The 57,671-nt window shown below is 62.2% G+C and carries 52 protein-coding genes and 6 pseudogenes (2 of these 58 cut by a window edge); 41 read left to right on the top strand and 17 right to left on the bottom strand.

Annotated elements, in window-relative coordinates:
- The 11 genes and pseudogenes from K426_RS24895 to K426_RS24850 all read left to right on the top strand — a co-directional run.
- Nucleotides 1–1,466, top strand: partial view of a 3-hydroxyacyl-CoA dehydrogenase NAD-binding domain-containing protein gene (locus K426_RS24895; protein WP_066563485.1) — the 3' portion only. It extends 577 nt beyond the left edge of the window; 1,466 of the gene's 2,043 nt are visible here — the last part of the coding sequence; the start codon falls outside the window, past its left edge; it ends in the stop codon at nucleotides 1,464–1,466.
- Nucleotides 1,463–1,915 (top strand): MaoC family dehydratase, encoded by a 453-nt coding sequence (locus K426_RS24890; protein WP_066563484.1) that lies wholly within the window; start codon nucleotides 1,463–1,465, stop codon nucleotides 1,913–1,915. Before K426_RS24895 ends, K426_RS24890 begins: the two co-directional genes overlap by 4 nt.
- A 28-nt stretch (nucleotides 1,916–1,943) precedes the next feature.
- Nucleotides 1,944–3,116 (top strand): acetyl-CoA C-acyltransferase, encoded by a 1,173-nt coding sequence (locus K426_RS24885; RefSeq protein ID WP_066563482.1) that lies wholly within the window; start codon nucleotides 1,944–1,946, stop codon nucleotides 3,114–3,116.
- Nucleotides 3,116–4,123 (top strand): NADPH:quinone oxidoreductase family protein, encoded by a 1,008-nt coding sequence (locus K426_RS24880; RefSeq protein ID WP_066563480.1) that lies wholly within the window; start codon nucleotides 3,116–3,118, stop codon nucleotides 4,121–4,123. Before K426_RS24885 ends, K426_RS24880 begins: the two co-directional genes overlap by 1 nt.
- The gene (locus K426_RS24875; RefSeq protein WP_082749170.1) at nucleotides 4,120–5,310 is read left to right on the top strand and encodes an MFS transporter; all 1,191 of its coding nucleotides are present in this window, start codon (nucleotides 4,120–4,122) and stop codon (nucleotides 5,308–5,310) included. The genes K426_RS24880 and K426_RS24875 overlap by 4 nt, the downstream gene beginning before the upstream one ends.
- Nucleotides 5,307–6,332, top strand: a complete 1,026-nt coding sequence (locus K426_RS24870) for an NADP-dependent oxidoreductase (RefSeq protein ID WP_066563475.1) — start codon at nucleotides 5,307–5,309, stop codon at nucleotides 6,330–6,332. Before K426_RS24875 ends, K426_RS24870 begins: the two co-directional genes overlap by 4 nt.
- Nucleotides 6,333–6,391: 59 nt before the next feature.
- Nucleotides 6,392–7,282 carry an SDR family NAD(P)-dependent oxidoreductase gene (locus tag K426_RS24865; RefSeq protein ID WP_066563990.1) on the top strand — a complete coding sequence of 297 codons (891 nt, stop codon included), beginning with the start codon at nucleotides 6,392–6,394 and terminating at the stop codon, nucleotides 7,280–7,282.
- Nucleotides 7,283–7,320: 38 nt separating this feature from the next.
- Complete coding sequence (locus tag K426_RS30595) at nucleotides 7,321–9,777, top strand: CaiB/BaiF CoA-transferase family protein (RefSeq protein ID WP_158511782.1); 2,457 nt, start codon at nucleotides 7,321–7,323, stop codon at nucleotides 9,775–9,777.
- Between the two features lie 92 nt (nucleotides 9,778–9,869).
- Nucleotides 9,870–9,989: pseudogene (locus K426_RS33180) on the top strand (glutathione S-transferase family protein); the annotation flags it as partial.
- 9 nt (nucleotides 9,990–9,998) lie between these two features.
- The gene (locus K426_RS24855; protein WP_237230183.1) at nucleotides 9,999–10,448 is read left to right on the top strand and encodes a glutathione S-transferase family protein; all 450 of its coding nucleotides are present in this window, start codon (nucleotides 9,999–10,001) and stop codon (nucleotides 10,446–10,448) included.
- Nucleotides 10,449–10,582: 134 nt separating this feature from the next.
- Entirely contained in the window at nucleotides 10,583–11,554 is a 972-nt protein-coding gene (locus K426_RS24850; RefSeq protein ID WP_066563473.1) for an NAD(P)H-dependent flavin oxidoreductase, read from the top strand.
- A gap of 48 nt (nucleotides 11,555–11,602) precedes the next feature.
- Here K426_RS24850 and K426_RS24845 read toward each other — a convergent pair whose 3' ends face one another.
- Nucleotides 11,603–13,387, bottom strand: coding sequence for a CocE/NonD family hydrolase (locus K426_RS24845; protein WP_066563470.1), 1,785 nt, complete (start codon nucleotides 13,385–13,387; stop codon nucleotides 11,603–11,605).
- 127 nt (nucleotides 13,388–13,514) lie between these two features.
- On the bottom strand, nucleotides 13,515–15,755 hold the full coding sequence (locus K426_RS24840; protein ID WP_158511781.1) for a TonB-dependent receptor: 2,241 nt from the start codon (nucleotides 15,753–15,755) through the stop codon (nucleotides 13,515–13,517).
- A 178-nt stretch (nucleotides 15,756–15,933) separates the two neighbouring features.
- Between K426_RS24840 and K426_RS33175 the strand changes: the two are divergent.
- The 8 genes and pseudogenes from K426_RS33175 to K426_RS24815 all read left to right on the top strand — a co-directional run.
- Nucleotides 15,934–16,025, top strand: a pseudogene (locus K426_RS33175) (integrase core domain-containing protein); the annotation flags it as partial.
- Nucleotides 16,026–16,341: 316 nt separating this feature from the next.
- Nucleotides 16,342–16,512, top strand: a pseudogene (locus K426_RS24835) (cation diffusion facilitator family transporter); the annotation flags it as partial.
- A 115-nt stretch (nucleotides 16,513–16,627) separates the two neighbouring features.
- Nucleotides 16,628–17,917 (top strand): MFS transporter, encoded by a 1,290-nt coding sequence (locus tag K426_RS24830; RefSeq protein ID WP_066563462.1) that lies wholly within the window; start codon nucleotides 16,628–16,630, stop codon nucleotides 17,915–17,917.
- A pseudogene (locus K426_RS33170) lies at nucleotides 17,848–18,201 on the top strand (hypothetical protein); the annotation flags it as partial. The gene K426_RS24830 and the pseudogene K426_RS33170, both read left to right, overlap by 70 nt.
- 106 nt (nucleotides 18,202–18,307) lie before the next feature.
- Nucleotides 18,308–18,418: a 3-keto-5-aminohexanoate cleavage protein gene (locus K426_RS32680; RefSeq protein WP_237230113.1), complete on the top strand. Its 111-nt coding sequence runs from the start codon at nucleotides 18,308–18,310 to the stop codon at nucleotides 18,416–18,418.
- Between the two features lie 98 nt (nucleotides 18,419–18,516).
- Complete coding sequence (locus K426_RS24825) at nucleotides 18,517–19,707, top strand: L-lactate dehydrogenase (RefSeq protein WP_257721822.1); 1,191 nt, start codon at nucleotides 18,517–18,519, stop codon at nucleotides 19,705–19,707.
- Nucleotides 19,708–19,782: 75 nt separating this feature from the next.
- Nucleotides 19,783–20,238 (top strand): nuclear transport factor 2 family protein, encoded by a 456-nt coding sequence (locus tag K426_RS24820; protein WP_066563459.1) that lies wholly within the window; start codon nucleotides 19,783–19,785, stop codon nucleotides 20,236–20,238.
- Nucleotides 20,239–20,533: 295 nt separating this feature from the next.
- A complete protein-coding gene (locus K426_RS24815) occupies nucleotides 20,534–22,081 on the top strand; it encodes a long-chain-fatty-acid--CoA ligase (protein WP_066563456.1) in 1,548 nt (515 codons plus the stop codon).
- A 203-nt stretch (nucleotides 22,082–22,284) separates the two neighbouring features.
- Here the strand turns inward: K426_RS24815 and K426_RS24810 are convergent, their stop codons facing one another.
- The 3 genes from K426_RS24810 to K426_RS24800 all read right to left on the bottom strand — a co-directional run bounded on the left by K426_RS24810 (nucleotide 22,285) and on the right by K426_RS24800 (nucleotide 26,240).
- Entirely contained in the window at nucleotides 22,285–24,321 is a 2,037-nt protein-coding gene (locus tag K426_RS24810) for a M3 family metallopeptidase (RefSeq protein WP_066563453.1), read from the bottom strand.
- Nucleotides 24,322–24,417: 96 nt separating this feature from the next.
- A complete protein-coding gene (locus K426_RS24805) occupies nucleotides 24,418–24,807 on the bottom strand; it encodes a nuclear transport factor 2 family protein (protein WP_066563451.1) in 390 nt (129 codons plus the stop codon).
- Nucleotides 24,808–24,881: 74 nt separating this feature from the next.
- Nucleotides 24,882–26,240, bottom strand: a complete 1,359-nt coding sequence (locus tag K426_RS24800; protein WP_066563449.1) for an FAD/NAD(P)-binding protein — start codon at nucleotides 26,238–26,240, stop codon at nucleotides 24,882–24,884.
- On the opposite strand from K426_RS24800, the gene K426_RS31540 reads away from it, so the two are divergent.
- From K426_RS31540 to K426_RS24775, 7 genes are all read left to right on the top strand, one after another.
- The gene (locus tag K426_RS31540) at nucleotides 26,223–26,564 is read left to right on the top strand and encodes a hypothetical protein (protein ID WP_145907700.1); all 342 of its coding nucleotides are present in this window, start codon (nucleotides 26,223–26,225) and stop codon (nucleotides 26,562–26,564) included. The two genes, K426_RS24800 and K426_RS31540, sit on opposite strands and share 18 nt — an antisense overlap.
- 11 nt (nucleotides 26,565–26,575) lie before the next feature.
- The gene (locus K426_RS24795; protein WP_066563447.1) at nucleotides 26,576–27,583 is read left to right on the top strand and encodes an NAD(P)H-dependent flavin oxidoreductase; all 1,008 of its coding nucleotides are present in this window, start codon (nucleotides 26,576–26,578) and stop codon (nucleotides 27,581–27,583) included.
- On the top strand, nucleotides 27,580–28,218 hold the full coding sequence (locus K426_RS24790; RefSeq protein WP_066563444.1) for a TetR/AcrR family transcriptional regulator: 639 nt from the start codon (nucleotides 27,580–27,582) through the stop codon (nucleotides 28,216–28,218). The genes K426_RS24795 and K426_RS24790 overlap by 4 nt, the downstream gene beginning before the upstream one ends.
- Nucleotides 28,219–28,428: 210 nt before the next feature.
- On the top strand, nucleotides 28,429–28,563 hold the full coding sequence (locus K426_RS32885; RefSeq protein ID WP_257721821.1) for a hypothetical protein: 135 nt from the start codon (nucleotides 28,429–28,431) through the stop codon (nucleotides 28,561–28,563).
- Nucleotides 28,553–29,542, top strand: a complete 990-nt coding sequence (locus K426_RS24785) for an aliphatic sulfonate ABC transporter substrate-binding protein (RefSeq protein ID WP_066563442.1) — start codon at nucleotides 28,553–28,555, stop codon at nucleotides 29,540–29,542. Before K426_RS32885 ends, K426_RS24785 begins: the two co-directional genes overlap by 11 nt.
- 5 nt (nucleotides 29,543–29,547) lie before the next feature.
- A complete protein-coding gene (locus K426_RS24780; protein ID WP_066563435.1) occupies nucleotides 29,548–30,726 on the top strand; it encodes an acyl-CoA dehydrogenase family protein in 1,179 nt (392 codons plus the stop codon).
- A gap of 1 nt (nucleotide 30,727) precedes the next feature.
- Nucleotides 30,728–31,672, top strand: coding sequence for a D-isomer specific 2-hydroxyacid dehydrogenase family protein (locus K426_RS24775; protein WP_066563431.1), 945 nt, complete (start codon nucleotides 30,728–30,730; stop codon nucleotides 31,670–31,672).
- Nucleotides 31,673–31,775: 103 nt separating this feature from the next.
- Here K426_RS24775 and K426_RS24770 read toward each other — a convergent pair whose 3' ends face one another.
- Nucleotides 31,776–32,612, bottom strand: coding sequence for a LysR substrate-binding domain-containing protein (locus K426_RS24770; protein WP_066563428.1), 837 nt, complete (start codon nucleotides 32,610–32,612; stop codon nucleotides 31,776–31,778).
- 286 nt (nucleotides 32,613–32,898) lie between these two features.
- Between K426_RS24770 and K426_RS24765 the strand changes: the two genes are divergently transcribed.
- The 9 genes from K426_RS24765 to K426_RS24725 all read left to right on the top strand — a co-directional run bounded on the left by K426_RS24765 (nucleotide 32,899) and on the right by K426_RS24725 (nucleotide 43,149).
- Nucleotides 32,899–33,717: an ABC transporter permease gene (locus tag K426_RS24765; RefSeq protein WP_066563421.1), complete on the top strand. Its 819-nt coding sequence runs from the start codon at nucleotides 32,899–32,901 to the stop codon at nucleotides 33,715–33,717.
- A 2-nt stretch (nucleotides 33,718–33,719) separates the two neighbouring features.
- Entirely contained in the window at nucleotides 33,720–34,514 is a 795-nt protein-coding gene (locus tag K426_RS24760; RefSeq protein WP_066563419.1) for an ABC transporter ATP-binding protein, read from the top strand.
- The gene (locus tag K426_RS24755) at nucleotides 34,511–35,137 is read left to right on the top strand and encodes a cysteine dioxygenase (protein WP_066563417.1); all 627 of its coding nucleotides are present in this window, start codon (nucleotides 34,511–34,513) and stop codon (nucleotides 35,135–35,137) included. Before K426_RS24760 ends, K426_RS24755 begins: the two co-directional genes overlap by 4 nt.
- Nucleotides 35,134–36,396, top strand: coding sequence for a rhodanese-like domain-containing protein (locus K426_RS24750; protein WP_066563414.1), 1,263 nt, complete (start codon nucleotides 35,134–35,136; stop codon nucleotides 36,394–36,396). The genes K426_RS24755 and K426_RS24750 overlap by 4 nt, the downstream gene beginning before the upstream one ends.
- Before the next feature lie 15 nt (nucleotides 36,397–36,411).
- Nucleotides 36,412–37,500, top strand: coding sequence for an LLM class flavin-dependent oxidoreductase (locus tag K426_RS24745; RefSeq protein ID WP_066563411.1), 1,089 nt, complete (start codon nucleotides 36,412–36,414; stop codon nucleotides 37,498–37,500).
- Nucleotide 37,501: 1 nt separating this feature from the next.
- On the top strand, nucleotides 37,502–38,464 hold the full coding sequence (locus tag K426_RS24740) for an ABC transporter substrate-binding protein (RefSeq protein ID WP_066563408.1): 963 nt from the start codon (nucleotides 37,502–37,504) through the stop codon (nucleotides 38,462–38,464).
- Between the two features lie 124 nt (nucleotides 38,465–38,588).
- Nucleotides 38,589–39,848, top strand: a complete 1,260-nt coding sequence (locus K426_RS24735; protein ID WP_066563406.1) for a TonB-dependent receptor plug domain-containing protein — start codon at nucleotides 38,589–38,591, stop codon at nucleotides 39,846–39,848.
- A gap of 188 nt (nucleotides 39,849–40,036) precedes the next feature.
- Nucleotides 40,037–41,329, top strand: a complete 1,293-nt coding sequence (locus K426_RS30580; RefSeq protein ID WP_082749164.1) for a tyrosine-type recombinase/integrase — start codon at nucleotides 40,037–40,039, stop codon at nucleotides 41,327–41,329.
- Nucleotides 41,330–41,862: 533 nt separating this feature from the next.
- Nucleotides 41,863–43,149: a tyrosine-type recombinase/integrase gene (locus K426_RS24725; protein WP_066563402.1), complete on the top strand. Its 1,287-nt coding sequence runs from the start codon at nucleotides 41,863–41,865 to the stop codon at nucleotides 43,147–43,149.
- Here K426_RS24725 and K426_RS24720 read toward each other — a convergent pair.
- Entirely contained in the window at nucleotides 43,134–43,331 is a 198-nt protein-coding gene (locus K426_RS24720; RefSeq protein ID WP_066563399.1) for a helix-turn-helix transcriptional regulator, read from the bottom strand. The genes K426_RS24725 and K426_RS24720 overlap by 16 nt on opposite strands.
- Nucleotides 43,332–43,511: 180 nt before the next feature.
- On the opposite strand from K426_RS24720, the gene K426_RS24715 reads away from it, so the two are divergent.
- A complete protein-coding gene (locus K426_RS24715) occupies nucleotides 43,512–44,315 on the top strand; it encodes a fructosamine kinase family protein (RefSeq protein ID WP_066563396.1) in 804 nt (267 codons plus the stop codon).
- Nucleotides 44,316–44,363: 48 nt separating this feature from the next.
- Here K426_RS24715 and tnpC (K426_RS24710) read toward each other — a convergent pair.
- A pseudogene (gene tnpC / locus K426_RS24710) lies at nucleotides 44,364–44,957 on the bottom strand (IS66 family transposase); the annotation flags it as partial.
- 787 nt (nucleotides 44,958–45,744) lie between these two features.
- Between tnpC (K426_RS24710) and K426_RS24705 the strand changes: the two are divergent.
- The 5 genes from K426_RS24705 (at nucleotide 45,745) to K426_RS24675 (ending at nucleotide 50,018) form a co-directional block, all read left to right on the top strand.
- Complete coding sequence (locus K426_RS24705) at nucleotides 45,745–46,032, top strand: hypothetical protein (protein WP_066563393.1); 288 nt, start codon at nucleotides 45,745–45,747, stop codon at nucleotides 46,030–46,032.
- A 41-nt stretch (nucleotides 46,033–46,073) separates the two neighbouring features.
- Nucleotides 46,074–47,020 (top strand): IS630 family transposase gene (locus tag K426_RS30575; RefSeq protein ID WP_145907671.1). Its coding sequence is split into 2 segments (ribosomal slippage): nucleotides 46,074–46,410 and nucleotides 46,410–47,020, totalling 948 coding nucleotides; the frame shifts between segments, so codons are not numbered across the junction.
- Between the two features lie 126 nt (nucleotides 47,021–47,146).
- A complete protein-coding gene (locus K426_RS24685) occupies nucleotides 47,147–48,037 on the top strand; it encodes a site-specific integrase (RefSeq protein ID WP_197672816.1) in 891 nt (296 codons plus the stop codon).
- Entirely contained in the window at nucleotides 48,034–49,005 is a 972-nt protein-coding gene (locus tag K426_RS24680) for a tyrosine-type recombinase/integrase (RefSeq protein WP_066563387.1), read from the top strand. Before K426_RS24685 ends, K426_RS24680 begins: the two co-directional genes overlap by 4 nt.
- Nucleotides 49,002–50,018: a site-specific integrase gene (locus K426_RS24675; protein WP_066563385.1), complete on the top strand. Its 1,017-nt coding sequence runs from the start codon at nucleotides 49,002–49,004 to the stop codon at nucleotides 50,016–50,018. Before K426_RS24680 ends, K426_RS24675 begins: the two co-directional genes overlap by 4 nt.
- An 85-nt stretch (nucleotides 50,019–50,103) precedes the next feature.
- On the opposite strand, the pseudogene tnpC (K426_RS30570) reads toward K426_RS24675, so the two are convergent.
- The 9 genes and pseudogenes from tnpC (K426_RS30570) to K426_RS24630 all read right to left on the bottom strand — a co-directional run.
- Nucleotides 50,104–51,129, bottom strand: a pseudogene (gene tnpC, locus K426_RS30570) (IS66 family transposase); the annotation flags it as partial.
- A 60-nt stretch (nucleotides 51,130–51,189) separates the two neighbouring features.
- The gene (gene tnpB, locus K426_RS24665; protein WP_061940009.1) at nucleotides 51,190–51,471 is read right to left on the bottom strand and encodes an IS66 family insertion sequence element accessory protein TnpB; all 282 of its coding nucleotides are present in this window, start codon (nucleotides 51,469–51,471) and stop codon (nucleotides 51,190–51,192) included.
- A 62-nt stretch (nucleotides 51,472–51,533) separates the two neighbouring features.
- Nucleotides 51,534–51,863: an IS66-like element accessory protein TnpA gene (gene tnpA, locus K426_RS24660; protein ID WP_066563377.1), complete on the bottom strand. Its 330-nt coding sequence runs from the start codon at nucleotides 51,861–51,863 to the stop codon at nucleotides 51,534–51,536.
- Between the two features lie 239 nt (nucleotides 51,864–52,102).
- Nucleotides 52,103–53,197 (bottom strand): hypothetical protein, encoded by a 1,095-nt coding sequence (locus K426_RS24655; protein WP_145907697.1) that lies wholly within the window; start codon nucleotides 53,195–53,197, stop codon nucleotides 52,103–52,105.
- 310 nt (nucleotides 53,198–53,507) lie between these two features.
- Nucleotides 53,508–55,193 (bottom strand): hypothetical protein, encoded by a 1,686-nt coding sequence (locus K426_RS24650; protein WP_145907695.1) that lies wholly within the window; start codon nucleotides 55,191–55,193, stop codon nucleotides 53,508–53,510.
- A gap of 177 nt (nucleotides 55,194–55,370) precedes the next feature.
- The gene (locus K426_RS24645; protein ID WP_145907692.1) at nucleotides 55,371–55,895 is read right to left on the bottom strand and encodes a DUF6527 family protein; all 525 of its coding nucleotides are present in this window, start codon (nucleotides 55,893–55,895) and stop codon (nucleotides 55,371–55,373) included.
- The gene (locus K426_RS24640; protein WP_066563365.1) at nucleotides 55,892–57,238 is read right to left on the bottom strand and encodes a ThiF family adenylyltransferase; all 1,347 of its coding nucleotides are present in this window, start codon (nucleotides 57,236–57,238) and stop codon (nucleotides 55,892–55,894) included. The genes K426_RS24645 and K426_RS24640 overlap by 4 nt, the downstream gene beginning before the upstream one ends.
- The gene (locus K426_RS24635) at nucleotides 57,235–57,618 is read right to left on the bottom strand and encodes an E2/UBC family protein (protein WP_066563361.1); all 384 of its coding nucleotides are present in this window, start codon (nucleotides 57,616–57,618) and stop codon (nucleotides 57,235–57,237) included. Before K426_RS24635 ends, K426_RS24640 begins: the two co-directional genes overlap by 4 nt.
- Nucleotides 57,618–57,671, bottom strand: partial view of a multiubiquitin domain-containing protein gene (locus tag K426_RS24630; RefSeq protein ID WP_066563357.1) — the 3' end only. It continues 690 nt past the right edge of the window; the window shows 54 of its 744 coding nt (coding positions 691–744); its start codon lies beyond the right edge, outside the window — the gene reads right to left on this strand; its stop codon occupies nucleotides 57,618–57,620. Before K426_RS24630 ends, K426_RS24635 begins: the two co-directional genes overlap by 1 nt.

The raw sequence follows: 57,671 nt of genomic DNA, 5'->3' as shown, positions 1-57,671 counted from the left end.
CCGGCGAGCGTGCCGTCTCCTTCGAGGGGGGCGAGTTCGACCGGTTCGCGGAACAGAATGCGCGCAAGATCAAGGGTCTCGATGCGCCTCAGGTCTGTATCGAGGCCGTCCGGGCGGCGACCAGCTTGTCGCTTGCCGAAGGACAGGAGAAGGAGCGGAGCCTTTTTCATCGGTTGATGGACGGCGCGCAATCGAAGGCGTTGCGCCATGCGTTCTTTGCCGAGCGCGCCGCCGCCAAGATCGACGGCCAGCCCAAGGATGTGCCGTTGCGGTCCATCGCAAAGGTCGGTGTGATCGGCGCAGGTACGATGGGCGGCGGAATTTCCATGAATTTCCTGTCTGCCGGCATGCCGGTCACGATCGTAGAGATGGCCCAGGAAGCGCTCGACCGCGGCACAAGCCTGATGCGCAAAAATTATGAGGCCACCGCAGCCAAGGGGCGCATGACCAGCGCGCAGGTCGAGGGCGCGCTGGCGCTGCTCACGCCCACGCTGGATTTCAACGCCCTTTCGGAATGCGATCTCATCATCGAGGCCGTTTACGAGAATATGGACGTGAAGAAGGAGATTTTCGCGCGGCTCGACGGCATCGCCAAGCCGGGCGCGATCCTCGCCTCCAACACATCCTATCTCTCGGTCGATGAAATCGCGCAGGCGACGAAGCGGCCGCAGGACGTGGTCGGCCTGCATTTCTTCTCACCTGCCAATATCATGAAGCTGGTCGAAGTGGTGCGCGGCGACAAGACCGCGCCGGACGTGCTGGTCACCGGCATGGCGATCGCGCGGCAGATCGGCAAGGTGCCGGTGGTATCGGGCGTGTGCTTCGGCTTCATCGGCAACCGGATGCTGGACCCTCGGCTGGAGGGTGCGATGGAGATGCTGCTGGAAGGCGCGACGCCCGATCAGATCGACCGTGTCTCGGTCGCATTCGGCATGCCGATGGGGCCGTTACAGATGATCGACCTCGCCGGCGTCGACATCGGCTGGCATCGCGACCCCACCCGTATCGAAAGCCTGCGCGACGCGCTCAATGCCGTGGGCCGCTGGGGGCAGAAGGCCGGTGGCGGCTTCTACGACTATGACGAGAAGCGCCGTCATCTTCCCTCCCCGGTCGCGAGCGGAATCATCGACGCGTTCCGGGCGAAGGCCGGCGTGACGCCGCGCGCCATTTCCGACGAGGAAATCATGGTTCGCACCATGCACGTCATGGTCAATGAAGGGGCCAAGATTCTGAGCGAGGGCATCGCCCAGCGGGCATCGGACATCGATGTCGTCTGGATCTACGGTTATGGCTGGCCGCGACATACCGGCGGACCGATGTTCTGGGCGGAGCAGGTCGGCCTCGCCACCGTCGTTGCCGACCTTGAGCGCTATGCGGATCGGCTGGGCGACGACTTCTCGCTGTCACCGCTTCTGGTCGATGCTGCGCGCAGTGGCCGGTCGCTCGACGAAGCGAACGCCGGATGAGCGACATGCTGGTGCGCTTGCAGGCCGATACCGGGGTCACGCACCATTCGGATTGGCTGACGGTTGATCAGGCGATGATCGACCGCTTCGCCGATGCGACGATGGACTGGCAGCATATCCATGTCGATCCGGAGCGGGCGCGCGAGACCCGTTTCGGGGGCACCATTGCGCACGGCTTTCTGGTCCTGTCGTTGCTTTCCTATCTTGAGGAAAAGACCACGGCGGCGCGATTGCCGGACATCAAGGTCGGCGTGAATTACGGCTTTGACCGCGTGCGGTTCGTGTCGCCGGTAAAGGCCGGCAGCCGCATCCGTTCGGCTTCGACGCTCAGGAGCGTGAAAGAGAAGAACCCCGGCCACTTCGAGCAGACGCAGCACATCTGCGTGGAAGTCGAGGGGCAGGAAAAGCCCGCTGTCGTGGCGACGTGGGTAACCCAGTTTTTTGTGTGACCATAAGGGTCTGCCTAGGAGATTTATAATGCAGGACGCCGTTATCGTGTCAGCCGCGCGGACTCCCATCGGGCGCGCCTATCGCGGTGCGTTCAACGCGACACCGTCGCCGACCCTTGCCGCTCATGCGATCCGGGCGGCGGTGTCCCGCGCCGGCATAGATCCGGCCGAAATCGACGATGTGCTGCTGGGCGCATCGTTGCAGCAGGGTTATCAGTCCACCATCGGCCGAACCGCCGCGATGCGTGCCGGACTGCCCGTCACCGTCGCGGGCATGTCGCTCGACCGGCAATGCGCTTCCGGTCTCATGACAATCGCCACGGCTGCCAAGCAGATCATGGTCGACCGGATGAAGGTGATCGTGGCGGGCGGCGTCGAATCCATTTCGCTGGTTCAGACCGAGGCGCTCAGGATTGATGAGGATCCCGAACTGGTGGCGATGGTGCCCGACATGTTCATGCCCATGTTGCAAACCGCCGAAACCGTCGCGCGGCGTTATGGCATCGGGCGTGAGCGGCAGGACAGCTATGCGCTGCGGTCGCAGCAGCGCACGGTGGCCGCGCAGCAGAATGGCGCTTTCGATGACGAGATCGTGCCCGTCGAAGCGACCATGACGGTGCGCGACAAGGTCACCGGCGCGATGTCGTCCCAGATCGTCACGCTGACCAAGGATGAGGGCGCACGGCCCGAAACGACCGCTGAAGGACTGGCCGCGCTCAAGACCGTGGTCGAAGGCGGCACGATAACGGCGGGCAATGCGAGCCAATTGTCCGACGGTGCGGCGGCTGTCGTCATCATGGATGCCGGTCTGGCCGCCGAACGCGGGCTGCGTCCTCTGGGCCGTTATGTCGGCATGGCGGTTGCGGGCACGGAACCTGACGAAATGGGCATCGGCCCGGTGTTCGCCATTCCCAAGCTGCTCCAGCGCTTCGGCCTCACCATGGACGACATCGGCCTTTGGGAACTCAACGAAGCCTTTGCCGTCCAGGTGATCTATTGCCAGGACAGGCTGGGCATCCCGGAAGACCGGCTGAACGTGAACGGCGGGGCGATTTCCATCGGCCATCCCTACGGCATGTCGGGCGCACGTCTGGTTGCCCATGCTTTGATCGAGGGACGTCGGCGCGGGGCGCGCTATGTCGTGGTGACGATGTGCGTCGGGGGCGGCATGGGCGCTGCCGGCCTGTTCGAGATTCTGTGATGAAAGCCTTGCTTTCCATCGAACCAGGCGGCCCGGAATCCCTGAGGCTGTCCGATATTCCCGTCCCGGACCCCGGCCCTGGCCAGTTGCGCGTGCGCGTGCTGGCCTGCGGCATCAACTACCCCGACGTTCTGGTCATCGAGGACAAATATCAGTTCAAGCCGCCACGGCCTTTCGCGCCGGGTGTCGAGGTTTCGGGCATCGTGGATGCGGTGGGCGAGGGCGTGACGGGCTGGCGACAGGGCGACAGTCTGATCGCAACCCTGGCTCAATCGAGCGGCGGCCTCGCCGAATATGCCGTGTTCGATGCGGCTGACGCGTTCAAGATTCCCGAAGGGCAAGATCCCGTCGCGGCTGCCGGGCTTTTGCTCACCTATGCCACCACGATCCATGCGCTCACCGATCGGGGAAATCTGACGGCGGGTGAGACGCTTCTGGTGCTGGGGGCAGCGGGCGGCGTGGGGCTGGCGGCCATCGAAATTGGCAAGGTCATGGGCGCGCGCGTCGTCGCTGCCGTATCCAGCGAGGAAAAGGCGAAGGTGGTCCTTGCCGCCGGGGCCGACGACGTTATGGTCTATGGCCGCGCGCCGTTCGACAAGGAGCAGGCGCGCGCTCTGGGGCTGGCGTTCAAGGAACGGGTGGGACCGGAGGGCGCGCATGTCATCTACGATCCCGTGGGTGGCGACTATGCCGAGCCGGCCCTCCGCTGCATTGCCTGGGAAGGCCGCTATCTGGTCGTCGGTTTTCCGGCCGGGATACCGAAGATACCGCTCAACCTGCCGCTCCTCAAATCCTGCGATATTCGCGGCATCTTCTGGGGCGGCTTCGCCAAGCGCGCGCCAGACCATAACCGGCGCAATATCCTGCAATTGATCGACTGGTGGACGGCGGGCCGCATCGCGCCCAAGATCGATCAGATTTTTCCTCTCGCCCGAGGCGGCGAGGCCATTGCCCGGCTCGCAAGCCGGTCGGCGGTCGGGAAAGTCATCGTCACGATGGACGCATGATGGACGGCGGAACCGCCCTGGGCATGTCCGCGCCCCGAGCGATCGGGGTTCTGCCGGTGATGTCCATCGTCCTGACAGGGCTGGCAAGCGCCGCCATCATCGTTGCGATGCCGGGGCTGCTCGCCGGCATGTCCTCGAATATCGGCCTGACCGACAGCGAGATCGCGCTCATCACCTCTTCGGAGATGGGCGGGACGACGGTAACGACCCTTTTCGTGGCAGCATGGCTGAGCAGGCTCGACCGGCGCAAGGCGGCCCTTGTCGGGCTGGTTCTGATCATATGGGCAAATCTGCTTTCCGCTTATGCCACGACCTTCCTGACGCTCATCGTCGCCCGCTTCATCGCGGGTCTGGCGGCTGGCGCGCTTCAGGGAATATTGTCCGCCAGCATCGCGGTCACTCCGATACCAGATCGTATCTTTGCGATCTATCTCACCGCAAATCTGACCGCGACGACCGTCATGCTGGCCCTACTGAGCCGGCTTAGTGCCATAGGGCATCCGCAATGGCTTTTCATGTCGGTCGTCACTCTGGCGACGCTCGCCATTCTGTTGCTTCGCTGGCTGCCCACAGGCGTCGCGGATCTTCAACCCAAGGCGGAGAAGATTACGAAGCCCGGCCATGGATATGGCCTGTCCGCGCTGCTCGGGACTTTCATTCTGCTGGTCGGCGTCGGTCTTACATGGCCGCTGGTGGGCGTGCTGGGGCTGGATCGCGACATGTCGGGCGAAGCGGTTGCCAGCGCCCTGTCCCTAGCAACCATAGGTGGCATCGCTGCGAGCCTTCTGGTGTCCGCCGTAGGGGACAGGGCGGGGCGGCGGCTGCCCATATCGGCTGGCGCGGCGGGCCTGTGCATCGCCGTGTTGATCTTTGTGTTCGACAGCGGCCGGACGAGTTTCGCGGCGGCGGCCTTTGTCTTCATGTTCTGCTGGGTGCTGATCCTGCCCTATTGCGCCGGGCTGGTCGCCACGCTCGATCCCAGCGGACGCCTCTCGGTCCTGTGGGTCACGATGCAGTTTGCCGGCCTCGCCACTGGGCCGATCATCGCCGCCGGCCTGTTGCTGTCATCCGCCGATCTGCCCTTCTACGGCTCGTTCATATGCTTTGGCATTGCCGCTGCCTTGACCCTCTATGCCGAGCGCGGATCGCGGTCGGCCCCTGAAATTCTGGAGAATCCCGTTTCATGACAACCAAATCCCGTGCATGGACGCTCGTGAGGAGGGCCGAAGGCCTCCCCAGCAGCGATCTGTTCGAATTGCGCGACTTTGACGATGCGCCGCTTGCCGAAGGCGAGCTTCGGGTGCGGAACGACTGGCTCACGGTCGGGCCGGCCATGCGGGTGCGGATGTCGGCAGAGACGCGCGGCTATCTTGCGCCCTATGTTCTGGGCGATCCCATTCCGGGCTGGGCCGTGGGCGAAGTGATCGCGTCACGCTCCGCCGGTTTCAAACCCGGCGACCGGGTTCTTCACCAGTTCGGCATGCGCGATTACGGGCAGGGGCCAGCATCGAGCTTCGAAAAGCTGCCCTCGTCCGGCGCGCTCGAACATTATCTGAACGCTATGGGCTCTACCGGCTTTGTCGCCTATTTCGGCCTGTTCGAAATTGCGAAGGCCAAAGCCGGGGAGACGCTGTTCGTGTCGGCCGCAGCAGGCGCGGTCGGCAGCACTGCGGTGCAGATCGGCAAGGCCATCGGCCTGAAGGTCGTCGGCTCCGCTGGAGGCAGCGCCAAGGGTGAGCGGTTGAAAGAGATCGGCGCCGACGCGGTGATCGATTACAAATCCCCCGGTTCGCTGGAGGAAAAGCTGGCGGCGGCGGCTCCGCAGGGCATCGACATCTACCTCGACAATGTGGGGGGCGAGCATCTCGACGCCGCGCTCTCCAGCGCGAACCCGAATGCGCGGTTTGCGATCAGCGGGATGATCGGCAGCTATAATCAGGAGCGCGCCTCCGAAACGATGCACAACCTCAACCGCATCGTGACGCAGCGTATCCATATCCAGGGCTATCTGCCCTATTCCGACCGCGCCGACCTGCTGGGTGCCTTTCGCGAGCAGATGTCCGCATGGATCGCGGACGGAACCGTTCGTCCATGGCAGGAAATCCGTGACGGGCTGGAGAGTGTTCCGCAAGCCATTCAGGATCTTTTCGCCGGTGGTTTCGCGGGCAAGCCCCTCATTCGCCTCAACATCGAGGACGCGCGCCCTTGACCGGCGCGGTTCATTCGCCCTCCGCAGGCAGCGGAGGCAGCCATCGAAAGGACGACTTCATGATAGCTCCCCTTATCTCGCTTTCCGGGCGCGTTGCTCTTGTGACCGGCGCCGGCCAGGGTCTGGGTCGTGCACACGCCCTCGCGCTGGCCCGGCATGGCGCCATGGTCGCGGTGAATGACCTGTCCCAAAAGGATGCCGAGGCGGTCGCGCAGGAAATCGTCGCCGCGGGCGGACAGGCCATCGCCTGTTCGGCCAACGTCGCCGATCCCGGCAGCGTAACCGGGATGGTCGATGAGATTGTGGCGCGATGGGGACAAGTCGACATCCTCGTCAACAATGCCGGCATCTTGCGCGATCGCACCTTCGCAAAGTCGACCATCGAAGATTTCCGGGCCGTGATCGACGTGAACCTGATGGGGTCGGTCCATTGCACGCACGCCGTCTGGAACCTGATGCGCGAACAGGGATATGGCCGGGTGGTCTTCACCACCTCATCGTCGGGACTATACGGGAATTTCGGCCAGGCGAATTACAGCGCGGCCAAGATGGCGCTGGTCGGCCTGATGCAGACGCTCGCGATCGAGGGGGAGCGCTGCGGCATCCATGTCAATTGCCTGGCGCCCAGCGCGGCGACGGGCATGACCAGCGGCCTCTACGACAGCGGCGACCTTGCGCGTCTGGGCAGCGATATGGTCGCTCCCGCCATCGTCGCCCTATGCGCCGAAGAAGCGCCGACCCGTGCCATCATGCTCGCTGGCGCGGGCCGGTTCGCACGGGCGCATGTGACGATGACCAGAGGCGCCTATCTGATCGAGGAAGAAGATATGGCGGCGGCTATCCTGTCGCAGATGGACAGGATCGGCGACCGTGCGGGCGAGCATGTGCCGGCGTCCGGCCCGGAACAGCACCGCATGGAAGTTGCCGGGCTGCAAGAGATCGTCCGGTAACGCCGCTACCGAATATGAGGGGATATGGCGAAGGCTTTTTGAGACCCTACAGGGTTCTCGATCTGTGCGATCACCGCGGGCTGCTGGCCGGCCATATGCTGGCGCAGATGGGCGCGGACGTCGTGCAGGTGGAACCCGAACGGGGGAATCCTGCCCGGCAGCTTGCGCCGTTCGCACCGGATTGGCCCGACGGGGATCAATCCTTGTTCTGGGCCACTTACGCCGCGGGCAAGCGGTCCATCGTCGTGGATCCCGGTCGGGACGAGGCGCTATGGGAGCGTTTGCTGCAATCGGCCGATCTGCTGATCGAGTCCTTTACGCCCGCGCAAGGGCGGCCGTCCTGGCTCGATCCGCGCGTGTTGGCCGAACGCCATCCGCACCTTATCCATGTTTCGATCACGCCGTTCGGACTGGAAGGCCCCAAACACGACTGGCCGGACAGTGAGATCACCTTGTGGGCAGCGGGCGGCCCTCTCTGGCTGACGCGCGGGCATGACGACCGCCCATTGCGGATCAGCGTGCCGCAAGCCTATCTGCATGCCGGAGCGACGGCCGCCAGCGCGGCCCTGATCGCGCTGGCCGACCGCACGCGCACGGGCCTGGGCCAGCATGTCGATCTGGCGATCGTGCAGACCCTGCCCCAGTGCACGCTCGGAGCCGTTCTTGCCGAAGGAGTAGCGCATGCGGATTTCGTCCCGCGCAGGAAGGCGGGGGACGACCATGTGGTGGACCTGAGCGGGAGCGGGTCCATCACGCGCAAGTCCAAATGGACAGTGTCGGACGGTCTGGCGGAGATGCATCTGGGCATCGGGCTAGCCGCCGGTCCCGCATCCAACAAGCTCATGACATGGATGCGCGATGAGGGCTGGTTCCACCCGACATTCAGCAACTGGGACTGGAGCACGCTTCACGAGAAGATCCTTGCCGGGGACGTCAGCGAGGCCGATCTCGACGCGGTTCGGGCCTGGGTGCAATCCTTTCTCGCCACGCGGCACAAGGACGAACTGGTCGGGGTCGCGATCCGGCGCGGCGTCCGCATAGCGCCGATCTTGACGGTTGCCGATCTGGCCGAAAGCCCCCAGTTCGCAGCGCGTGACTTCATCGACACCATAAATGGTCCCTTCGGACCCTACAGGATGCCGGGGGCTTTCGCCCGCGGCTGCCCTGACGGATTTGTGCAACTCCGTCCTGCTCCCCGGCTGGGCGAACATGACGCCGAAGTCCGGGACGAGTGGTTGGCCGGAAGGCGGTCGCTGCCCGCTCCTGCCGTCGCCCACAACATGAGTGACAGGCCGCTGGAGGGACTGAAAGTGCTCGACCTTGCCTGGGTGGTCGCGGGTCCGTTGATGGGACGCGCCCTGGCAGACTTCGGCGCGGCGGTCGTGCGCGTTGAATCCTCGCGTCGGGTCGAGACCGCGCGCGTCATGGGGCCGTTCCCGCACGGCCAATATGACGTGCAGCAATCCGCGCTGTTCGAGACCTGCAACGCCGGCAAGTTGGGACTGTCGCTCGACCTGTCCCAGGAACCGGCGCGCGACGTCGTTCGCGATCTCGTCCGGTGGGCCGATGTCCTTGTCGAATCCTTCACGCCCGGCCAGATGGCCAAATGGAATCTTTCCTATGAAGAACTGCGTGCCATCAATCCCGAACTGGTGATGGTGAGCACATCCCTGTCCGGGCAGGATGGTCCCAACGCACGCTATTCGGGATATGGGAACCACGGCGCGGCCCTTTCCGGGTTTCAATATATCGTTGGTGGACCGGATGGGCGTCTAGTCGGTCCTTATGGACCCTATACAGACTTTGTGGCGCCGCGCTTTGGTCTGGCGGCGCTGCTCGCCGCGCTGGATTACCGGCGGCGGAAAGGCAAGGGGTGCCATCTCGACATATCCCAGGTCGAGGCGGGCGTGCAGTTTCTGGCGCCGCAGATCGCGGCCTGTTCGGTGACAGGCGAGATACAGGGGGCGGTGGGCAATCGCGACGCGCTGATGGCGCCCCATGGCGTATTCCGGGCGGCTGGCGAGGATCAATGGATCGCCATCGCTGTCGAGAATGACGGGCAGTGGCGCGATCTGGCCCTGCTGATGGGCGGCGCAAGTCTGGAACGGGACGAGCGCTTCGCCACCGCGCAAATGCGCCGGGCGCATGTCGACGAACTGGAGGCAATCGTCGAGGACTGGACGGCGGCGCGGGATGTGCAATGGCTGGAGCAAAGCTTGCGCCGGTGCGGCATTCCTGCTCATCGCGTCCAGTCCATCTACGGCATGGGCGCCGATCCACAAATGCGCGAGCGGGAACATCTGGTTCGGGTCGACCATCCCCTTTCCGGCACGGCGATGATCGAGGCAGCGCCATTCCGCCTGTCGCGCACGCCTGCGCGCTATGAGCTTTGTGCGCCGCCCTATGGCCGGGACAATGATCGCGTGCTGCGTGGGATTCTGGGTTACGGCCAGGACCGTCTCGACGCCTTGGCGACGGCGGACGCCTTGGCCTGATCGACGGTTAAAGCGCCATTCTGCAGCATGAGGGAAGGGCTGTGATCGAACTATATCATTGCGATGGCGCACGATCGTTTCGCGCGCTCTGGATGCTGGAAGAATTGGGTGCGGAATACAGGTTGCACATGCTGCCGTTTCCGCCCCGTTTTCGCGCGCCCGGCTATCTGGAAATCAATCCGCTGGGCACGATTCCTTTTATGATCGTGGATGGAGCAGCAATGAGCGAATCCTCTGCCATCGTGCAATATCTGGCGGACACTTATCCCGGCGCGGGGCTGTCCGTTGCCCCGTCCGATCGCGCCTATCCCGATTATCTCAACTTTCTGCACATGGGGGAAGCGACGCTCACTTTCCCGCAGACGCTGTATTTTCGCTACGCCATGCTGGAACCGCAGGAGCGCCGCAACCCGCAAGTGGCGGAGGATTATCGACGCTGGTTCCTCAAGCGCCTGGACGTGGCGATGGGCATGATGAGCGGGCGGGATTATGCGTGCGGCGATCATTTCACGGCAGCCGACATATCGGTCGGCTATGCCATCAAATTCGCAGAGGCATTGGGTCTGGGCGATGATCTCGCTCCGGCGGCGACCGAATATTTCCGCAGGCTCGAAGCACGCCCGGCCTATCGGCGGGCCATGGCGGTCGAGCGAGACAATGCCATTGAATAACCGGAGGATGGGCCTCGTGCGCCCTCGCGCTCATGCGATTCTGCCCAAATTGCGACCAGGCCGTTGCGCGATAGGGTCATGGCGGTGGGGTGCACGCCCTATTATCACACGTCACGAGGTTTCAGGAAATCCCCATGCAGACACGCATTACTCAATTATTCGGAATTCGGTATCCCATCGTTCAAGGCGGCATGCATTTTGTCGGCAAGGCCGAATTGGCGGCGGCTGTTTCGCAAGCTGGCGGCCTTGGCATATTGACAGCGCTGACGCAGCGGACGCCTGCCGATCTGGCGGCGGAAATCGACCGATGCCGCGCGATGACCGACAAGCCGTTCGGGGTCAATCTGACTTTCTTGCCGGTGGTGAACGCGCCCGACTATCCGGGCTATGTAAAGGTCATCTGCGAGAAGGGCATCCCCGTCGTGGAAACCGCGGGGAATAATCCCGTGGAGCATCTGCCGACGCTGAAGGCGGCGGGCGTCAAGGTCATCCATAAATGCACCTCGATCCGCCATGCGCTGAAGGCGCAGGACATCGGATGCGACGCCGTCAGCGTCGATGGTTTCGAATGCGGTGGCCATCCCGGCGAGGATGACGTTCCGGGCCTGATCTTGCTGCCGCTGGCGGCAAAAGCGCTTTCTGTGCCCTTCATCGCGTCAGGCGGAATGGCGGACGGCAAGTCCCTCGTCGCCGCGCTCGCGCTGGGCGCGGATGGCATGAATTTGGGCACACGCTTCGTGGCGACGCAGGAGGCGCCGGTGCATGATCGCGTCAAGCAGGCGATCGTGCAGGCTGGCGAGCGGGACACGCGCCTTATCATGCGCCCGCTCAGGAACACTGAACGCGTGCTGCGCAACCCGGCCGTGGATCAGATCGTCGACAAGGAACGGGCGCTGGGCGACCGCATCCGGTTCGAGGACATTGCCGAGCAAGTGGCGGGTGTCTACTATCGGATCATGGTCGATGGCGATGTCGATGCCGGAGCCTGGAGTTGCGGCATGGTCGCCGGACTGATCGACGACATCCCGACCGTCAAGCAACTTATCGACCGCATCGTCGCGGAGGCGAAGTCCATCACCAAAGAGCGGCTGGCGGCGGTCTTCTGATCGGCATCATGAGCGCCCCCGGCAGGGGCGCTCAAACAGGCGCGCGGTTCAGCTTGCCGCCGGGATGATGGGCAGCAAGACGCGGGAGGGATGCGCTTCATCATGAAGCACCTGCTGATGCGCAACCTTGGCGTCGGCCAACGTGCCGCCCCACTCATCCCAGATGTTGAGATTTCTCGCCCAGCGCGGGAAGCAACTGCTGGTGACATCAAGCTGCAATCGATGGCCCGCCTTGAACAGGTTGCTCGTCGGCAAAAGCTCGATGCGCAGCAAATAGGGCTTGCCGGATTCCAGCGGCGCTGCCTGACGGGTTAGGTCGTCGGGATTGTCGCGGTAGCGGGCGCGAATGATGCCATCAGTGATGAGGCGTGCCGTGCCATCCGGATGAACATCGACCAGCCGGGCCACGAAATCGGTGTCGACCATATCGGTCGTCACCCACAGTTCGACAATCGGCGTCCCCGTAACTTCGAGATCCTGTTCTAGAATGTCGGATTTATAGACCAATATGTCATCGCGTTTCTCGATCACATTCTGGTCGCTGCCGCCTGGGACGCAGCTTACGCCGAACACGGCGCCACCGCGCGTGGGCACAGGATTAGCGGGATCGTAGACGAAGGCGTCGGGCGGGCCGCCGCCGTCCTGCCGCAGCGACAGGACGCCGTCCCCCTGACCGCTATTGGCCTTGCCGCCGCTCGATAAATAACAGGGCGTTACAATGGTCCGCGCGATCGGCCATTCCTGTTCGTCACGCCACCTGTTCGCGCCCATGACCCAGATCTTGATGGGCGCTTCTGCGTTATCCGCGTCGTCCAGCTCGGAAAAATAGCGGGCGGCAAGGCCCATATGGCCAAAGGGGTTGAGCGCCTGGATAGCGGCGGAACCGGGCGAAATCTGTTCGCCCGTCATCTTGCTCTGCGGATGATGCGCCCAGGGGCCGACGATCAACCGGCTTTTCTGTCGCGCGGCTTCGCTGCCGCCTCTCGCACGCATGCCGACGAACTGGTCGATCGAGCCTCGGATGAATATGTCATACCAGCCCGCGACGATCAGCGCGGGCACGGTGATGTTCTCATACTCGTTCGCCCGCGTGCTGGCCTTCATGGAAGGATCATCGGCGCGTTTCTCCAGCAGATCAAAAAGCTGAGCGCCCTGCACACTGCTCGCTGCCGGTTCGAAGCGACCGAGGGGGAGATGGTCGTAACCGCCGTCGCGCGCCAGTGTTTCGAGGGCGCCCCCTGCGCGTCCGACCGCCGCGCCCTTGGCTTCGGGGGAATCCCAGTCGCGGCGCATGAGCGCTTCCACGCCGATCATGGTCCACCAATAGCCATTGAGTTCAAGTTCGAAGACGCCGCCGCAATAGATGAACGAGCGGTTGAACCAGCCCACCGGAACGATGGGATTGATTCCCAGAAGTGAGGGCGGTTGCTCGGCCGCTGCCGCCCATTGCACGAACCCCAGATAGGAAGGGCCGCTCATATAGACCTTGCCGTTGGAATAGGGGAGGGCGGCGGCCCATTCGACCGCCTCCGCGCCGTCCTGTCCTTCGTCTACCCATGGCTGGAAATCGGCCTTGCCGTCCGACGTTCCGCGTCCCCGCACATCCTGGATGATGGTGACATATCCATGCCGGGCACCGTGCGTCAGGTCGGTCGTGAACCCTGGCGCTACCGCTTTGCCATAGGGCGTGCGTGCGAGAATGACCGGCCATCGCCCTTCTCCCGCCGGCCGCGCCACATCGGCCCGGAGCACCGTCCCGTCGCTGAGGGTGCATGGAACGTCATAGTGGATGACCACGTCCTTCGGAGCGGTAGTCTGGTCAAAGGACGACATAGTCACGCAAACTCCAGAAACTGCTTGGTCACACCAGCGCCTCCAAAAAGAGGCATTCTGGCCGGCAAAGCATGCTTCGCCGGCCAGAATTTCCTGTTCATTATTTCAATCGGATCTGCAGATCCGATTAGAAATGATAGCCCACAGACATGCCCACCTGACGTCCCGGCTGATATTGACCGAGCGCGAGCGAGCCGATGATGGAGGACACGACGATGACGTTGCCCTTCACCTGTTCGTCCGTCACGTTCTTGACGAACAGGCTGCCCGTCAAGCGCCCGTTCTCGCTCTCATAGTTGAGGAACAGGTTGAGCTTGCCCACCGACTTCTGGGAGGAGATCGGCAGGTTGAACTCGGTGAAATAGACGCGGGACTTCCAGTCGTAGCGGGCGCCGAAGGTGACTTTGCCCGATGAGGTCGCGAAGTCGTAATAGCCGCCCAAGCTGCTCGTATATTTGGGCGACTGCGGCAACGCGTTGCCCGACAGGTCGAGCGAGCAGGGAACCGTGCCAACGCCCGTGCCCGGATCGCACGTGTTGGGCCGGGACGAGTCCGCCGTCTGGAACTGGTCGAACGTCGCATTCAGATAGGCGCCGGACCAGTCGATGCGGAACGCATCAGTCAGACGCAAGGAGGTTTCCAGCTCGACACCATAGACCGTCGCCTTGGCCGCGTTGGTCACGGAGGAGGAGACGCCGACGATCTGGTTCACCTGCAAGTCGTCATACTTCATGTAGAAGGCGGCAAGATTGGCTTGCAGTGCCCGGTTGAAGAAGTTGCCCTTCAGCCCCGCTTCATAGTTGGCATTGGTTTCCGGCCGGAAAGACGGAGCCAGGGTGCCCGCCGAATAGCCGCCGCCCTTGAAGCCGGTCGAATATTTGAGATAGCCGTCGAGCGTCTGGCTGAACGCGTATGAAGCGCCAATTTCGTAAGTCAGCCGGTCCCATTTCGAGGATGACGACTGGAGTGCGCCGCCATTGATAAAATTATTATACTGAACGATCGATTTCTTGTCGCGAGTGTAGCGCAGCCCGGCGAACAGCTTGAAATCGGGCGTGAAGGCATATTGGGCGCGCCCGAACGCTGCGTAAGAGGTCGTGATGAGCGGAACGGCTCCGCCGAACACTGTGATGTCGTTGAGCACGACGCCGCCCCCTAACGGGGCTTCGGCGATGGGAACCTCGATCGCCTGTTCCAGATGCTCCCGGAAATAATTGACGCCGAGCAGATAGGTGAATGGCTTCGCATTGTCCGAGGTGTAGATCAGTTCGTTGTAGGTCTGGCGCGCCGTGTTCTTAAAGGACGCATATGTATCCTCCGCCGCGGTGCCGTCGCCGTCCGATACATTCAGCAGCTTGGAGTCTGCATAGGAGAGGAGAGCCTTCAGGTTTCCGCCACCCAGCGCCCAGTTCAAGGTCAGGTTGGCATTGAAAGCGTGAACCTTGCGATAGTTGATGTTCGCGAACACTTCCCGCTTGCCGACATCACCACGCGACTGCCCGACGAGGATCGACGGGAGTGGAATGGTCGGATCGGGCGTTCCTTCCAGGAAGCTCGCCGGCCCGTTGGAATCGTCATTGGCATATTCGACCAGAACCCGCGCATTGAACGTGTCGGAAGGTACCCACTTGATTTGACCGCGGATGGACTGGTTCTTCGCGTCGTCCAGCCGGTTGGGGCCATTGGGAAGCAGATTGCGCGTGAACCCGCTATTATATGTCTGCTGCGCGGCTACGCGACCGCTGAGCGTCCCCGACTCGTTGAGCGCGCCGTTGACGAAGCCGGATAGCTGGAACAGGACGGGGCTGACGCCCGCCGTCAGGTCAAAGCCGTAATGCGTCTCTGCCGTCGGTTCGTTCGGAACCACGTTGATGACACCTCCGGTGGCATTGCGCCCGAACAGGGTGCCCTGCGGTCCGCGAAGAATCTCCACCCGGGCGAGATCGAGGAAGGTGGCAAGGGTCAGCGAAGGCTGACCGATATAGACACCATCGGAATGGATCGCGACGCCCGAATCCTGGCCCGCGTTGATCTGCTGATTGCCGATGCCGCGAATCGTGATGTTCGACGAATTATAGCTGTTGCCGATCTGGATGTTCGGGCTTGGCCCGACCAGATCATTGAGGCTCTTCGTCTGGGCGGCCTCAAGCTTTTGTCCGGCATAGGCAGACACAGCGATGGGGGTCTTCCGAACCGTGTCGCTTCGGCGCGATGCAGTGACAATGATGTCGCCGAGGCTTTGCGACGATGCGTCTTGCGCGGGTCGCGCCGCACTGGCCGCCGGTTGGACCGGCGACACGTCCGCTTGAGCCAGCGCGGCGTGCGACGCACATGTTCCGCAGATGGCAACAATCAATCGATGACGCAATTTCCCCTCCTCATTCATTGGTGTCTCCATCTTTTAATGCGTCTCCGCATTCCTCTGGAATGATGGTTATTCGCAAAGCGGGGGTGATAATTTCTCGCACGAGCGTGAATGGAAAATCAGTCATCGACGAGGCTAGCAGGGAGTGCCTGGCGTTCGCCGTGGCGCGCAGTTCAAATATGAGGAACTGCTCGGCGGTGAAATCTTTTACAGCCTCGCGAGGCCGGGGTGCTGATCGAAGCTTGGCGGCGCCATTACAACACCGGCCGCCCTATATAGTGTCGCGTTCGAACATCTATTATCATGGGCCCGGCGAGCGATCATTTCGATGGCGTCCGTTTCTTCAACCCGGGGGAACCCGACACCGACAGGAGCCTGCTCGACCTGCTCCTCTGGCGATGGAGATCACCGAAATCGTCGTGTCCGGCGGCAGTCCCGATGCGGTGCTTTTGTCTCACAACCATTATGACCATCTCGATATACGGACGCTCCGCGCTGGTTCATGGCGGCCCAGCATGTGAACCTTGAAGAAGCCATCCAGATTCTGTGTGATCTCGAAGCGAAGGCCGCGATCGGCATGCACTGGGGCATCAGCGCTGATTTTGCCGACGACCTGCACATGGGCCGGGCGGAAAGTCTGATCGAGGAGATGGAGAGCGAGATGAAGCGGGCGATTCCCGAACTCACCTCCATCTACATCCGTCCGGAAAAGCGGGAGGATGCCCTGGTCCTGCCGCGCCCCGCGCCTGACCCGCGATAGCGCCCGAGCGGCGCGCTGGCTGGCCTGCATGTCCAGATTGCGCCAACTGGCCCCTTGACCTTGCCATGATGAACATCATCTAACGCCGGTCGATCGTTCCGGAACAGAGGCCTTCATGCTGTCAGCGACCCTCGCCCGCCATATGGGCGCGAGACATATTCATTATGGCTGGGCAGTGCTGGCCGCCACCTTTCTCACGATGCTGGTCGTCGCGGGGGCCGTGGGCGCGCCCGGCGTGTTCATCATTCCCTTGCAAAAGGAATATGGCTGGAGCGCGGCGGATATTTCAGGCGCGCTGGCCATCCGTTTCCTCCTCTTCGGCAGTATGGGGCCGTTCGCCGCCGCCTTCATGAACCGTTTCGGCGTGCGGCGGATGATGCTGATTTCACTGTCCATCATCATCGTCGGCCTGTTGCTGTCGATGGGCATGACAGAGCTGTGGCAGCTCGTGCTGCTCTGGGGCGTCGTCATCGGTATCGGCACCGGCCTGACCGCGATCGTGCTGGGCGCCACCGTCGCCACGCGCTGGTTCACGCACAGGCGGGGTCTGGTCATGGGGCTGTTGTCCGCCAGCACGGCCACCGGCCAATTGGCCTTCCTGCCGCTGCTTGCCGGGCTGACGGAGCATTTCGGCTGGCGCGCTTCGGTCTTGCTGGTGTGCGGCGCGATCCTGCTGGCGGCGATGGTCGTGCTGCTGTTGATGCGCGATCGTCCGTCCGACCTCGGCCTGCCGCCCTATGGCGAGAGGGAGGTGCATCCGGCCCCGCCGCAGCCCGCCAGCTTTGGCGCCCTGCTGATGAGCCCGCTCCACATATTGGCCGATGCTGCGCGCGTGCCGAGCTTCTGGATATTGTTCTTCTCCTTCTACATTTGCGGCGCCAGCACCAACGGTCTGGTCCAGACGCATTTCATTGCGCTTTGCGGCGATTATGGGCTGGCGGCGGTAGGCGCGGCGTCGATGCTGGCGATGATGGGCCTGTTCGATTTCGCGGGCACGCTGGCGTCAGGCTGGCTGTCGGACCGGTTCGACAATCGCTGGCTGCTATTCTGGTATTATGGCCTGCGCGGCCTGTCGCTGCTCTATCTGCCGTTCAGCGATTTCTCGCTCTACAGCCTGTCGGTCTTCGCGATGTTCTATGGCCTGGACTGGGTCGCCACGGTGCCGCCAACGGTCAAGCTGACGGCGCAGCGCTTCGGGGCGGAGCGGACCAATGTCGTGTTCGGCTGGATCTTCGCCGGGCATCAGCTTGGCGCGGCGAGTGCGGCGCTGGCGGGCGGCCTTTCCCGCACGGTCTGGCACAGCTATATGCCCGCCTTCGTGGCGGCAGGCATATTGTGTCTGATCGGCGCGGGACTGGTGCTGTTGATCAATCGCGGGCGGAGCAAGGCCTTCGCCCTCGCCTGAGCGGCTGCCGACACAGTCGTGTTTCTGTCGGCCCCTACCTATATTACTGGCGTCGTTCTTCCGGTCAGCGGCGGCAATCGCCTGACGACCATGCCCATGGCTCACGAGATGAACGCTGTCATCGTCGATTATTTCACGAAGCCCAACTGACGATTGAGGGGGGCGTGGGGTCGGACGCTAGCGGCAGCGTCCATGGCCTTGAAAGCGCGCAATCCGTACTTCCGTCAGACACCAAGTGCGAAATCGAATGTTACGATATCGGCCACGTCTATACCGCCGCTCATTTCCTCGATCGCGGGATTTTGAAGGGGCCGCTGCTCATTCAGTCCGTGTTCGGCGAGGATTATTGCTGGTCGGTCCTGGGTGCGGGCGCAATCAGATGCCGATCAAGTGCGCAAGATCGTCACCATTCTCGACGAGCTTGGCCTCAAGCCCGCGACGCCGGACGAAACCCGCAGCATGCTGGGACTCAAGGGGCGAAATGCCGTATCGTTCGCTTAGAAGGTGGATGAGGGCGGAGCATTATGGCAGACCTGATCCCGCCGTGTTGCGCATCGATGCGGACGGTCAATGTGATCGACATATCGGGAGTGCGGTGATTGGCCTTGCCAATATATGACGAACAGCGCGCAGCCGCCCGTCGGCGGCTGCCGCACATGCTCTTTGAATATATAGACAGCGGCGCCTTCGACGAGCGCACCTTGCAGGCGAACCACGCGGACCTTGCCCGGCTTCGGCTCAAGCAGCGTGTCATGCGCGACATGTCCGATCTGGATATGTGCGCGGATATTGCTGGTACCCCCGCATCGATTCCCGTCGCCCTGGGTCCGGTCGGCTTTGCGGGCATGTATGCGCGGCGGGGAGAGGTCCAGGCGGCGCGCGCGGCGGCGGCGGAAGGCGTGCCGTTCTGCCTGTCTGCCGTCTCGGTCTGCGATTATGAGGAGGTTCGGCGCGATAGCGGCACTACGCCCTGGTTCCAGCTCTACATGATCCGGGACCGCGCCTATATGGGGGATCTGATCGATCGCGTTTTGGCGGCGGGCGCGCAGACGTTGGTATTCACGGTCGATATGCCGCTGCCGGGCATCCGCTATCGCGATGCGCGATCGGGACTCTACGATACGGGTCTGCGGGGTCTGGCGCGGCAGACCTGGCAGGGCATGGCGCATCCCGCGTGGCTGTGGGACGTATATCTGCGCGGCCGCCCGCATGGCTTCGGAAACTTCGCCGCGGCCATTCCCGGCAAGAAGGGTCTTGGCGACTATTGGAGCTGGATCCGTGAGAATTTCGACTGCAGCACCAATTGGGACGATTTGAGCTGGGTGCGCTCCCGCTGGCCGGGCCGCATCCTGATCAAGGGCGTGCTGTGCCCGGAAGATGCCGTCGCGGCCTTCGAAGCCGGGGCCGACGGCGTGGTCGTTTCCAACCATGGGGGGCGTCAGTTGGACGGCGTGGCCTCAAGCATCGCGGCATTGCCTGCGGTGGTGGAAGCGGTCGGCGGCCGAGGGCCGGTGCTGATCGATGGCGGGCTGCGGTCGGGCCTGGATATCGTGAAGGCGCTTGCGGCCGGCGCCGACGGATGTCTGCTCGGACGGGCCTGGGCGTTTGCGCTCGCAGCCGGCGGCGAACGCGGCGTTGCCGCCATGCTCCAGGCTCTCAAGGCCGAACTGCGTGTGGCCATGACCCTGACGGGATGCCGGGTGCTGCGCGACGCTGACCATTCGCTGTTCGACATGGAGAGCCATGACGCGCTTTCCGATCTTCACCGCGATCGTGCGGATCCGGGCTGAATCCAAAGCTGCCCGGTTCTTCGATGATGCACGCGATATCGATGACATTGGATGACCATATCAAGGAGATACCAGGTGGATATTCTGCAGGCCGACGATATCGTCAAAATCAATGAAGTGCTTCATCTTTGGGCATTCATCAACGACAATAAGCGGTTCGACTTGTTCGACGATGTGTTTACCGAGGACGTGCAGTTCGACTGGACCTATGTTGGTGGTCCAAAGGGGTTGAACGGGATCGACGTCTATCGCGCCTTGCTCCAGGACGCCGTGGATAATGGCATCGTCGCCGATCATCATATCCTGGGCTCGATCGTTCGCATGGACAAGGACGGACATGTACGGGTGCGCAGCCGCTACATCACCCATTTCGGTGATGGCCGAATGGTCAACGGAGAATATCTCCACATTCTGCGGCGAACGCCCAAAGGCTGGCGGGTTTCGCTGCACAAGATGGCACGTCGCATTCCCTCGCTGGACATCGGCGCCGCGCCGCCCGAGTTTTTCGAGGGATGGCCGCTGGCGGCCTGAGGTCAGCGACGCCCTCACTGTCCGACCTGCCGCATGCCGGACTGGGACGGACGATGCTGCCTGTGCAAGACGGCTGCGTGGTCCGCTGTCGGGTCATGCCCAGGAGAGATTGCGGCAATCGGGCCTTGCTATTGGTTCGATCCGCGGGGGTGACGCATTGTCCGACAGGACCATGTTCGCGCCGGCCTGACGCATCGGTAACTCTCGCTCGGTCGATCCCTGCCGCGGCCTTGGCGCGCAATTTGGATAATTTCGCAGTGGGCGCCCCGTGGCGCCATGAACAGGAAGCGATATCATGCTCCTTCACGAGCCGTTTGATTTTCATGCCCGCAGCCGTGCCGGCTATGTGCTTTCCAAATCCGATGGGACGGCGCTGACCTACGGCCAGGGCAGGGAAAGGTCGCTTCGCATGGCGTCGATGCTGCTCGGCCTTGGCCTCAAGCCTGGCGAGCGCGTCGCCACCATCATGAACAATGCGATCGATGCATTGCTGCTCATCTATGCGGCCGCCAGAACCGGAATCGTTTGCGTGCCGCTCAATTGCCGGTTGGCGCCGCGCGAATGGATGGGAATGATCGACGACGCGCAGGCGCGGGTTGTCATCGCCGATCCCGCCTTTGGCGAAGCTCTGGACAATGCCGGCGGCAAGCCGCCGATCGCGATCTGCTCCCAATCCACGCGACCGGGCTGGCTCGCCCTGGATGAACTGCTCGCTGCCGCCTCGCGCGATATTCCGCGGACCTCGCTATCGGACGAGGCGCCCGTCCTGCAACTGTACACGAGCGGCACGACCGGCAAGCCAAAAGGCGCGATGATCAGCCATCGCTCGGTCCTTTCAGACATCAGCCTGATCTCTTTCGCGATAGGGAATTGTTTTCCGGGGCAGCGCTCGCTTCATCTGCTGCCCTTCTTCCACGTCGCGGGCGTGGGATTTGCGCTTCGTGCCGTTTCCGGCGGCGAAAGCCTGGTCATCCTCAAGAGCGTCGATCCGGCCGTTTTGCTGAAAACGCTGGTCGACGAGGAAATCGCCTGGACCTTCATCGTCCCGACGATCATCCAGATGCTCCTGAAGGAGCCGGGTATCGAGGATCTGCGATTCCCCCATCTGCGTCAGATCCTCTACGGCGCGTCCCCGATTGCCGAACACGTCCTCGTCAAGGCGATGAAGATATTCGGATGCGATTTTCTCCAGGGCTTCGGCATGACCGAATTGAGCTGCGCCGGCACTTTCCTGAGCGAAGACGACCATGCGCGCGCGCTCGTCGACCGTCCCGACCTTCTCTCGTCGGCCGGGCGCGCGCTGCCGGGCACGGAGCTGCGTATCGTCGACGGCCATGGCGCGGACTGCCCGCCTGGCGAGATTGGCGAAATCCTGATCCGGGGACCGCAGGTCTTCCTGGGTTACTGGGGGTTGCGGGAAGCCACCGAGGCGGCATTGCGCGACGGTTGGCTACATAGCGGCGATGCGGGATCACTCGACGAGGAAGGCTATCTGTTCATCCGCGACCGTATCAAGGACATGATCGTCAGCGGTGGGGAGAATGTCTATCCCGCCGAGGTGGAAGCGGTGCTGCACCAGCATCCCCAGGTCGCGGAAGTCTCGGTGATCGGTGTGCCCGACGATAAATGGGGCGAAACGGTGATGGCGGTCATCGTGCCCGAGGTGGGATGTGAGTTGAACGAAGCCGAACTGGATAGCTATTGCCGCGCCCATTTGGGCGGGTTCAAGCTGCCGCGCCGCTACAGTTTCGTGACCGCGCTGCCCCGCAACGCGAGCGGTAAGATCCTGAAACGCGATCTGCGCGCCGGGTTCTGGGAGGGACAGGCGCGACAGATAGGCTGATCGGGCTCTTCCATCAGCGTGTGCCGACCGACGACGGGAGGCCGCGTGCCCACTTTTGATCCGTTTCAGGATATGGTTCGGCTATCGAGTTAAGTTGAACCATGTTCCTGCGAAGGCAGGAACCCAGTCCCGCCCTCGCCTCATCCATATAATGTCTGAACCGGGTTCCTGCCCTCGCAGGCGCACTATTATCGGGACAAAGTCTAGGCGGCCAGACCCCTCATCCGCAACAAGGCGTCGACCTCCGGCGCGCGTCCGGCAAAGGCCCGGAAATTCTCGGCGGCGGGACGGCTGGCCCCCGCGGCGAGAATCTCGCGCCGGAAAGCGGTCGCGCCGCCGCCTGGAATGGCGCCATGGGCGAAAATCTCGAAGGCGTCGGCCGACAGCAGTTCCGCCCAAAGATAGGAATAATAGCCCGCCGCATAGCCGCCCGCGAAAATATGGCTGAACGCATGGGCGAAGCGGTTCCATTCCGGCGGATGAACGACGGCGACGGCCTTGCGGACCTGATCCAACATGGCGTTGACCTGCGCGCCCTTGGCCGGATCATAGTCGCGGTGGAGCAGCAGGTCGAAGGTCGCAAACTCGATCTGGCGCAATATGGCAAGGCCCGCCTGGAACTGGCGTGCGGCGAGCAGGCGGTCGAACATCGCCTGCGGCAGCGGTTCGCCGCTGTCGACATGGCCGGACAGGCCGATCAGCGTGTCCCGGTCCCAGGCGAAATTCTCCATGAACTGGCTGGGCAATTCCACCGCATCCCATTCCACCCCGCTGATGCCGCCGATCGAGGGCAGATCCACCTCGGTCAGCAGGTGATGCAGCACATGGCCGAATTCGTGGAACAGCGTCACCACGTCATTATGCGTCACCAATGAGGGGCGGTCGCCCGTGGGCGGCGCGAAATTGGTGGTGAGATAGGCGATGGGCAGATGCAGGCGGTCGGCATCGCGGAAGCGGGAACGGCACACGTCCATCCATGCCCCGCCCCGCTTGCCCGCGCGCGCGAACAGGTCGAGATAGACGCCCGCCACCACGGCGCCGTCCCCATCGAGCACGTCGTAGAACAGCACGTCCGGGTGCCATGTCGACACCCCCTTCCGCGTGACGAGGCGGACGTTGAACAGCCGCTCGATCAGCGCCCGGGTGCCTGCCAGGACGCGGGGCAGGGGGAAATAGGCCTTGAGCGCCTCCTGATCGACGCCGTGCAGCGTGCGGCGCATTGCCTCCGCCACATAGGAAAGATCCCAGGGCCGCACATCGTCCAGCCCCAGATGCTTGGCGGCGAAGGCGCGGGCTTCGCCCAGTTCGCGCTCCCCGACAGGCCGTGCCCGGCCAGCGAGGTCGGCCAGAAATGCCAGCGCTTCGTCGGCATCGGCGGCCATTTTCGTTTCCAGCGAATGGGCGGCGGAATCGGCAAAGCCCAATATCTGCGCCGCTTCATGGCGCAGGGCCATGATCGCGTCGATCCTTTCGCTATTGTCGTGGCTCTTGTCGTCGGCCTGATCGGAGGCGCGGGTGTTGTGGGCGCGATAGACGCGTTCGCGCAAGGCCCGGTCCTTCGCATGAAGCAGGATCGCCAGGACGCTCGGTTGGCGCAAGGTGATCAGCCAGCCGGTCAGCCCCTTTTCCTGCGCATAGGCGGCCAGGATCGCCTTGTCGCTCTCCGGAACGCCCGCCAGGGCCGCTTCGTCGGTGACATGTTCGCTCCAGGCTTCGGTCGCGTCCAGCACCGCATTGCCGAATTTGGTGCTGAGGTCGCTCAGCGCCACGCCGATGTCGAGGAAACGCTGCCGCGCCTCACCCTCCAGCGCGACACCGGCAAGGCGGAAGCCGCGCAGGGCAAGGTCGACCGCGCGCTGCGCGGCAGGCGGCAGGCTGGCGAAATCGGGACGCGCGGCAAGGCGCGCCACGGTGTCATGATGGGCACGGTTCTGGCCAGCCTCCATCAGATAGGCGGTCATCAGCGCCTGGGCGGCGGCATGCGCCTCCCGCAATTCGGGCGTGTCGGCCACCGATGCGAGATGCCCCACCGGCGACCACACCCGTGACAGCAGGAAATCGGCGCGTTCGGCCGCCATGACCACCGCATCGAAATCATCCTTCCCGCTGGCGGTGATCCTTTCGACGGCAGCGCGATGCGCGGCGATGGCGTCTTCCATGGCGGGAACGACATGGGCCGCCTGTATGGCCGCGAAATCGGGCAGGTCACTATCGGCCAGGAGGGGATTGGCAGTCGTCATGATTTCTCGCAGCTTTCAGGGTCTCGACGGATGAAGCATATCCTCTAATTGGGCGCTGGCGAGCGGCTGTTCAAGCGTTTCCGGCCGTTGCGCCAATCAGGCGAGGGTCAGGTAGATTTCCGCTTCGATGACCCAATCCGCACCGGCCTGCCGCCATTTGGCGCTATAGCTGCCCGATGCGACAAGGCGACCCGCCCCGGCGGCCACGCCCTGCCAGCGGCCATGTTCCAGCGCGATGGGCTCGACCGTCGAGGCGACGATGCTGTCGGGCGTGCGGATATAGAGGGTTCGCTCCGCCGCGCTGAATTCCCGTTTCCACGCCTGAAGCTGCGCCTTGCGGCCGGAGATGACGGCGCTGTCCGTCCCGGTGACGAGAACGGCATGGAGGGCAAGCAGCGGCCCGATGGCATTCAGGTCCGCCTCGGCCAGAGCGCGGTTGAAATCGGCGCGGCGCAGGCGAATGGCAAGGTCGGGGGATGTCGTCATGGAATCGCTTTAGAAGATGCCGGTCAAATCCGCACCTCATCTTGCGCGGGCAGGCGTAAACAGGTCATGCCCTTTCACAATCCTTCGGCCTCGACCCAATGAGCGCCGGTGATTTCCCGCGCCAGTTCCCAGACCTGACGGCGGATGTCGGGAACGGCGACGATTTCCCAATGCGCGCCACGCGTCATCGGTCCGACCACGAACAGCCGCTGTTGGGCCGATCCGTTGCGGGCGATGGCGTGGCATTGCCGGTCGACATCGATGCCGATCGCCAGCGGATCGGGCCGGATGTCGCCGCGAATCGCCAACTGACGCAGCAGCGGATCGTCGGTGCGCCGCAGGTCGCCCAGCGGGCCTGTGCAATTGACGACCCGGGCGAAGGGCAGGGTCTCCCTCTCGTCCTGTCCGCGCCTGCGCAGATGGACGTGAAGCGTGCGGCCGTGGGGAACGGCCTCCACCACCTTGGCGGCATGGATTTCCAGCCGCCCTTCCGCCTGCATCGCCGCAAGTCTTGCGGCGACCTGCGGGGCGAGGCGGTGGCGGTGCACATCCCAATAGGGACGCAAATGGCGCAGGAAGCGACTGCGTTCTTCCGCGCTGGCGGCGCGCCACATATCCTGGGTGAAGCGGCGAAGTTCATCGACGGCGTTGCGCCAGCCGATCTCCGCGCTGCGGCTGCGCAGCGTGCGAACCAGCGTTGAGGCGGCGCCCCTCGGACGGTCGCTGCGGGCTGTGTAGTGCGCTGCCGGAGCATGGCTTTGCGGGGCCAATCCACGGCGGGAAAGTGCGACGATCCGTCCCCGAAAGCCGGCGCTGTCCAGGCTGAGCGCGCAGTCTACGGCGGTCAGCCCGCTGCCGAGCAGCAGAACCCGATCGCTCGGTCCCAATCCTTCGGCAATGGATGCGGCCCAGGGATCGTCGACATAGGATGCGCTATGGCCGGACAGGCCGGCAAAGGCGGGCAGGTCATGGGGCGGTAGATTGCCGGGCGCCAGTGCGACGATGTCGGCATCCACCCCACCGCCTGACCGCAGGTCGATATGGACGCCGTCGTCGCGCAGACTCAGATCGACCGCTTCATCCGTCACGATGGTCAGCCTGTCGCTGGCCTGTCCCCGCACCTTGTCCAGCATCGCGCAGAGATAGGCGCCATAGTCGCGCCGCGTGGCAAAGCTGCCTTCCTGCCCCAGCCCTTCCTGTTTCAGCCAGTCGGTGAAATGATCCGGGCTGTCGGGCAGCGCGCTCATATTGGCGGCGCGCACGTTGAGGATATGGCCGGCCTGCGCGGCGCCATAGGCCAGACCCCGGCCCAGGCGGTCGCCCTGGCGCTCCAGCATCGTCACCCGCAGCGTGCCATGCCGAAGCAGGTTGATGGCCAGCAGCGTGCCGCTGAACCCGCCCCCGATGATGGCGGCATGATCGACCTTCAGCATGGATCAAGCATTTCCAATCTGAATTCGCCCAGACAGCGCCAATATTCCTGCCGGAAACCAAGGATTTCCGTGGCATTATCGGATGCCCTGCGTGAGATGGCAGTTCAAGGAAAATCGCGCATGGCAACGATAAAGCCGGCCGCCGTTCGCGGCTTTGCGCCAAAAAATGCTCAGCGGCCGCGGTTCGATGTCTGCATCATATCCCACGGTCTCGACTGCCGGAACAGCGCTTTCGCAAGCTTCCTGCGGGGCCGGAAAAAATCCCGCGCGACGGAGTTGAGAAACGTTGTTTTTTATGGTAACAACGTTTCCAGCATGGTTTAGGAGATTTCATTATGCGCACCCGGATTACCAATTTGCTCGGAATACAGCATCCGATCGTTCAGGGCGGTATGCATTTCGTGGGCCTGGCCGAACTGGCCTCCGCCGTTTCCAACGCCGGGGGACTGGGCGTGATCACAGGGCTGACGCAACGCACCCCCGAAGCGCTCGCGCGCGAGATCGCCCGCTGCCGCGAAATGACCGACAAGCCGATCGGCGTGAATCTGACCTTTCTCCCGGCGTTCGCGAAGCCGCCCTATCCTGAATATATCCAGGCCATCGCCGAGGGCGGCGTTACCATCGTGGAGACGGCAGGCCGGAGCCCGGAGGCCTATATGCCCGCGCTCAAGGCGGCGGGGATCACGGTCATCCACAAATGCACCTCGGTGCGCCATGCGTTAAAGGCGGAAGCGATCGGCTGCGATGCGGTGAGCGTCGACGGCTTTGAATGCGGCGGCCATCCCGGAGAGGACGATATTCCGAACATGATCCTGCTGCCGCGCGCGGCGGACGAATTGCGCATACCGTTTCTGGCGTCCGGCGGCATAGGAGACGCGCGCAGCCTTGTCGCGGCCCTCGCACTGGGCGCCGACGGCGTCAATATGGGAACCCGGTTCATTGCGACCCAGGAAGCGCCGGTCCATGCCAATGTGAAGCAGGCTCTGCTCGATGCGACCGAGCTCGATACGCGGCTGATCATGCGGTCTCTCAAAAACACCGAACGCGTATTGAAGAACGAGAATGTCACCCGTTTGCAGGAGATTGAGCGGGAAAAGGGCAGCGCCCTCACGATCGACGACATCCACGATCAGGTTGCGGGCGTCTATCCGAAGGTCATGGTCGATGGCGATATGGACGCGGGCGCATGGAGCTGTGGGATGGTCGTCGGCCTGATCCGGGACATTCCAACGGTCAAGGATCTGATCGACCGGATCATGGCCGATGCCGAAAGCATTATCCGGCGGCGGCTATCCAATTTCCTTGCCGAAGGCGCTGCGGATCATCAAACTGTCGCCGCATGACCGCATCTCCCATCATAGGCAATATCCGGGCCGCCCGGTCGGCATTGGAGGCGGAGACTCGTCCGACCCTCCTGTCGGCTGCCGCGGCCTTGTTGAGCGAAGAGGGGCCGGGCGCGCTGACGGTCCGGCGCGTGGCCGAAACCGTCGGCGCTTCGACGAAGATGATTTATACCCATTTCGGCGGCAAGGACGGTTTGCTCGAAGCTCTTTACCTGCACAGCTTTGCTGAGCTGGTCCTTGCGTTTCAAGCACATGCCGGGGAAGCCGACAGCGCCCGGCGGCTGGCCCTGATGTTGGGAGCCTATCGGTCTTTCGCTCTTGACGAACCGGCGCTCTACAATGTGATGTTCGGTGATCTGGGCCGGGCGTGGGAAGCGCCCGCCGCCTGTCGCAAGCAGGCCTGGCGCAGTTTCGAAACGCTAAGGGATGCCGTGCGCGACGATTTGCCAGCCGACCGCAGGCTTGATGCCCAGCATGTGACCTACGCATTGTGGGCAGCGGCGCATGGAGTGGTGAGCTTGGAACATCGCAAGCTTATCGGTCCGACGTCCGGCGCCGCTGCCATTTTCGATAGTGCGCTTAACGCAATTTGCGCGGCCAACGGCATGAGGTGCAAATTGCAGACGCACCCCTAGCCGGGCGCGCCAGTCGTTATTCCGGCGACGCTTCGCGGATATGATCCGACCCGGGATGGTCTGGTTGCGGCTGCGCCGTGATTCAAACCACCGTCTGAAGCCGGAACGGCATTGAATCAAAGAATTCTTATAGTTCCGACAGCATTGCTTGTGAGACTTATCTCTACCGATGAAATAGATAAATAAGCAATTGCTGTCGGAAGGACAAATATGAACCCGTTGCGTTTCCTGATCGACTCCTGGAGTCGCTTGCGCGATGCCGCTCGTCGCGAATTTCTGCGCGATCCTGACGTGATCCTGTTCGATCGGGCTGCGCCGAAGCAGGAAAGCCTCGGTGGTCGCTGAAGGCTGGTCGCGGCGCGGTTTTCTGGCGGCTGGGGCTGCATCCGGGCTGTTGCTGTCGGGGTGCGGCGCCGGTCGCGATTCCCGGCCCCGTCTGCGCGTCTCGATCACCGGCAAGGGGGAAGGCGATACGCGGCTGCTGTTCAAGGCGGCCGGAATCGCGCCCAAGGGTTTCGATCTGCGCTACAGCGAATTCCAGTCCGGCCATCTGGTGGTGGAGGCGCTCAACGGTGGTTCGCTCGATTATGGCGGGATGAGCGAGATTCCGCCCATTTTCGCCGCCGCGTCGACGATCCAGAGCTTCCGGCAGATCGCCGTCACCCATGCCGACGTCAATAACCAGGTGGTGCTGGTGCCCAAGGGCTCCAAAGCGCGCTCCATTGCCGATCTCAAAGGCAAGCGGGTGGGCTATGTGCGCGCCACGACCTCCCAATATTTCCTGATCCGGATGCTCGAAGAAGTGGGCCTGGGATGGGACGACATCACGCCCGTCGCCATGGGCGTCTCCGATGGCGCGGCGGCCTTTTCCCAGGGATCGCTGGACGGTTGGGCGATCTACGGTTTTCCGATCCAGCGGGCGATCGCGACCGAAGGCGCCCGGATATTGCGCACGGCCTATGGCATATTGTCGGGCAATTATCTGGTGGCAGCCCATGTCGATGCGCTGGCCGATCCGGAAATGTCGCAGATCATCCGCGAATATCTGGCGCTGGTGCAGCAGGCCTTTGGCTGGGCGGCAGCGCACCAGGATGAGTGGGCAGGCATCATCGCCCAGGACATCGGCGTGCCGCCCGATTATGTGGTGGACCAGTTCCGGCGCAAGAGCGCCAGTTATGAACTGCGCCCCGTGACCGATGCGGCCATCGCCTCCCAACAGCAGGTGGCGGACCTTTTCTTCGCCCAGAAGCTGTTGCCGAAGGCGGTCGACGTGCGGCCCCTTTGGGACAAGCAGTTCAACGATTCCATACCGAAAAGAGGCTGAAAATCATGGCCAGCCAGGCACTTGTTCCCGAAACTCCGTCTCTCGCGCCGATCGGCTCCGAACTGCTGGACCGGATCACCCGGCAACTGGCGGAAACGGCGGCAGCCTATGACCGGAGCGCGGAATTTCCCCGCGCCAATTTCGATCTGCTGGGGCGGGAAGGGCTGATCGGGCTGACTGTCCCGGTCGAATATGGTGGGCGCGGCGCGGCCCTCTCCGAAGCGTTGCGCGTGCTTGGCGCGGTGGCCAAGGGGGAGCCGTCAACAGCGCTGATCCTGTTCATGACTTACCATTATCATGCGACTCCTGCCCGGGCGCAGGACTGGCCGCAGGGGATTTACGAGCAACTGGCGCGGCAGGCGGTGCAGGGGCGCGGATTGATCGGCGGGCTGCGCGTCGAGCCGGAGCTGGGGACGCCGGTGCGCGGCGACCTGCCCGCGACCGTGGCGCGGCGCACGGCCGATGGCTGGGCGATCAGCGGCACGAAAATCTACTCCACCGGATCGACGGGCCTCGACTGGTTTTCCGTATGGGCGAAGACGGATGAGGAAAGCCCCCGCGTCGGCAATTTCCTGGTCCGTTCCGACAGTCCGGGCATCGCCATAGAAGCGGCCTGGGACCATCTGGGCATGCGCGCGACCGTCAGCCATGCGGTGCATTTCACGGATACGCCGGTTCCTTTCGATCATGCGGTCGACATCCGCTTGCCCGAGCAATGGGCGGCGGGAGTGAGTGACCCCAGCATCGCGATCTGGAACGCGCTGTCGATTTCGACCATCTATGATGGCGTGGCGCGGGCTGCGCGTGACTGGCTGCGCGCCTATCTCAACGATCGGGTGCCCAGCAACCTCGGCGCTTCGCTGGCGACGCTGCCGCGGGTGCAGGAGAAATTCGGGGAGATGGAGGCGCTGTTGCAGGTCAACCGCACGCTGATCCGCGACGCCGCTGCGCGCCATGACGCAGGTGATCCGCCCGGCGCGGTGGAGGTGAACAACATCAAATATGTCGCGACGGCCAATGCGATTCGCGCGGTGGAAATCGGCCTCGAACTGACCGGCAATCCGGGCATCAGCCGCAAGAATCCGCTGGAGCGCCATTATCGCGACGTGCTGTGCAGCCGCATCCACTCGCCGCAGACCGATACCATATTGATCGCGGCGGGACGCGCCGCGCTGGGGAACTGACATGTCCTTGATCATCGCCAGCCAGCTAGAGCCCGATTTCAATCGTAGCCTTGGCCTGCACCCGTCCGCCCCGACCCTGATCGACGTGGCGGAGGACGAGCCGTGGACCGCCGCGGACGAGGCAGACATATTGCTGGTGCGGCCCTCCTTGGCCTGGCGGCAATCGGCGCAGGAGCGGCCCAAAATATGGCCGGGGCGGCTCAAATGGGTCTATAGCGCCTCGGCAGGAGTGGATTTCTATCCCGGCTGGCTGCTGGATGCGCCGCTCGTCACCTGCGGTCGCGGGGTCGCTTCGGAAGAGATCGCTGATTATGTGATCGCCGCCATCTATGCGCATGCCAAGAATCTGGAGGCGGTGACTGTGCGTTCGCGGGAGCAGTGGGCCCAGCGTCCGCTGGGCCGCGTGTCTGGAACGACCATCGGCATAGTCGGCTTGGGCGCGATCGGCGCGGCGGTGGCGCGACGCGGTCTGGCGCTGGGCGCTCAGGTCGTCGGCTTGCGGCGAAGCGGGGCGCAATCGGGCATCAGCGGCGTGCAGCATGTCCGCGATCTCGAAACGCTGGTGGCGGAGGCGGACCATATCGTCATCGCCGTGCCCGGAACGCCGGAAACCCGCCATCTCTTCAACCAAGCCCTGTTCGCGCGGATCAAGCCGGGCGCCCATCTCATCAACGTAGCGCGAGGGTCCGTGATCGATCAGGAAGCGCTGGTCGATGCGCTGGATCGGAACCGGCTGGGCTTTGCCACTCTGGACGTCACCGATCCGGAGCCGCTGCCCGAAGGTCATGCGCTCTACAGCCATCCGCGTGTCCGGCTGACACCGCATATTTCCAGCAATTACGCCCTGATCCGCCATCGGTTGCTGGATAAGGTCAATGACGATCTGTCCCGCTTCGTCCGGGGCGAAAAGCCCAGCGACATCGTGGATCCGGCACGGGGTTATTAGGATCGGCTGACGTTCGATTATCGTGAATGATAGCCGCCAGGAAATCCGTCATGCTGAAACAAGTTCAGCATGACGGATGAGAATGAACCCGGCGGCAATCGAGTCAGAGCGTCTGAACCGTCTCCCGCGCCAGTTCGGCAAGACGATGCGCCGCCTTGTCCAGCTTTTCGCCTGCGCGCAGGATGGCGGCGACGCGGGGCAACTGCGGCAGCTTTTCATGTTCCAGCGCTTCGCTGTCGCCAAGGAACAAATGGGTGCGGCAGGTGACGCCCAGCCCCGCACCAACCGCCGCCTTTAGTGTCGCCAGATTGGGCGTTTCCACCGCGATCCGCCATTGCCGCCCGCTATCCTCCAGCGCCCGGATCGCGGCTTCGCGGAACCGGCAGGGCTCCTCCAGCACGGCCAGCGGAATCACCTCGCGCTCGACCAACGCGGCCTCGCCATACCAGCTCATCGGGGCGATCGTCACCGCATGCGGATCGTTGGGCGCGGCGAAACCCAGCAAAATGTCCAGTTCGCGGCGGTCCAGCAAAGTCTGCAACTCGGCGGTGCCGGCGACCCGCGCATAGATCTGCGCGTCGGGGTGCAGTTCGGAAAAGCGCGACAGCAGCCCGCTGAGCAGGCTGTCGGCAAAATCCTGGACCATGCCGATGCGCGCCGGCCCTGCGAAACGGCCGGCGCTGACCGCCGCGACGGCTTCATCATGCAGCAGCAGCACGCGCCGTGCATAATCGAGCAGCACTTCCCCGGCGGAGGTCAGGTTCAGCCGCCGCCCTTCCCGAAGAAACAGCGTCTGCTGCACCAGTTCCTCCAGCCGCTTGATCTGGAGGCTGAGCGCGGATTGAGTCACGAACACCTGCTCCGACGCGTTCAGCATCGATCCGGTGTCGACGATGGCAACGAAGCTGCGAAGCAAATTGGTGGGCAGATTGACCGGCATGAAAACCTCATCGAAAGGGAAGCCGCCGATCCGAAGCCGGGAACGGAGATGCTGTCTTATCGCGAAGGCTTATATATCAATCAAAATAGTAGAGATTTAATATGGCCAGGAAAATCTTGGCTCAAACGGTCGAAGCACGCAAACCCGCCATTTCCTGCGGCCAATGACGCCCGATTTGCGGTCAATCGCTCCATATTAACATCCCTCATAGGTCGGCCAAATAAAACTTAATTGAATTGGTAGAGAATTCATGTTGGGCTTTCCCTCACCACAAGAGGGCGAGTTGATGACGGTTGTGACAGTGAACAGGGGCGGTCCCGGATATTCCGACGTCCGGAGATTTTCTCTGGCGCGCTTCGGCGGACGCTGGCTTTCGCCCGTCATTCTGCTGCTGCTCTGGGAATTGGGGTCGCGCAGCGGTCTGATCCCCGAACGCACCCTGGCCGCGCCCTCCGCCGTGATCGGCACGCTGATCGAAATGCTGCTCTCGGGCGAATTGCCTTCGAACCTGCTGGTGTCCTTCGCCCGAGTCGCAGTCGGCCTGTTGATAGGGGTGGGCCTTGGCCTTGGCCTTGGCCTCGTCGCCGGTCTGTCCCGCACCGGGGAGCTTGCGGTCGACCCGCTGATGCAGATCAAGCGGACCATTCCCGCGCTCGCGCTGACGCCGCTTTTCATTGTCTGGTTCGGCATTGGCGAGACGCCCAAAGTGGCGCTGATCGCTTTCGGGACCATCTTCCCCGTCTACCTCAATCTCTATAGCGGCATTCGAAGCGTCGATCTGCGCCTGCTGGATGCGGCGAAGAGCTTTGGCCTCAGCCGCTGGGAGCAGATCTGGCATGTGGTGCTGCCGTCCGCGCTGCCCTCGCTGCTGGTGGGGCTGCGCTATGCCTTGTCCGTTTCCATCCTGGTTCTGGTCGTGGCGGAGCAGATCAACGCCTCGGCGGGGCTCGGCTATCTCATCAACAATGCCCGCGATTTCATGCGGACCGACATCATCGTCGTCTGCCTCATGGTCTACGCCATTCTCGGCCTTGGCGCCGACTGGCTGGTCCGCAGCATCGAAGCCCGCGCCCTGATCTGGCGCCCCAGCATAGTGGAGCAATAAGCATGGACGCCCGTCTCGGATTTACCGCTCTGCAAAGCGCCGCCGATCACCTTCCGCATCCAGAACCCGTGGTGAGGCTGCGCGATTTCACTCGCCGCTTCGGCCCCAACACGATCATCGATGGCCTCGACCTCGACATCGCGCCGGGCGAGTTCATTGCCCTGCTGGGTCGCTCCGGTTCAGGCAAGACGACGTTGCTGCGGACGCTCGCGGGGCTGGACGAGGTGCGGGGCCAGGATGTGGAAGTCCCTGATTCCCGCGCCGTAGTGTTCCAGGACGCCCGTTTGCTCCCCTGGAAGCCGGTGTGGAAGAATGTGGCCCTTGGCCTGAAAGGCGACCGGGTGCGCGACCGAAGCGAGGCGGCGCTCAAGGAAGTCGGCCTTGGCCATCGGCTCGACGCCTGGCCGCTGACGCTGTCGGGCGGGGAGGCGCAGCGCGTCGCGCTCGCCCGCGCTTTGGTGCGCGAACCCACGCTGTTGCTGCTCGACGAACCTTTCGCCGCGTTGGACGCGCTGACCCGCTACCGGATGCACGACCTTGTCCTGTCGCTGTGGCGCGCACATCGGCCAGCCGTGCTGATCGTGACCCATGATGTGGAGGAAGCGATCGCACTGGCCGACCGGGTGTTGGTGCTCGACAAGGGACGCATCGTCGCGCAGGAGCGGATCACGGCTCCCCGCGGCGAACGATCCGGCATTTCCGGTCGCCTGCGCGAAAAGCTGCTTTCCTATCTGGGTGGCGAGGATCATGGCGACGGTGTCGTTCCCTTCGCGCCCATCGCTGAGGCGGCCGAATGAACGCCGTCTCGGCCATAGAGCGGCCTGTCGATAGCCGCACGGACATTGGCCGCTTGCGCGGCTTCGTCACCGCCTTTGCCAATCTGCTGGCGGCGACGCGTGACGAAGGGGCGATATTGGAAAGCGGTCGCGCCCTGCTGAGCCGCCTGATCGCGAAGGACGACTGGTTGCCTGAGGAGTTCACCCGCCCGCATCCCGATCGCTACCAGCAATATTTGCTCCATTGCGACAGCCGGGAACGGTTCAGCGTCGTCAGCTTCGTCTGGGGACCGGGCCAGTCGACGCCGATCCACGATCACACCGTCTGGGGTCTGGTCGGCGTGCTGCGCGGCGTGGAGAAGGTCGAGCGGTTCCGCCAGTCGCCCGACGGCCGATTGATCCCGCATGGCGAGCAATATCTGCGCGAGGGCGAAGTCGACGCCGTATCCCCCCGCATCGGTGACATTCATCGCGTGACCAACGGCCTTGCTGACCGGCCGTCGATCAGCATCCATGTCTATGGCGCCAATATCGGCGCGGTCGAGCGGGCGACCTATGCGCCCGACGGCACGCCCAAGACCTTCATATCGGGTTACGCCAACGGCGTGATCCCCAACCTCTGGGACAGATCGAGAAACGCATGACCACCGACACGCTGGACCGTATTCAAACTGCCACGCCGCAGTACATTCGCCGCGCCCTGCTGGTCGGCAGCGAGATTGCCCTGATTGACGTGCGTGAGGAGCATGAATTCGCGCAGGGCCATCCGCTCTTTGCGGCCCAGATTCCGCTGCGCCGGATCGATGAGGAAGCGCGCTGGCGCATTCCCCGGCTCGATACGCCGATCGTCGTCTATGACGATGGCGAAGGACTGGCGCGCAAGGCGGCCGTCCGTTTCGAGGGTCTGGGCTATACCGACGTCCGCGAACTGGAAGGCGGTCTCAATGGCTGGCGCGAGGCGGGTTATGAGCTGTTCGAAGATGTGAACAGCTATTCCAAGGCCTTTGGCGAACTGGTCGAGCATCGCCGCCATACGCCTTCACTGGCGGCCGAAGAGGTGCAGGCGCTGATCCGGGAAAAGGCCGATATCGCGATCCTCGACGCTCGCCGCTACGAAGAATATCACACGATGAGCATCCCGACCGGCACCAGCGTGCCCGGCGCCGAACTGGTGCTGCGCGCCCGGTCTATCGCGCCCGATCCCGACACGACGATCATCGTCAATTGCGCGGGCCGGACCCGGTCGATCATCGGCACGCAGTCGCTGGTCAATGCGGGTTTGCCCAACCCGATCTTCGCCCTGCGCAACGGCACGATCGGCTGGACGCTGGCGGGGCAGGAGCTTGAAACCGGCCAGACCCGCGTCGCGCCGGAGGTCGACAATCGTTCGGCTGAAGATGCCCGCGCCCATGCTCGGGAAGTCGCTTATCGCGCCGGGGTGAAGCGTATCGGCTGGGATGAGCTGGAAGAGTTGAAGGCGGATAGTGCCCGCACCCTCTATCTCTACGACGTCCGCCAGCCGCGTGAATATGAAAGCGGTCATCTGCCCGGATTTCGCAACGCGCAGGGCGGCCAGCTCGTGCAGGAGACCGACCATAATGCGCCGGTGCGTGGGGCCCGCATCGTCGTCACCGACGATCTTGGCCCGCGGGCGGACATGACCGCCTCCTGGCTCGCGCAATTGGGGTGGGAGGTCTTCGTGCTTGAGGTCGACTGGTCCGCAGTGACGCTGGAAAAGGGGTCCGATGGCGCGCCCAGCCCACGCGGGCCGGAGGGCCGCTACAAGCGCCCCTATGAAGGCACGGACAACAAGGCCGCCGCCATGCAGGCCTATCTCGACTGGGAATATGGCCTCGTCGCCCAATTGGAGCGCGACGGCACCCACGGCTTTTTCGTAATCTGATTTTGAGAGGCGAGTATGAGCGTCAAGTTTATCGGCTATATCGGCTTCAACAACGGCTCGGAAACCCAGTCGGCGGTGCGCAGCCGCACGCTCGACAAGGATTATGTCGAGGCGGCGGCCAAGGCGCAGGAAGAGGGCGGCTTCGACCGCGTGCTGATCCCTTTCGGCTCCAACACCCCCGAAAGCCAGATCGTCGCGGCTCATGCGGCGGCGATTACGTCGACCTTGGGATTTCTGGTCGCGCACCGCCCCGGTTTCACCCAGCCGACGGTCGCGGCCCGGCAATTGGCGACGCTGGACCAGTTGTCCGGCGGCCGCGTTGCCGTCCACATCATCACCGGCGGCGCTGACGAGGAAATGGCGCGGGATGGCGACACGAAGAGCGTGAAGGCGGAACGTTACGCCCGCACCGATGAATATCTGTCGATCCTGCGCCAGGAATGGACGGCGGCCCAGCCCTTCGATCATCAGGGCAAATTTTATGACGTGAAGCAGGCCTTCAGCGCCATCAAGCCCGACAATCTGCCGGTCTTTTTCGGCGGTTCGTCGCCCGAGGCGATCGATGTCGCGGGGCGTCATGCCGATGTCTACGCCCTGTGGGGCGAAACGCTGGAGGCGGTGCAGGATACCGTGCGGCAGGTGCGCCGCTCGGCGGTGCGCTATGGCCGCGATCCGGGCTTCTCCCTCTCGCTGCGCCCGGTGATCGCGGACACGGAGGAAGCGGCATGGAAGCGCGCGGCGGAGATCGAGGAGCAGGTGCGCGAAAATCGCATCGCCGCCGGACTGCCGCTTGCTGGCCATCGTCCGGCCAATGCCGGGTCGCTCCGCCTGCTTGAAACCGCCAGCGTCAACCGGCAGGACAAGCGGCTCTGGACCGGCGTCGCGGCGCTGACCGGGGCTGCGGGTAACAGCACCGGCCTGGTCGGTACGCCTGAGCAGGTGGCCGATGCGATGCTCGATTATTATGACATCGGTATCGACCATTTCCTGATCCGCGGCTTCGATCCGCTGGGCGACTCCATCCTCTATGGCCGGGAACTTCTCCCCATCGTGCGGCGCAAGGTTTCCGAGCGGACCAAGGCCGGTCTGGCGCTGGCGGGCTGATATGGCGAAAAACAGGGGCGCGATCATCGCGGTGGCACTGGCGGCGGCGGCAGGCTTCGGCCTTGCCGCCGCGAAATTCAGCAGCGGTGATGACGACAAGGTACTGCGCGTCGCCAATCAGAAGGGGCAGGTCAAATCCATGATGATCGCCTCGGGCGTGCTCAAGGATGCGCCTTATGAGGTCGAATGGTCGGAATTTCCGGCGGCTCAGCCCTTGCTGGAGGCGGTTGGCGGTGGCGCCGCGGATCTCGGCCTGGCCGCCGACGCGCCCTTCATCTTCGCCTATCAGAGCGGCAGCCCGGTCAAGGCCATAGGGGTGCAGGCGCCATTTGCCCAAGCCGGGGAAGCGCTGGCCATAGTGGTGAAGAACGGCTCGCCTGCGCGGTCGGTGCAGGATCTGATCGGCAAATCCGTCGCCACCACGCGGGGGTCGATTGGCCATCATCTGCTGCTTCAGGCGCTGGAGCGGGCGCATATCCCGGCGGACAGGGTGCGCGTCACCTTCCTGCCGCCCGGCGATGCCAAGGCCGCCTTCGACAGCGGCGCGATCGACGCCTGGTCCACCTGGACGCCCTATACCAATGTGGCGATCAAGGAAGGCGCGCGAGCCGTGGTCGATGCGAAGGATTATGGCCTGCCCATCTATATCGACATCGCGCACAGCGATTCCATCGGCCCCAAGCGCGCTTTGCTCGCTGATTTTCTCCAGCGGGAGGCGAGGGCCGTCGAATGGGCGCGCGCGCATCCTGACGAATTCGCGCAGGTATTGGCGAAGGAAACCGGCTTGCCGATCGACATCGCCCGCGCCAGTTTCGATCGCAACAACCGCGTGGCCCAGCCCATTGACGGGAAGATCATCGCGCATGAGCAGGACATCACCCACCGCTTCCAGAAAGCCGGTCTGACTGAAGGCAAGCGGCCTGTCGCGGATGCCTTCGACCGCAGTTTCGGCAAAAGCGGGTGAAGCTGAACTTCGCCACCGGCAAGCAGATCTAAAATTCAAATTTACTCATAGTTCGGATAGCGAAGTCATTTCTCAATCTATTTAATAGAAAATAGACGGTCCCCGGAAACCGGGGGATAAATCCATGAACCTTGATCGCCTTTATCTGTGCTCGACCGCACTTGCAGGAGCGCTTCTGACGTCCGCGCCCTTGTTCGCGCAGACTGTTGCGACGCCCGACGGTGCCGCAGCCGAAGCCGCCGCTGACGCAAGCGCCATCATCGTAACCGGCGTGCGCGGCGCGCCGCGCACCGTGGCGGAAAGCCCTGCGCCGATCGACGTCGTGAGCGCGGAGAAATTGCAGGCCACCGGCTCGGCCGAGTTCGGTGAAGCCCTGTCCAAGCTGCTGCCCTCACTCAATTTCGGCGCGACCCATGCAGGCGTGTTCTCGATCGGGCGTCCGGTCACCAATCGCGGCCTTGCGCCCGCCTATACGCTGGTGCTGGTCAACGGCAAGCGCCGGCACAATGGCGCTTTCCTCAACAATTCGACCGCCGATACCTCTGGCGCGAACCCGGTCGACATCGACCTCATCCCCACCAGCGCAATCAACCGGATCGAGGTGCTGAAGGACAGCGCCGCCGCTCAATATGGCACCGACGCCATAGCCGGGGTCATCAACATCCAATTGGCCGAGAAGGAAGGGCTGAGCGGCGATTTCACCTATGGCACGCTCTATAACGCCAATGGCAAGCCGGATAGCTGGAAGGGCACGATCCGTTACGGCACGAAGATCGGTGACGGCGGTTTCCTGACCCTGAGCGGCGACATCCGCAGGCGCGGCGGCGCCTGGTGGAATCTGCCTGCGAGCGATACCAACATCTATGGCCTGCCCGCCAACCGCACGGTCGATCAGGTGGTGGCGACCAGCGGTCTGACCCGTGATCAGGTGCTGGCCAATGTCGCCCAGGCCAATGCGCGCAATGCCCAGTGGAGCCGCGACGGCGCGCATAATGGCGACCCGCAGATCAAGGCGTTCAACCTGTCCTATAATGCCGAACTGCCGGTGACGGAGAATGCCACCCTCTACAGCTTTGGCACCTATGGCGAGCGCGACGCCCAAATCGGCAATAATTTCCGCCGTCCCAACAGCACCGCCAATTTCACGGCACTTTTCCCGGACGGCTATTATCCGCTCAACAATATCGACGAGAATGATTTTCAGTTCGTGGGCGGTTTGCGGGGCGCGCTCTGGGGCTGGGACTATGATGTCAGTTCCTCTTTCGGCCGCAACTATAGTCATCAATATTCGAAATTGTCGGTCCGTCCCTCGCTCGGGGCGAACAGTCCCACAAGCTGGCCCAATCTCGCCAATTTCGAGTTCCGGCAATGGAGCGATATTTAGGACCAGAACGACCAACAAAGTCTCAAGTGAATTAAAATAAATTGCCTTTTATCAGTATGTTAATTGAAGTATCATCCTTATCCGTGGGATTCTAAACGGATTTTGGAATTCATGCGTTTTGTTGGTAAAAATGTTGGTATCGCTCAAGGGATTTTGAGTTTCGCGCATCGATACAGGAGTTCTGTTCGGTGCTGACCGATGATGTCATCCAATCGCTTCTTCCAACCACAAGGCCGATAAAAAAATCGGACGGTGGAGGCCTCCATGTCTGTGTAGCACCTGACGGCCAAATTCAATGGCGGCTGGCATATCGATTTGATCATAAGCAGAAGACGGCTGCAGGTGGATCCTATCCTGCAGTCAGCATTCAACAGGCCCGTGCTTGGCGCGATCATTTGAAAAATTTTATCAGCGAGGGCAAAGACCCTGCCGAGCTCAAGCGCAATCAGAAATATGAGGATGAGGCTGCTCGCATCACTTTTTTCGAGTTGGCTCAAGAATGGCTCGAAATTAAGCGTAAAGAATGGTCGCCGCGTCACTCGCTGCGCGTCGAAGGAAGGTTAAAGCGAGATATCTTTCCATATCTTGGAAGAATTCCTGCGCGTGCAATCTTGCCTCGAATGGTTCTTGAGATCTTAAAACGTGTTGAAGAACGCGACGCAAGCGAAGTTGCGCGACGACTCCGGAGTTATTGTAGTGACATTTTTAAGTACGGTATCCCCGATGGGAGGGTGATAACCGATCCATGTCGTGATCTGGCACTCGCGCTGCGTAAGCGGGTGGTGAAACACAGGGGAAAAATTCCCCTTAACGAGCTTCCGCGGTTTTATGTAGCGCTCAACGCAGACACAGGATCCCGCCTAAGCCATCTAGCGCTCCGTTGGACCATCCTAACGATGGTTCGGACACAGGAAACGCGATTTGCGCAATGGCACGAGTTTGAGGGGCTCGGAGGTACCGAGCCGATATGGAGGATCCCGCCAGAACGCATGAAAATGCGGCAAGAACATCTCGTTCCACTTCCCCCTCAAGCTATCGCGTTGCTCCGTGAAATCAGGGAACTCAATGTCTACGGAAGACACGGGAATGAGCGATTTGGACGATATCTGTTCCCTGTCGTGGGCAACGAAGACGATATAATTAGCTGTAACCGTATGATGGTAGTCATGAAGCGAATTAATATCTCGCCCGGCTCGACGGTCCACGGATTTCGCTCGGTAGCAAGTACGGTTCTGAACGAAGCCGGGATATTTCTGCCAGACTGGATAGAACTTCAACTCGCCCATGCACCATCAGGAGTTCGCGCCGTTTACAATTCAGCCCTTTATCTCAAGCAGCGTCGCGAAATGTTAATCTGGTGGGCGAATTATTTGGAAAGTGCGGAACGCGCCTCCGCTGCGATTTCCATAGAAAGCATGGCGACGCCTAAGCAGAAAAAAAGCGCTGTAGGCTCACTCGACTGGTTTCAATCGTCCTGGTAGGCCGCTAGAACCTGCATTGATCAAAATATGTGGAGAGGCGCCAGGTATCGCTCTGGCGCCGACCCCCACTGGGGGCGGAAACTCGTTAAAATTTATGTCGAGACAGATCGAAGCTTTGGGATTGCCTATCTTTTCGATCATTGCCTTGTATCGTAAGCGCCGTTTATTTGCTTCGTTTATTCACGAAATTATCTTTTGATAATATTGTTAATTAAAATAGGTGCGATGTATTGTGGATCGAAATCATTTTGAATTTGTTTGGCTCTATTTGTAATTGAGTAACGCTGAGGTTTCTCCGCACTCTTATTGCAGTTAAGCAGCCTGCTCCCGCAACCAAATCTAGGTCCAAAAAGACCAACAAGGTCGCAAATGGACGTCAAAAAAAGGCCTGTTTTTAGGCTTTTATCCCATGTAACATGGTCTCCTATAGGATCATGACCGCTCAGGTGGTTTGCATGGGATTTGTTGGTCTTTTTGTTGGTCTTTGGAACAGGATTTCAAATCCCACGCACCGTTTTCAGGAGTCCTGACCGGTGCTGACCAACAGTCTCATTCAATCGATTCTACCCTCCGAACGCCCCGTCAAGAAAGCCGACGGCGGCGGCCTCCACATCTGCGTCCTGCCCAACGGCAAGGCCCAGTGGCGCCTCTCCTATCGCTTTGACTATAAGCAGAAGACGCTCAAGGGCGGCACCTATCCCGAGGTCAGCATTGACCGCGCGCGCGTATGGCGTGAGGAGATGAAGGCGCTCCTCGCCGAGGGGAAAGACCCGGCCCATATCCGCCTGCTCCAGAAATATGAGATCAAGGCCGAGAACACGACCTTCCAGCAGCTGGCCGAGGAATGGTTGGCTGTGAAACGGGAAGGCTGGTCTGCCCGTTATGCCGGCGTCATCGAGCGGCGGCTTGAGGCAGATATCTTCCCCGTCATCGGCAAGAAGAAGGTCCGCGCGATCATCCCGCAAATGATGCTCGAAGCCTTGCAGCAGATCCAGGATCGCGGCGCGCTCGAAATGGCGCACCGGGTGCGGGGCTATTGCAGCGAGATTTTCCGTTATGGCATCCCCAGCGGTCGCGTCATGTCCGATCCCTGTACCGATCTCGGCTCAGTGATGCGCAAGCGGGCGCGGGTCAAGCATCGCTCCAAGGTTCCCATCTCGGAATTGCCACGCTTCTATGCCGCGCTGAACGCGGACACCGGCTCACGCCTCAGCCATCTTGCCCTGCGATGGACGATCCTCACCATGGTGCGCACGCAGGAAACCCGCCACGCCCAATGGAGCGAGTTCGAAGGCTTGGGCGGACCCAAGCCGTTGTGGCGCATTCCCGCGGCGCGGATGAAGATGCAACTGGAGCATCTGGTACCGCTGCCGCCGCAGGCCGTCGAGTTGCTGCGTGAACTCAAGGAGCTCAATGTCTACGGCAAATTCGGCAATGAGCGGTTCGGGCAATATCTTTTCCCGGTCATTGGCAACAATGATGACACGATCAGTTCGAGCCGGATGCTGGTTCTCCTGCGGCGCCTGGGTGTCGGGGACAAGGCGACCGTGCATGGCTTCCGTTCGGTCGCCAGCACGATCTTGAATGAGTCCGGTCGCTTCAACGCCGACTGGATCGAGATGCAGCTTGCCCATGTGCCGCAAGGGGTGCGGAGCGTTTACAACGCCGCGCTCTATCTCGATCCCCGCCGGAAGATGATGAAATGGTGGGCGGATTATCTCGATGACGCCGAGCGCGCTTCGAAGGCGATCGTCATTGAGGACAAGACCCCGAAGAAGAAGCCGGTCGAAGCGCTGGGCTGGTTTCAGTCGTCCTGGTAATTGGCGGGAGATCGCATCCAACGCATGATCCGCGACAGGCGCCAGGCCACCGCCCTGGCGCCTATTTTTTCGGGCGCGGGAAACGTGCCCAGATGGATGTCGCGATAGATGGAAGCCTTGGGCTTCCCGGTTTTCTGGATCACCGCCCTGAGGCGAAGAAATTGCTCACTCATATCGTCCATTGCAAACCAAGCTCCTGTCCCGGTCTGCCCGCGCCCATATTGTGCCGCTTTTACAATGGGCGATCAAGCGCATATCGGCGCATGGGAGAGGCGCCTTGGCACGGTTTGAGCCGTCCGTCGTCGCTATGCCTGACAGCGCAAAGCGCCTATCACTGACCGGAGATAATAAGGGGTCGCTGTGTGAGGTCGATATTTGTGCGCGCGGGCCATTTGCTGGGGGCTCGTGTCGAAAGCGTGACGCAAATCTCCGGCGGTAGCCTTTCGTCGGTCAGCCGGCTTGGTTTGATCGGTGGTGGAACCGCGATCGCGAAGACCGGTTCGTTGGTGGCCGTCGAAGCCACGATGCTTGAGGCGCTGCGCGGAAGGGGCTTGCCGACGCCGACGATCCTCGCGATGGAAGCCGAATTGCTGATCCTGGAGGACCTGCCGGCCGCGGGGCGGCTTGCCCGTGCATGGGCAAACCTTGCGGACATTCTCGATCATCTGCATCTGCCAACCGCCGGCGGCTATGGTTGGGACTCTGATTATGCCTTCAGCAACGTGGCCATTCCGAACGGTCGGAAAAGCAGTTGGGTCGAATTCTGGAGCGACAACCGGTTACGGTGTCATCTTCCCCATGTTGATCGCCATCTGGGTGATCGCCTTGAGCAACTGGTCCGGCGGTTGGGCGACTTCCTGCCCGATCATCCCCCGGCCGCCCTGCTTCATGGCGATCTGTGGGGTGGCAATATCCTAGTCAATGACGTCAGCATATCCGGCTTGATCGATCCGGCAGCCTATTACGGCCACCGGGAAGTCGATCTGGCGATGCTCAGCCTGTTCGACAATCCGCCCGTCGCATTCTACGAAGCCTGTGGTCTCGAAGAGGGATGGCGTGAGCGGCAGCCCATATATCGCTTATGGCCGCTCCTCGTGCATGCGCGCTTGTTCGGCGGCAGCTATGTCAGGCAGGCATCCGCCTGCCTGGGCGAGATTGGGTTTTAGTCGACCCTTATCGGACACTCAGAGTATGCATTCGGTGAAGGCCGCGGATCAGGCGGCTTCGCGTTGATCTTCGGCTGCGCGCCAATTCCATGGCAGCAGTTCGTGTAGACGGTTCTGGGGGATGTCGGCGATGCGGCTGAGCACATCGGCAAGCCATGCCTGCGGATCGATGTCGTTGAGCTTCGCCGTGCCAATGAGGCTCAGCATAAAGGCGGTGCGCTGGCCGCCGCGATCTGAACCAGCGAAGAGCCATGATTTTCTGCCCAGGGCTATGCCTCTGAGCGCCCGTTCCGCCGCGTTGTTCGTCAGGCAGATGCGGCCATCGTCGAGGAAGGCTGCGAAGGCGGGCCAAGCCTTAAGCACGTAATCCATGGCCTCGGCCACATCGCTGTTCTTCGATAGCTTGGACCGGTTGTCGCGCATCCATTTTTCCAGATCGGCGACCAGCGGTGCGCTGAGTTCCTGGCGAAGGGCTAGACGCTCTTGGGCCGATCTGCCGTTGATGGCGCGTTCTATGTCAAAGATCGCGTCGATACGGCGGACCGCTTCTACGGCCAGCGGCGAGATGACGGCCTTTTTGCGGCGCTTTTTGAGCTGCGCGGCGATATCGGCCAGCTCGAAGAAATAACGGCGCGCGTGGGACTTATGTCGATCTCGACATAAGAGTCATTATCCAGAGCATGGTTTTATCTGGGGCGTTTTGGGATATAATCCGGGCTTGCCGGAGATTTCGGCGCACTGGGCTCCAGATAAAAGCAGCGACCTCGCAGTCGGGGGCCGCCGCGCGGGGGGCGACGTTGCAGATACCATTGCGTACCAGGTCGACGATCGAGGACTATGTCGCCACGCAGGAGTGGCGGCGCGCGCGACTGTTGCGCTGCCCGCTCCATCCGAGCGGCGGCTGTGCATTTCGGCGGCACGGTAGCTATGCGCGCCTGACCAGTCCGGGTGTACGGATCGCTCGCTGCTACTGCCCACAGGGGCACATAACATTCAGCCTGCTCCCGGATTTTCTCGCCGCTCGCCTGCCCGGTTCGCTTGCCGCGATCGATCGCATCGTTGGGATAGCCGCGTCGGAACGAAGCATGGAAGCCGCCGCAGACGCAGCGCGCGGCCCGGATATTTCCCTTCCAGGCGCGGTGCGCTGGCTTCGCCGCCGCGTTGTCGCGGTGCGCAGATCCGTTGCCGCCGTCAAATTGATGGCGCCCCGGCTGGCGAGGCCGGGCTTGCCGGTGAGCGACGTTCCGGCCCTTGCGACGCTCCGCCTAGCCCTTTCCCCGGAGCTGTTGCACTGTATTCCGGCCCCCTTGGGACTCCGACCCATCCAGAGGATAGGCAGTGTCGGCGATGCCGATGGCTCTTGCCAACACGATGCGGGGCGTGATCACGTTTTCAGCGTCAGCTACGCTTTGCCGATCGAGGTAAAGCCATGCCCGTACATGTCGATCATATCGCCGCAGCCGACCCTGCCGCGCCCACCCCCGACGATATCCGCCGCATCTGGAGCGCCGAGCGGCGCCTTGGGGCAGGAACAACGATTGTTTATCTGATCCGCATCCAGCAGTTTCGTACCTATTGCGCCTTGCACGGCCTGGTCGAGCGAGAAGAGTTGACCCTTGAACGCGTTGGCCGCTTCAAAGACTGGTATGCGGAGCGACGGGGGCTAGAGCGGTTTCCACACGAACTGAATCAGCAGGGGTTCCCTTTGCTGCGCTGATGTGATTCACGCTGTCTGCTGGTGGCAGGAGGCCAGCATGGATGGCACGAACGCTTTCACAGGACCTGCGGGACAGGGTCATTGCTGCGATTGATGGGGGTTTGAGTTGTCGGGCTGCGGCTGACCGGTTTGGTGTCAGCGCATCGAGCGCGATCCGCTGGCGGCAACGCGCGCTGGAACATGGTGAGGCTGTTGCCAAGCCACGTGGCGGAGACCGGCATTCGGGCAGGATCGAGGCGCATGGCGGCTTCATCCGTGAACTGCTTGCCGAACAGGGCGACATGACCCTTGTCGAAGTTCAGGCTCGGTTGATCGATCGTGGCGCCCCGGTCGGGATCGGCACGCTGCATCGCTTTTTCGTGCGCCACGGCATCACGCGGAAAAAAAGACCGGGCACGCGATCGAGCAAGACCGTCCCGACGTTCTGAAGCAGCGTCGCCACTGGTTCGACGGTCAGCTCGATCTGGAACCAGAACGCCTGGTCTTCATCGACGAGACCTGGACGGCGACCAACATGACCCGCAGCCATGGCCGCTGCGCCAAAGGCAAGCGTCTGCGGATGGGCTTCCCGCACGGCCATCGCAAGACGACCACGCTGGTGGCCGGCCTGCGCATGACCGGCATGATTGCGCCGATGGTGCTCGACGGCCCGATCAACGGCGACTGGTTTGAAGCCTACGTAGCTCAAGTGCTCGTGCCGGAACTGCGACCGGGCGACATCGTCATCTTGGACAACCTGTCGAGCCACAAGCGTGCGTCGGTCCAAGTGCTCATCGAGGCCGCAGGTGCAACCCTGCGCTTCCTTCCACCCTACAGCCCGGACTTCAACCCAATCGAGAAGGCGTTCTCCCGGCTGAAGGCAATGCTGCGCAAAGCGGGCGAGCGAACCGTCAGCGGGCTTTGGGGCCTGATCGGAAAGCTCGTCGATATCTTCCTGCCCGACGAATGCGCCAATTACTTCAAATCGTGCGGATATGAACCGGAATGAGTGGAAACCGCTCTAGACCCGCTTTCTCTCAGACTTTCCAGCAGCGCCCTGCTGTCGCTCAGCCGTGTCTATCATTGCTTGGGGCTTGCCCCACCTGACTGGCGACCGCCTCGTCCAGGGAAGGCTTTGCTGCCGCCGTTGCTCGCGCAGTATGCCGCCTATCTGACCCAGCATCGCGGTAATCCAGAGGTGACGGTTCACAAAAAGCTGGGCCACATCGGTAAGCTTCAGGATTACTTGATTCAGGCCGGCAAGGACTGGCACTCGATGCAGATAACCGATGTCGATGCATTTCTGGTTGGCCGCGCCGCGCGATATTCCCGATCGCATGTGAGCGATCTTGCTTGCACGGTACGCTGCTTTTCCCGTTTCCTGCACTGGAGTGGACAGAGTCCGGTCGATATCAGCGAGGCCGTGATCGCGCCCGTGCAACGACGGCACGAGCGACCGAGACGCGCCCTTTCCTGGGACAATGTGAAGCGGCTCCTGATGGCCGTGGACAGATCAAGTCCGCAGGGCCTTCGCGACTACGCGATCCTGCTGATGATGAGCACCTATGGCTTTGGCGCCGGCGAGATCATCCGCTTGCAGTTTCGGGATATCGACTGGGATAATAGCACACTGTCAGTCCTTCGCCCAAAGACGGGCGTTGCATTCACGCTGCCGCTGTTGCCACCCGTCGCCAAGGCGCTGGCAGAGTATCTACGCCACGGCCGGCCCGCTGATACACCCACCCGCCATCTTTTCGTGCAGATGAAGATGCCGCTGGAGCCATTCGCGGCTTCGAGCGCGATACGCCACATCGTGATGAAGCATGCGAAGATCGCGGGGATCGATGCACCATTTCTGGGCAGCCATGTATTGCGACATTCTCACGCGGCGCGCCAGATAGACCTGGGTGCGCGGCCCCAAGTGATATCGGATCTCCTTGGTCACCGGGATCCAGAGTCGGTCTCGGCCTATGTGCGGATCGCCACCGCGTCCCTGCGCGAGATCGCATTGCCGGTGCCGACATGACCACCGTCATCGTCCTGGAAGAGTTAAGGAACGACGCCGCGAGCTTCCTGGCGTTCAAGCGCGCCATGGGCCATCCCTATCGACGCGGCGAGTTTGAGATCGAACGCTTCCTTCGCTTCGTCGAAGACCAGTGGGGCGACGATGTCGATATTTCGCTGGCCGAAGCGATTAGCCGCTGGTGTGGGCGTTTGCCCGACCGCAAGGCCGTCACGCTCGGCAACGAGTTCGGGGTCATTCGTCAACTTTGCCTGCATCGCCGTCGTCGCGATCCCACCAGCTATGTGCCCGAGCACGCCTTTGCGCCGGTGAAGGAGTCGACGTTCTTTCCTTACATTTTCAGCCGCGACGAGATCCGCTGCATTCTCGCCGCCGCGTCAGCGCACCAAGGCCGCTTCATATGGGCATCTATGCTGCGAAGGCTGATTCTCGTGCTTTACTGCACCGGCCTCAGGCTCGGCGAGGCGGTGCGTCTGACCATGGATGATGTCGATCTCGACCGTGGGACCTTGCTCATACGCAACAGCAAGCGGCGTACGCGTATCGTCCCCATGCGCGACGATCTTGTCGCAGAGCTTGGCCTCTATGTCGATGATCGATGCCGGGTGCTTCACGATCGTGGTCAAGGGGATTGCGAAGCTCTGTTCGTTCGCCTCAACGGCGCGCCACTCCATACCCACGCGGCGTCCGACGCTATTCGCAAGCTCCTGCGCCGCCTCGATATTAAGCCTGCGCAGGGGCGCGTCGGAGCGCGCCCATATGAGTTTCGGCATGCGTTCGCGGTTCACCGCCTGACAGCATGGGCGGAGGAAGGTGCTGACATTCACGCCAAGCTCCCCTGGCTTTCGGCCTATCTCGGGCACCAGAACGTCATTGGCACCGAGGTCTATCTGAAGGCGACGCCGCAACTCCTGGAACTCGCGAGCACGCGCTTCGAACAACATATGCGACACGCCAGGCAGCCACGATGAGTAAGGCAGGACCTCAGATGCTGTTCGCTTTGGTGGAGTCGTTCTTCTCCAACTATCTGCCGCGTCAGCGCGGCGCGAGCCCACATACGACGCGCGCCTATCGCGACACGCTCAAGCTGCTGTTTCAGTTCGTTGCCCAGCGGCGCGGCCGCGAGGTCGCCGCGCTTGTGCTGGAGGATCTCGACGCCGACACCGTCGCTGGGTTCCTCGATCATCTCGAGGGCGGAAGATCCAACTCCACCGCGACGCGCAACTGCCGCCGTGCCGCGCTTCGCAGCTTCTTCAAGCACCTCTTGCGCAACGATCTCGACAATGCGCTCCGTTACACGCAGGTGTTGGCGCTGCCGTCGAAGCGGGCGAGGCAGAAGCCCGCAACCTACCTCGAAGCAACCGACGTGCGGGCCATCATCGCCCATCCCGATCGGCGGACCCGCAGTGGCTGGCGCGATTACACGCTGCTGCTTTTCCTCTATAATTGCGGCGCCAGAGTGAGCGAAGCAACCGGCCTGCTGTGGCAGGACCTTCAACTGACGCCACCGCACCAGGCCCGATTGCGTGGGAAGGGCCGCAAGGAGCGGCTCGTTCCGTTATGGCGCGAGACGGCCGACGCGTTGCGGCGCCTGCAAAACCTGTCGGGCGCTGCGGGCCAGCAGCATGTTTTCATGAACCGCCACGGCCAACCGCTGACCCGCGATGGAGTCGCGTACATCCTTACCAAGCATGCCTCGCCAGTCGTCCAGGATCGACCCAGGCTGGCGCGTGACCGCATCACTCCTCACGTTTTCCGCCACAGCTGCGCCGTCGCGCTCCTGCAGTCGGGCACCGACGTGACCGTGATCCGCGATTATCTCGGTCATTCCAGCATCGCGACCACGAACCGGTATATCTCGACGAACCTGAAGATGAAGCGCGATGCGCTACAGAACTTTTGGAAGCACGCCGGTATCGAACCCGCAAAGGCCACGCCTTGGAAGCCAAAGCCGGATCTGCTTTCGTACCTGCGGTCCCTATGATTTTATCACGAGATCCACACTGACCTTTCCCGCCGATCCCGGACGTCAGAATCGCGTCGCCCCAGATAAAACCATGCTCTGGATAATGGCTCCAGCAAAGGGCGCGGGTCAGCGGCGCCGGCAGGCGGTCGCCATGGAACAGGGCATTATAGCCGGCATAGGCATCAGCCTGAAGAATGCCTCTCCAACTGCGCAGATGGCTCACAGGATGCTCGCCTCGCCGGTCCCGGGAATAATGGAAGATCGCTGCGGGCGGTGCCGGTCCGCCAAAAGGTCGATCATCCCGAACATAGGTCCAGATCCGGCCCGTATCGGTCTTGGTCTTGGCCAGCACTGGCACCGTTGTATCGTCGCCATGCAATCGCTCGGCGGCAAGGACGTGGGCTTCGATCAGCAGATAGAGCGGCATCAGCGCGGCAGCGCAGGTGCCGACCTGATCGGCCAGAGTGGAAAGGCTCAGGTCCACGCCTTCCCGGGCATAGCGATCACGCTGGCGGTTAAGCGGTTGATGCGCACCGAACTTCTCGAACAGCAGCATCGCCAGGAAGCTGGGGCCAAAGAGCCCGCGGGGCGTGACGTGGAACGGCGCCGGCGGTTGGGTGATCTTCTCACAATCCCGGCAGGAGAACTTCTCCCGCACGGTCTGAACCACCTTCCACTGTCGCGGCACGACCTCAAGCGTCTCGGTGATATCCTCGCCCAGCTTGCACAGCCGTTCCGAGCCGCAGCAGGGGCAGGCATCGGGCGCGGCGATGACGACGCGCTCGCGCGGCAGATGCTCGGGCAAGGCCTTGCGGGCGGGCCGCTTGCGCTCGAACGGTGCGACATTGGTCTTCGCCGCTGCCAGGGCAGCCAGGAACTCTTCTTCGCTGGCAGCGGTCTCGCACTCCTCGAAGGTCAGTTCCATTTGGTCGAGCAGATGGCGCGTGCGCTCGGAGCGCTGGCCAAAAAGGGTGCGGCGCATCTTCTCGTTCTGCAGTTCGAGAAGGGCGTTACGGGCTTCCAGGTCGGCGTTGATGGCCTTGATGCGGGCGACTTCAGCGGCGACAGCCTCGGCAGCGGCAAGCCGCTCGCGAAGGCTGTCGATCTCTGCTTGTGCCTCGTTCCCCATGGCCAATAGCATAGCCAAAAAGCACCGGAATCTCTAGCTTTTTAGGTCATGCTAGGGCTTTTATCCGGCCAATGTCGGGCGCCATGTGGCCTGCGGATTACGCCAGTCGATCGCCTCCAACATGCAGGCCATCTGCGAAGGGGAGATGGCAATCACGCCGTCCACGGCCGAAGGCCAGATGTACTTCCCGCGCTCGAGACGCTTGGCATAAAGCGACATGCCGACACCATCATGCCAGATGATCTTGCAGAGGTCGCCGCGGCGTCCCCTGAAAATGTAGAGATCCCCGGCGAAGGGATCACGTCCGAAACTCTGCTGCACCTGCAGGGCCAGGCTGCGCATGCCGCGCCGCATGTCCGTGTGCCCCGTTGCAATCCATATCCGAACGCCGGAGGGGACTGGGATCACGGCTTGACCGACCGCAGCACTGCCGACACCAGTCCGGGCGAAGCACCAGCGGGAATACGCACGACCGCCCGTTCGAACTCCACGATGATCGCCGATCCGCTCACTGGCATCGGATCGGGCTGCACCTGCACTTCTGCAAAGCCTTGGGCTGCCTGCCCCATCTGCCGCCGCCATCTGTAGATCTGGTTCGGCCGCAGATCGGCACGGCGGGCAATCTCCGCCACGTTCGCGCCGGGCGCCGAAACCGCCGCGACCAGTTCGCGCTTCTGCTGGTCGGTCCATACCCGCCGCCGCTCCGGCCCCGAAATTACCGTGATCTGACTCATCGCACCGTCCCTAGTATCGGTGCAAACACCGGCGCTTGCACCGGTGCCATGTCAAAATATCAGCCGATCACCGCAAGGCGGCTCTCACCGGAGCGATACCACTCAGACGAGATTTTTCATTTCCTAGGTGCGGACGGGCGGCTTTCCTTTTCTGAGCACCCGAGACTAGCCGAAAGGAGGCGTTCGTGATGCATGATCGTGTGGATCAGCCTTGTCCGCGTCTACCCCGGGCAGGTCGATTAGAAACCCTCGATAAGCTTAGTGTGGACTATGACGACCGGAATCCGTCGCCGACGGACAAGGATGTTGAGTATCCGGCGCAGGAACTGCCTGCCGCGACTTTCCCGGCGAGGGATCTGAGCAGGGTGGGCTTTCGGTCCAATGCTGAAGGCAAGCGATGAACTGATTCCGTTTGAGAGAGCTCCTGACTGCGCAGGAAAGCCGATCGACTCCATGGCCGACATGCGGCTGGGCGGATCATTCCCGAAGAGACTCTGTGGCGCCTTGCTGCTTTCGACAAGTGCGATGATCTCAGCACAAACCCGATCCCAGTCCTCGAGTAGGTCGGGGGCAGGAGGATAGCTCTTGCAACAAAAGGTCGCGCCGACTTCGAGATTGCCTGCGTGAGGCAACGGCGTCTCGGCGAAGAACGCCTGCAACAGGCCCCCAAAGGTCACGTCGCAAGCCTGGCCGAGGATCGGCGGTCCCGCCATCCACCACGATTTCCAATGCGACGTATCGGCCTTTTTGGCGCTCGATTTGAGACGGGGTGCAGCGACGTACCAACCAAATGGTAGGGTACCTGCCTTCTTGCCTCGCAGGTCAACATCTTGGGCCAGCGCCACATCGGAATTGGACGCCTTGAACAAGTCAAAGCGCGGCCACTTGGAGAGGAGGTCAAATTCCTTCTTGGTGGATCCCTTCATCGGACTAATCGGAACGGTCGGCTTGGTGATCTGGTTGAGCGTCTGTGTGACCTTGGCCTGCAGCAGCGTCGCGCGCGCGCGCGTAATGCCTGGGCCTTTGCCATTGGGAAGGACGAGTTCGTCAAACGCGAACAACACCGCGTCGCCTAGTTCAGTTCGTTCGGGCTCAGAGGCGATGTCCGCAAGCGGGATCTTGTCGATCCACGCAAGCCGGATCGTTACATCGTACCGTGCTCCACGCGTTTGGACGAAGCTTCTCTGAAGCAAATGGCGCAGGGCTTTCAGGTAGGTCGGCCCAAAAAGTGTGGACAGCTGCTTGAGTTCGCCCTTCGTTGACGTCGCGATCGCATGGCGCCGCGTCAGCGCGTCGATATCCGCAACCATCTTTTGATTGATCGATATACGCACGAAAACCTCTTAGCCAATACGCGTGAGACTGGGATATCTCCGTACGATCGACGCCGCATATCTCAGCGAAGCAGTAAAGGCACGCATCGCTGAACTGGATGGCGATGAACCGGGCGATGAGTCCAAAGCTGAGGACTGAACCTTCGGCTCGTGTCTGGGCGGCCTCCCGGATGCGGCACGGATGTCGACGTCTTGGACCACCCAAACTCACATGGCATAACGCCGCACAATCCTTTTTTGCGCGCTCCAGCCATCCCAACCCTTTTGGCTACCTTGGCGTGGCCGCCGCGTTAGGCGGCAATACCCGTCTCTAGGGCGGAGGTGGCGGGGAAAAAGGCAGGGCCGCTTGGAGCGCAGCGTCGAGATCAGGCGTGTCTAACCGCACGACATGATCGATATCGCAGTAGAATTCCCAAGCCGCAGTGACATACTCCGCCCGTCGGCTTAGCAACGCTTCGCCGGTCAGCACTCGCACTAGCAGATCCCGGAAAACTTTGTCCTCACCGACCTTCGGTAGACGGCGAACGCAGCGCACAGCCACATCAAAGATATAGACCTTGAACTCGTCTCCCACATTGGCGGCACGCAGGATTTGCTCGATGACGTCACCAAGAGTAATGATCGCGGCACGGGGAATCCGGTTCTCGCTGCGGTCTAGGGTGTGCCCTTCGGTGTCGCGATGGTAGTTGCCTTGGGGCAGTCGACATACAAGCTCAATCCAATCGGTCAGCGCTGCCACCATCCGATACAAAAGCTCCGAGCTGCGGGTCGGCCATTCAGCGGTGCGATCTACGTCAGAACCGCTCTCGTCATGGACCTTCAACAAGGCTTTGACGAAGTGGTCCGCGTACATCAGCCAAACATGCGATTGCACGTCCTGCCGCGCAGCATTGGTCACCATCAAGTCGAAGAAGGTGATCGTTGCAATGCCCGGGTCGCGATGGCAACCGATATCAGTCCATTGTCGGTCCGGCCTGAGACTGAGCGAGCGGACATAAGCGATGTCATTATCCGGATTGAGCCGCGCAAGAAAATGCTCGGCGATCGGCGTATAAGCCTCAATCGTATCCACCACGGATGCGTCGTTTAGAAGGACAGCTAGAAGCGGGCTATCTTCGCCGAAACGACGGCCGTTGAAATGGTCGGCACCGCCAGACTGCTCGATTTCAAGGTATAAGGTACTTTCAGAATCCGCCGCTAATTCGGTGATGAAGAGCTTCGTGAAATTGCTGGCGACAAAGCCCGGCAGTACCATCAGCCGCGCGCCAAAGGCAGGGCGGTGCTGCACAAGATAGCGGCGCAATCCCGGATCCGTCAGCAGCTTTTTACTGATCCGGTTAGCTGCGTCTTCGATGTTTCGCCCATGAGGCAGTATCCACCCAAGCCATCCCGCTTTCTCACGAGTCCATGCCACTACAGGATGCCACCACCGCAACGGCGGTGCTGTCCGCTCGCCAAAAGGCAGGCCCGCGATCAACAGACCCCGGTTCGGCGCGCGAAGTCGCGCCCACCAGTCATAGTGGCGCTGGCGCAAAAGCTGGCGTTGTTCCGTGCGGCCAATGAGATCGAGTTGCGGGTCAACAAGATCGACTAGGGTTGCATACTCGCGCCCACGTAACAAGCGGTCGATTGTAATCTTAAAAACCGGAAGTGACCCTGGCGCGATCGCGTTAATCTGGAACATTATCCCAATGAATATCGTCCATATCGCTGATACCGCGAAAGCGGCGTCACGGGGCGCAAAGGGGTTCTTATCGCTCATTATCAGCGCGGCACAAAAACCGTCGCTGAAAGCTGCCGGGCATCGAAGCTGTGTGACAGGGTAAAACTCAAAATAGAGTACCAGCACGAGCGCAGGTAACGATACAGCCAGAATGCGCCACATCGTCACGCGCAAATGAAGTTGGCGGACTCGTGGTAGGAAGCCGAGTGTGGCGAGCACAAGCGCCAGTAAGGTTATGAAGCCATCGGGAGTCATCGTAGCCGCAATATCCATCAGGTAGGACGACCGCCCCCTGCAGTCGCGCGGTGTGTCGAATGGGCTGGAGTTCGCGCGCTATCAATTGGCGAATCGCTTGTTCCAAAGGATCGCCTCCTCTGGCGAACTGCGCGGGCAAAATAGCCTCGCCCGCGCCTTCTATTTTGGTCGAGTTCTACCGCCCAGTTTATATAATCATGGCTCGCGCACAAACATCCAGCCCCCGTTGATCTTTCTTGACCGGGCCAGTCCGCGCCCGACGAGACGGCTAGCCACGCGATTTACGTCCCAAACAAGCTCGTCAATTGCATCGGCGAGTTCCAGGGCGCTGCGCGGCTGAACGTCATCCATTGCATTCAGAACGGCATGCTCGATTCCAGGGTTGTAGATGGGTTCGCGATTCCCCTTCTCGAAGCGATCGCACCACAGGATGTGGCCGCGCCACACGATGAAATGGCTCTCGCATCCGCCTTCGCGCCAGACCGAGGGGAAGAGAGTGAGTCCTTCTCCACGCATGTCAAAGCGCCAGGCCTTGTCAGCACGACTATCCAGGTTGATCACCAGCGTTTCGCCGCACCCGTCCGGACAGGCCATGATGATTGATCTTGGCCGGACACGCACGACCATCGAGGCGTCGCCGGGAGCGGTCAGTGATGTCTCAGCCTGATCACGGTATTCCGCAGGTTCAAGCATACGGACCATACGTGCGGGTTCGGTCATTTTTCGCTCCTATGGCAGTTGGCGGGCCGGACAGGCAGGCTCCACGTGGAGCCCTTGGCCAAGGCGCCCATGGAAGAGCACACCACGCAGTCGGATTGCACCGGGACGGCCATTTCCTTCACTCGTCCGCGAATACCATCGTATATTTGATAGCGCGGCTTGACCGGAACTGGCGTGACGGCCCCGAGCAACATGGTCGTCGCAAGCGAGCTCACAGTCGAATTGATCGACAGGACGGCAGGCTGGGGTTCGCGCTCACCATGGACATAGGGATCCGCTGCCCGCTGCTCCGGGGTCAGCATCTCCCGCCGGATCGCCTCGCCATCTAGGGCACCCGAGCAAGTCAGGCAGGGAAGCCCCGTGGCGAGCATCTGCACCCGCCCAGTGATGTGGCTAACGGCCTCATTCGCGACGGTGATGCTGACCCCCATGTCGATCACGGGCACGAGATATTGGTAGGCAGCTTGGTTGACGACCGCCCGGCTCGCGTGGGAATCGGTGCACAGAAGCACGAAGTCGAATGTCGCGATGAGCTTCGCTACCTCCTCATCAACGATGTCCGCCTGGTGCGGAAACACCGTTGCTTCGGGACTGATAGCTCGGATCATCCTGGCCGCAACCTCGACCTTCGGCTGCCCGACATCCGAGGGGATGGAACCGACAAGTCGGTTGAGATTGGTCGCCTCGATCAGGTCGGGGTCGATCACTGTTATCCACGACGCGCCGAGATGGGCAAGCTGTTGGCACGCCAGAGACCCTGTTCCACCAGCACCGATCACGCCGAAGCGGAGGCGACGCAGCAACCTCTGCCCTGGCGCCCCGAATGCCCGCACCTGCCGATCATCGCGTTCCTGGTCGGTCACACCTTGCATGGGCGAAAGGAACTTGAGGACTTTCCCGACCTCCCACACTTCCACCTCTTCATCACTCCCAAGACGACGAGCGCGGCAGCCATGCGGTCCGATCACCAAGGCGACATGCGGCATCGGAGCCGCCCGCCGGCCAAGATATGAACCCAGTTCGGTTTCACCCGCATCATCGACCGGCGAAAAACGAGGATGCCCCGGACTGTCGGGATGGGTATGGATACCGATGACGGACATACCGGTGACCCGACTGCGGTGCGCCACCTCGATGAGGAAGGACGGTTTGAGGACCGCAGATACGCAGGTGCGATTCTCATACGCATCCACCGGCACCGGGCTGGCATCGGCGACGATCCATGTGTCGCTATGCGCATCGTAATGGGCATAGCCGATGGCGCAGCTCTCCAGACCGCTGGCGTCGAGCAGCGTCGACGCCAGGTCAGAATAGAGAGGTGCAGGGAAGCGGACGCGGCTCATTGCACCTGCCTCATGCGATCGATCACCACGTTCATCCACGTCGAAAGGGTATCGCGGTTGGGATTCCAGGGACCCGTGAGATGCCATGAAAACCACAGAGCCGGCTCGACGGTCTCGGGGATCGGAGTGGGTGCCGAGTTCTGCGGCGGCCCCCCGTGAGCGAGGCGCAACTCAGGGTCCGACCAGAAGCAGTCGAGCTGCGCGAACGGATAGCCCGGGGGAACGATGAAGCGGATGGTGGTCGAAGCCTTCGACCACCCCTCCGGCAGACGAACCCCCGGCACGGTGACGAGCGTGGTGCCGCTCGGCAACTGCCGGGTCTGAACATCGCCGAAGCGCTCCCGCAGCTGCTCCAGCTGCATTGCAAGAATGCCCGACATCAGCCGAAGTTCGCCTTCGGGACCGACGAGAAGCGGCGGACACCGTGCTTCGG

Source organism: Sphingobium sp. TKS (genome assembly GCF_001563265.1).
GTDB lineage: Bacteria > Pseudomonadota > Alphaproteobacteria > Sphingomonadales > Sphingomonadaceae > Sphingobium.
This window is presented reverse-complemented; position numbering and strand designations above follow the sequence as displayed.

Coding starts and splice junctions, on each gene's coding strand:
- K426_RS24640 (WP_066563365.1), bottom strand. CDS start 57,238: ATGAGCCGCGTCCGCTTCCCTGCACCTCTCTATTCTGACCTGGCGTCG.
- K426_RS24830 (WP_066563462.1), top strand. CDS start 16,628: ATGCTGTCAGCGACCCTCGCCCGCCATATGGGCGCGAGACATATTCAT.
- K426_RS24810 (WP_066563453.1), bottom strand. CDS start 24,321: ATGACGACTGCCAATCCCCTCCTGGCCGATAGTGACCTGCCCGATTTC.
- K426_RS24795 (WP_066563447.1), top strand. CDS start 26,576: ATGCGCACCCGGATTACCAATTTGCTCGGAATACAGCATCCGATCGTT.
- K426_RS24765 (WP_066563421.1), top strand. CDS start 32,899: ATGACGGTTGTGACAGTGAACAGGGGCGGTCCCGGATATTCCGACGTC.
- K426_RS24875 (WP_082749170.1), top strand. CDS start 4,120: ATGATGGACGGCGGAACCGCCCTGGGCATGTCCGCGCCCCGAGCGATC.
- K426_RS24815 (WP_066563456.1), top strand. CDS start 20,534: ATGCTCCTTCACGAGCCGTTTGATTTTCATGCCCGCAGCCGTGCCGGC.
- K426_RS24780 (WP_066563435.1), top strand. CDS start 29,548: ATGGCCAGCCAGGCACTTGTTCCCGAAACTCCGTCTCTCGCGCCGATC.
- K426_RS24735 (WP_066563406.1), top strand. CDS start 38,589: ATGAACCTTGATCGCCTTTATCTGTGCTCGACCGCACTTGCAGGAGCG.
- K426_RS24890 (WP_066563484.1), top strand. CDS start 1,463: ATGAGCGACATGCTGGTGCGCTTGCAGGCCGATACCGGGGTCACGCAC.
- K426_RS24850 (WP_066563473.1), top strand. CDS start 10,583: ATGCAGACACGCATTACTCAATTATTCGGAATTCGGTATCCCATCGTT.
- K426_RS24775 (WP_066563431.1), top strand. CDS start 30,728: ATGTCCTTGATCATCGCCAGCCAGCTAGAGCCCGATTTCAATCGTAGC.
- K426_RS24885 (WP_066563482.1), top strand. CDS start 1,944: ATGCAGGACGCCGTTATCGTGTCAGCCGCGCGGACTCCCATCGGGCGC.
- K426_RS24745 (WP_066563411.1), top strand. CDS start 36,412: ATGAGCGTCAAGTTTATCGGCTATATCGGCTTCAACAACGGCTCGGAA.
- K426_RS24720 (WP_066563399.1), bottom strand. CDS start 43,331: ATGGACGATATGAGTGAGCAATTTCTTCGCCTCAGGGCGGTGATCCAG.
- K426_RS24790 (WP_066563444.1), top strand. CDS start 27,580: ATGACCGCATCTCCCATCATAGGCAATATCCGGGCCGCCCGGTCGGCA.
- K426_RS24855 (WP_237230183.1), top strand. CDS start 9,999: ATGAGCGAATCCTCTGCCATCGTGCAATATCTGGCGGACACTTATCCC.
- tnpA (WP_066563377.1), bottom strand. CDS start 51,863: ATGAGTCAGATCACGGTAATTTCGGGGCCGGAGCGGCGGCGGGTATGG.
- K426_RS24760 (WP_066563419.1), top strand. CDS start 33,720: ATGGACGCCCGTCTCGGATTTACCGCTCTGCAAAGCGCCGCCGATCAC.
- K426_RS24870 (WP_066563475.1), top strand. CDS start 5,307: ATGACAACCAAATCCCGTGCATGGACGCTCGTGAGGAGGGCCGAAGGC.
- K426_RS24880 (WP_066563480.1), top strand. CDS start 3,116: ATGAAAGCCTTGCTTTCCATCGAACCAGGCGGCCCGGAATCCCTGAGG.
- K426_RS24705 (WP_066563393.1), top strand. CDS start 45,745: ATGCCCGTACATGTCGATCATATCGCCGCAGCCGACCCTGCCGCGCCC.
- K426_RS24845 (WP_066563470.1), bottom strand. CDS start 13,387: ATGTCGTCCTTTGACCAGACTACCGCTCCGAAGGACGTGGTCATCCAC.
- K426_RS24865 (WP_066563990.1), top strand. CDS start 6,392: ATGATAGCTCCCCTTATCTCGCTTTCCGGGCGCGTTGCTCTTGTGACC.
- K426_RS24650 (WP_145907695.1), bottom strand. CDS start 55,193: ATGGATATTGCGGCTACGATGACTCCCGATGGCTTCATAACCTTACTG.
- K426_RS24645 (WP_145907692.1), bottom strand. CDS start 55,895: ATGACCGAACCCGCACGTATGGTCCGTATGCTTGAACCTGCGGAATAC.
- K426_RS31540 (WP_145907700.1), top strand. CDS start 26,223: ATGATCGACCTTCAGCATGGATCAAGCATTTCCAATCTGAATTCGCCC.
- K426_RS32885 (WP_257721821.1), top strand. CDS start 28,429: ATGAACCCGTTGCGTTTCCTGATCGACTCCTGGAGTCGCTTGCGCGAT.
- K426_RS24635 (WP_066563361.1), bottom strand. CDS start 57,618: ATGTCGGGCATTCTTGCAATGCAGCTGGAGCAGCTGCGGGAGCGCTTC.
- K426_RS24675 (WP_066563385.1), top strand. CDS start 49,002: ATGAGTAAGGCAGGACCTCAGATGCTGTTCGCTTTGGTGGAGTCGTTC.
- K426_RS24770 (WP_066563428.1), bottom strand. CDS start 32,612: ATGCCGGTCAATCTGCCCACCAATTTGCTTCGCAGCTTCGTTGCCATC.
- K426_RS24750 (WP_066563414.1), top strand. CDS start 35,134: ATGACCACCGACACGCTGGACCGTATTCAAACTGCCACGCCGCAGTAC.
- tnpB (WP_061940009.1), bottom strand. CDS start 51,471: ATGCGCAGCCTGGCCCTGCAGGTGCAGCAGAGTTTCGGACGTGATCCC.
- K426_RS24755 (WP_066563417.1), top strand. CDS start 34,511: ATGAACGCCGTCTCGGCCATAGAGCGGCCTGTCGATAGCCGCACGGAC.
- K426_RS24805 (WP_066563451.1), bottom strand. CDS start 24,807: ATGACGACATCCCCCGACCTTGCCATTCGCCTGCGCCGCGCCGATTTC.
- K426_RS24800 (WP_066563449.1), bottom strand. CDS start 26,240: ATGCTGAAGGTCGATCATGCCGCCATCATCGGGGGCGGGTTCAGCGGC.
- K426_RS24740 (WP_066563408.1), top strand. CDS start 37,502: ATGGCGAAAAACAGGGGCGCGATCATCGCGGTGGCACTGGCGGCGGCG.
- K426_RS24680 (WP_066563387.1), top strand. CDS start 48,034: ATGACCACCGTCATCGTCCTGGAAGAGTTAAGGAACGACGCCGCGAGC.